Annotated in this window: 52 protein-coding genes and 2 tRNA genes (1 of these 54 running past the window's edge); 21 read left to right on the top strand and 33 right to left on the bottom strand. The window is 68.0% G+C overall.

Translation table 11 applies throughout. The features are described 5' to 3' along the window. The 4 genes in view from AB0N61_RS04705 to pgl are tightly spaced (at most 22 nt apart) and all read left to right on the top strand, a layout consistent with a single transcriptional unit that may run on beyond the window. On the top strand, positions 1 to 1,389 hold the 3' portion of the coding sequence (locus tag AB0N61_RS04705; RefSeq protein ID WP_363362116.1) for a glucose-6-phosphate isomerase. The gene continues 219 nt to the left of window position 1, outside the view; only the last 1,389 of its 1,608 coding nucleotides appear in the window; its start codon lies off the left edge, out of view; it ends in the stop codon at positions 1,387 to 1,389. Between the two features lie 22 nt (positions 1,390 to 1,411). Beyond that, on the top strand, positions 1,412 to 2,962 hold the full coding sequence (gene zwf / locus AB0N61_RS04700; RefSeq protein WP_167942745.1) for a glucose-6-phosphate dehydrogenase: 1,551 nt from the start codon (positions 1,412 to 1,414) through the stop codon (positions 2,960 to 2,962). Then, complete coding sequence (locus AB0N61_RS04695; RefSeq protein WP_363362114.1) at positions 2,959 to 3,894, top strand: glucose-6-phosphate dehydrogenase assembly protein OpcA; 936 nt, start codon at positions 2,959 to 2,961, stop codon at positions 3,892 to 3,894. The genes zwf and AB0N61_RS04695 overlap by 4 nt, the downstream gene beginning before the upstream one ends. Next, positions 3,894 to 4,679, top strand: coding sequence for a 6-phosphogluconolactonase (pgl, locus tag AB0N61_RS04690; protein WP_363362113.1), 786 nt, complete (start codon positions 3,894 to 3,896; stop codon positions 4,677 to 4,679). Before AB0N61_RS04695 ends, pgl begins: the two co-directional genes overlap by 1 nt. Positions 4,680 to 4,689: 10 nt before the next feature. Here the strand turns inward: pgl and AB0N61_RS04685 are convergent, their stop codons facing one another. Continuing rightward, positions 4,690 to 5,673 (bottom strand): DMT family transporter, encoded by a 984-nt coding sequence (locus AB0N61_RS04685; RefSeq protein WP_363363151.1) that lies wholly within the window; start codon positions 5,671 to 5,673, stop codon positions 4,690 to 4,692. Between the two features lie 61 nt (positions 5,674 to 5,734). Between AB0N61_RS04685 and def the strand changes: the two genes are divergently transcribed. Both def and AB0N61_RS04675 read left to right on the top strand, forming a co-directional pair. Continuing rightward, positions 5,735 to 6,301: a peptide deformylase gene (gene def, locus AB0N61_RS04680; RefSeq protein ID WP_363362111.1), complete on the top strand. Its 567-nt coding sequence runs from the start codon at positions 5,735 to 5,737 to the stop codon at positions 6,299 to 6,301. Between the two features lie 126 nt (positions 6,302 to 6,427). Beyond that, positions 6,428 to 6,811, top strand: coding sequence for a hypothetical protein (locus AB0N61_RS04675; protein WP_363362108.1), 384 nt, complete (start codon positions 6,428 to 6,430; stop codon positions 6,809 to 6,811). A 284-nt stretch (positions 6,812 to 7,095) separates the two neighbouring features. Here the strand turns inward: AB0N61_RS04675 and AB0N61_RS04670 are convergent. The 5 genes from AB0N61_RS04670 to dusB form a co-directional block, all read right to left on the bottom strand. Next, a tRNA-Asn gene (locus tag AB0N61_RS04670) sits at positions 7,096 to 7,171 on the bottom strand. Positions 7,172 to 7,267: 96 nt separating this feature from the next. Then, complete coding sequence (locus tag AB0N61_RS04665; RefSeq protein ID WP_363362107.1) at positions 7,268 to 8,041, bottom strand: ATP-binding cassette domain-containing protein; 774 nt, start codon at positions 8,039 to 8,041, stop codon at positions 7,268 to 7,270. Between the two features lie 36 nt (positions 8,042 to 8,077). After that, entirely contained in the window at positions 8,078 to 9,943 is a 1,866-nt protein-coding gene (dnaG, locus tag AB0N61_RS04660; protein ID WP_167942739.1) for a DNA primase, read from the bottom strand. Continuing rightward, positions 9,943 to 11,337: a deoxyguanosinetriphosphate triphosphohydrolase gene (locus AB0N61_RS04655; RefSeq protein WP_363362105.1), complete on the bottom strand. Its 1,395-nt coding sequence runs from the start codon at positions 11,335 to 11,337 to the stop codon at positions 9,943 to 9,945. The genes dnaG and AB0N61_RS04655 overlap by 1 nt, the downstream gene beginning before the upstream one ends. Further along, positions 11,327 to 12,481, bottom strand: a complete 1,155-nt coding sequence (dusB, locus tag AB0N61_RS04650; protein ID WP_363362103.1) for a tRNA dihydrouridine synthase DusB — start codon at positions 12,479 to 12,481, stop codon at positions 11,327 to 11,329. Before dusB ends, AB0N61_RS04655 begins: the two co-directional genes overlap by 11 nt. A gap of 59 nt (positions 12,482 to 12,540) precedes the next feature. Between dusB and AB0N61_RS04645 the strand changes: the two genes are divergently transcribed. After that, positions 12,541 to 13,035 (top strand): glutathione peroxidase, encoded by a 495-nt coding sequence (locus tag AB0N61_RS04645; protein WP_363362101.1) that lies wholly within the window; start codon positions 12,541 to 12,543, stop codon positions 13,033 to 13,035. Here AB0N61_RS04645 and AB0N61_RS04640 read toward each other — a convergent pair. After that, complete coding sequence (locus AB0N61_RS04640; RefSeq protein WP_167942735.1) at positions 13,032 to 13,718, bottom strand: DsbA family oxidoreductase; 687 nt, start codon at positions 13,716 to 13,718, stop codon at positions 13,032 to 13,034. The genes AB0N61_RS04645 and AB0N61_RS04640 overlap by 4 nt on opposite strands. 53 nt (positions 13,719 to 13,771) lie before the next feature. Between AB0N61_RS04640 and AB0N61_RS04635 the strand changes: the two genes are divergently transcribed. After that, entirely contained in the window at positions 13,772 to 14,383 is a 612-nt protein-coding gene (locus AB0N61_RS04635; RefSeq protein ID WP_363362099.1) for an AAA family ATPase, read from the top strand. Here AB0N61_RS04635 and AB0N61_RS04630 read toward each other — a convergent pair. Together AB0N61_RS04630 and recO are read right to left on the bottom strand one after the other, a co-directional pair. Beyond that, a complete protein-coding gene (locus AB0N61_RS04630; RefSeq protein ID WP_167942733.1) occupies positions 14,323 to 15,126 on the bottom strand; it encodes an isoprenyl transferase in 804 nt (267 codons plus the stop codon). The two genes, AB0N61_RS04635 and AB0N61_RS04630, sit on opposite strands and share 61 nt — an antisense overlap. Beyond that, a complete protein-coding gene (gene recO, locus AB0N61_RS04625; RefSeq protein WP_363362097.1) occupies positions 15,123 to 15,869 on the bottom strand; it encodes a DNA repair protein RecO in 747 nt (248 codons plus the stop codon). The genes AB0N61_RS04630 and recO overlap by 4 nt, the downstream gene beginning before the upstream one ends. Positions 15,870 to 15,903: 34 nt before the next feature. Here recO and AB0N61_RS04620 point away from each other — a divergent pair, with 34 nt between their 5' ends. Next, a complete protein-coding gene (locus AB0N61_RS04620) occupies positions 15,904 to 16,599 on the top strand; it encodes a TRIC cation channel family protein (RefSeq protein ID WP_167942731.1) in 696 nt (231 codons plus the stop codon). Positions 16,600 to 16,668: 69 nt separating this feature from the next. Here AB0N61_RS04620 and leuA read toward each other — a convergent pair whose 3' ends face one another. Next, positions 16,669 to 18,423 carry a 2-isopropylmalate synthase gene (gene leuA, locus AB0N61_RS04615; protein ID WP_363362095.1) on the bottom strand — a complete coding sequence of 585 codons (1,755 nt, stop codon included), beginning with the start codon at positions 18,421 to 18,423 and terminating at the stop codon, positions 16,669 to 16,671. Between the two features lie 195 nt (positions 18,424 to 18,618). Between leuA and AB0N61_RS04610 the strand changes: the two genes are divergently transcribed. Beyond that, a complete protein-coding gene (locus AB0N61_RS04610) occupies positions 18,619 to 19,257 on the top strand; it encodes a hypothetical protein (protein ID WP_363362094.1) in 639 nt (212 codons plus the stop codon). Here the strand turns inward: AB0N61_RS04610 and AB0N61_RS04605 are convergent. The 12 genes from AB0N61_RS04605 to lepA form a co-directional block, all read right to left on the bottom strand. Next, positions 19,254 to 20,204 (bottom strand): zinc-binding dehydrogenase, encoded by a 951-nt coding sequence (locus tag AB0N61_RS04605; protein WP_363362092.1) that lies wholly within the window; start codon positions 20,202 to 20,204, stop codon positions 19,254 to 19,256. The two genes, AB0N61_RS04610 and AB0N61_RS04605, sit on opposite strands and share 4 nt — an antisense overlap. A 41-nt stretch (positions 20,205 to 20,245) precedes the next feature. Next, positions 20,246 to 21,142 carry a GTPase Era gene (era, locus tag AB0N61_RS04600; protein ID WP_167942728.1) on the bottom strand — a complete coding sequence of 299 codons (897 nt, stop codon included), beginning with the start codon at positions 21,140 to 21,142 and terminating at the stop codon, positions 20,246 to 20,248. Beyond that, positions 21,135 to 22,430, bottom strand: a complete 1,296-nt coding sequence (locus AB0N61_RS04595) for a hemolysin family protein (RefSeq protein WP_167942727.1) — start codon at positions 22,428 to 22,430, stop codon at positions 21,135 to 21,137. The genes era and AB0N61_RS04595 overlap by 8 nt, the downstream gene beginning before the upstream one ends. Continuing rightward, the gene (gene ybeY, locus AB0N61_RS04590) at positions 22,427 to 22,885 is read right to left on the bottom strand and encodes an rRNA maturation RNase YbeY (RefSeq protein ID WP_363362089.1); all 459 of its coding nucleotides are present in this window, start codon (positions 22,883 to 22,885) and stop codon (positions 22,427 to 22,429) included. Before ybeY ends, AB0N61_RS04595 begins: the two co-directional genes overlap by 4 nt. A gap of 16 nt (positions 22,886 to 22,901) precedes the next feature. Next, complete coding sequence (locus AB0N61_RS04585; RefSeq protein WP_363363149.1) at positions 22,902 to 23,927, bottom strand: PhoH family protein; 1,026 nt, start codon at positions 23,925 to 23,927, stop codon at positions 22,902 to 22,904. Positions 23,928 to 23,988: 61 nt separating this feature from the next. Further along, the gene (locus AB0N61_RS04580; protein ID WP_167942724.1) at positions 23,989 to 24,336 is read right to left on the bottom strand and encodes an HIT domain-containing protein; all 348 of its coding nucleotides are present in this window, start codon (positions 24,334 to 24,336) and stop codon (positions 23,989 to 23,991) included. 44 nt (positions 24,337 to 24,380) lie between these two features. Then, entirely contained in the window at positions 24,381 to 25,109 is a 729-nt protein-coding gene (locus AB0N61_RS04575) for a 16S rRNA (uracil(1498)-N(3))-methyltransferase (RefSeq protein WP_167942723.1), read from the bottom strand. Positions 25,110 to 25,123: 14 nt separating this feature from the next. Continuing rightward, complete coding sequence (dnaJ, locus tag AB0N61_RS04570; protein WP_167942722.1) at positions 25,124 to 26,239, bottom strand: molecular chaperone DnaJ; 1,116 nt, start codon at positions 26,237 to 26,239, stop codon at positions 25,124 to 25,126. A gap of 39 nt (positions 26,240 to 26,278) precedes the next feature. Further along, positions 26,279 to 27,310, bottom strand: a complete 1,032-nt coding sequence (gene hrcA / locus AB0N61_RS04565) for a heat-inducible transcriptional repressor HrcA (RefSeq protein WP_363362086.1) — start codon at positions 27,308 to 27,310, stop codon at positions 26,279 to 26,281. 105 nt (positions 27,311 to 27,415) lie between these two features. After that, positions 27,416 to 28,633, bottom strand: coding sequence for a radical SAM family heme chaperone HemW (gene hemW, locus AB0N61_RS04560; RefSeq protein WP_363362084.1), 1,218 nt, complete (start codon positions 28,631 to 28,633; stop codon positions 27,416 to 27,418). A gap of 16 nt (positions 28,634 to 28,649) precedes the next feature. Next, positions 28,650 to 29,303 (bottom strand): DUF1990 family protein, encoded by a 654-nt coding sequence (locus tag AB0N61_RS04555; protein ID WP_053096528.1) that lies wholly within the window; start codon positions 29,301 to 29,303, stop codon positions 28,650 to 28,652. A gap of 48 nt (positions 29,304 to 29,351) precedes the next feature. Next, complete coding sequence (gene lepA / locus AB0N61_RS04550) at positions 29,352 to 31,205, bottom strand: translation elongation factor 4 (protein ID WP_167942719.1); 1,854 nt, start codon at positions 31,203 to 31,205, stop codon at positions 29,352 to 29,354. A 240-nt stretch (positions 31,206 to 31,445) separates the two neighbouring features. On the opposite strand from lepA, the gene AB0N61_RS04545 reads away from it, so the two are divergent. From AB0N61_RS04545 to AB0N61_RS04525, 5 genes are all read left to right on the top strand, one after another. Further along, the gene (locus AB0N61_RS04545; protein WP_167942718.1) at positions 31,446 to 32,429 is read left to right on the top strand and encodes an ABC transporter permease; all 984 of its coding nucleotides are present in this window, start codon (positions 31,446 to 31,448) and stop codon (positions 32,427 to 32,429) included. Further along, complete coding sequence (locus AB0N61_RS04540) at positions 32,429 to 33,352, top strand: ABC transporter permease subunit (RefSeq protein ID WP_185274835.1); 924 nt, start codon at positions 32,429 to 32,431, stop codon at positions 33,350 to 33,352. Before AB0N61_RS04545 ends, AB0N61_RS04540 begins: the two co-directional genes overlap by 1 nt. Further along, on the top strand, positions 33,349 to 35,280 hold the full coding sequence (locus AB0N61_RS04535; protein WP_363362081.1) for an ABC transporter ATP-binding protein: 1,932 nt from the start codon (positions 33,349 to 33,351) through the stop codon (positions 35,278 to 35,280). Before AB0N61_RS04540 ends, AB0N61_RS04535 begins: the two co-directional genes overlap by 4 nt. 117 nt (positions 35,281 to 35,397) lie before the next feature. Then, complete coding sequence (locus AB0N61_RS04530) at positions 35,398 to 37,110, top strand: ABC transporter family substrate-binding protein (RefSeq protein ID WP_167942716.1); 1,713 nt, start codon at positions 35,398 to 35,400, stop codon at positions 37,108 to 37,110. A gap of 84 nt (positions 37,111 to 37,194) precedes the next feature. Further along, positions 37,195 to 37,962: an alpha/beta fold hydrolase gene (locus AB0N61_RS04525; protein WP_363362080.1), complete on the top strand. Its 768-nt coding sequence runs from the start codon at positions 37,195 to 37,197 to the stop codon at positions 37,960 to 37,962. Here the strand turns inward: AB0N61_RS04525 and AB0N61_RS04520 are convergent. Continuing rightward, positions 37,913 to 39,178: an MFS transporter gene (locus AB0N61_RS04520; protein ID WP_363362078.1), complete on the bottom strand. Its 1,266-nt coding sequence runs from the start codon at positions 39,176 to 39,178 to the stop codon at positions 37,913 to 37,915. The two genes, AB0N61_RS04525 and AB0N61_RS04520, sit on opposite strands and share 50 nt — an antisense overlap. A 235-nt stretch (positions 39,179 to 39,413) precedes the next feature. Between AB0N61_RS04520 and rpsT the strand changes: the two genes are divergently transcribed. Next, positions 39,414 to 39,674, top strand: coding sequence for a 30S ribosomal protein S20 (rpsT, locus tag AB0N61_RS04515; RefSeq protein WP_167942713.1), 261 nt, complete (start codon positions 39,414 to 39,416; stop codon positions 39,672 to 39,674). 139 nt (positions 39,675 to 39,813) lie between these two features. Here the strand turns inward: rpsT and holA are convergent, their stop codons facing one another. The 6 genes from holA to AB0N61_RS04485 all read right to left on the bottom strand — a co-directional run bounded on the left by holA (position 39,814) and on the right by AB0N61_RS04485 (position 48,765). Beyond that, a complete protein-coding gene (gene holA, locus AB0N61_RS04510; RefSeq protein ID WP_363362076.1) occupies positions 39,814 to 40,851 on the bottom strand; it encodes a DNA polymerase III subunit delta in 1,038 nt (345 codons plus the stop codon). Between the two features lie 40 nt (positions 40,852 to 40,891). After that, positions 40,892 to 43,183, bottom strand: coding sequence for a ComEC/Rec2 family competence protein (locus AB0N61_RS04505; RefSeq protein ID WP_363362074.1), 2,292 nt, complete (start codon positions 43,181 to 43,183; stop codon positions 40,892 to 40,894). Positions 43,184 to 43,467: 284 nt separating this feature from the next. Further along, a complete protein-coding gene (locus tag AB0N61_RS04500) occupies positions 43,468 to 43,959 on the bottom strand; it encodes a DUF1269 domain-containing protein (RefSeq protein WP_363362072.1) in 492 nt (163 codons plus the stop codon). Between the two features lie 153 nt (positions 43,960 to 44,112). Next, complete coding sequence (locus tag AB0N61_RS04495) at positions 44,113 to 44,712, bottom strand: helix-hairpin-helix domain-containing protein (RefSeq protein WP_363362070.1); 600 nt, start codon at positions 44,710 to 44,712, stop codon at positions 44,113 to 44,115. 117 nt (positions 44,713 to 44,829) lie between these two features. Further along, complete coding sequence (leuS, locus tag AB0N61_RS04490) at positions 44,830 to 47,406, bottom strand: leucine--tRNA ligase (protein WP_363363147.1); 2,577 nt, start codon at positions 47,404 to 47,406, stop codon at positions 44,830 to 44,832. Positions 47,407 to 47,439: 33 nt separating this feature from the next. Beyond that, the gene (locus AB0N61_RS04485) at positions 47,440 to 48,765 is read right to left on the bottom strand and encodes an anthranilate synthase component I family protein (protein ID WP_363362068.1); all 1,326 of its coding nucleotides are present in this window, start codon (positions 48,763 to 48,765) and stop codon (positions 47,440 to 47,442) included. A gap of 41 nt (positions 48,766 to 48,806) precedes the next feature. Here AB0N61_RS04485 and AB0N61_RS04480 point away from each other — a divergent pair, with 41 nt between their 5' ends. Genes AB0N61_RS04480 through AB0N61_RS04470 form a run of 3 tightly spaced genes read left to right on the top strand, consistent with a single transcriptional unit; the run spans position 48,807 to position 51,385 of the window. Further along, complete coding sequence (locus tag AB0N61_RS04480) at positions 48,807 to 49,478, top strand: DedA family protein (protein ID WP_167942708.1); 672 nt, start codon at positions 48,807 to 48,809, stop codon at positions 49,476 to 49,478. A 4-nt stretch (positions 49,479 to 49,482) separates the two neighbouring features. Beyond that, the gene (locus tag AB0N61_RS04475) at positions 49,483 to 50,508 is read left to right on the top strand and encodes a phosphatase domain-containing protein (protein WP_363362066.1); all 1,026 of its coding nucleotides are present in this window, start codon (positions 49,483 to 49,485) and stop codon (positions 50,506 to 50,508) included. A 7-nt stretch (positions 50,509 to 50,515) separates the two neighbouring features. After that, a complete protein-coding gene (locus AB0N61_RS04470; RefSeq protein ID WP_363363145.1) occupies positions 50,516 to 51,385 on the top strand; it encodes a 3-methyladenine DNA glycosylase in 870 nt (289 codons plus the stop codon). A gap of 4 nt (positions 51,386 to 51,389) precedes the next feature. Here AB0N61_RS04470 and AB0N61_RS04465 read toward each other — a convergent pair whose 3' ends face one another. From AB0N61_RS04465 to AB0N61_RS04450, 4 genes are read right to left on the bottom strand one after another with little or no spacing between them, the layout of a single operon-like run. After that, complete coding sequence (locus AB0N61_RS04465) at positions 51,390 to 52,577, bottom strand: glycoside hydrolase family 3 N-terminal domain-containing protein (protein ID WP_363362065.1); 1,188 nt, start codon at positions 52,575 to 52,577, stop codon at positions 51,390 to 51,392. A 4-nt stretch (positions 52,578 to 52,581) separates the two neighbouring features. Continuing rightward, positions 52,582 to 53,238 (bottom strand): SDR family oxidoreductase, encoded by a 657-nt coding sequence (locus AB0N61_RS04460; RefSeq protein ID WP_363362063.1) that lies wholly within the window; start codon positions 53,236 to 53,238, stop codon positions 52,582 to 52,584. A 57-nt stretch (positions 53,239 to 53,295) separates the two neighbouring features. Then, the gene (locus AB0N61_RS04455; protein WP_363362062.1) at positions 53,296 to 54,360 is read right to left on the bottom strand and encodes an NAD(P)-binding domain-containing protein; all 1,065 of its coding nucleotides are present in this window, start codon (positions 54,358 to 54,360) and stop codon (positions 53,296 to 53,298) included. A gap of 42 nt (positions 54,361 to 54,402) precedes the next feature. After that, a complete protein-coding gene (locus AB0N61_RS04450) occupies positions 54,403 to 54,843 on the bottom strand; it encodes a GNAT family N-acetyltransferase (RefSeq protein WP_363362059.1) in 441 nt (146 codons plus the stop codon). A gap of 107 nt (positions 54,844 to 54,950) precedes the next feature. Here AB0N61_RS04450 and AB0N61_RS04445 point away from each other — a divergent pair. After that, positions 54,951 to 55,023, top strand: a tRNA-Ala gene (locus tag AB0N61_RS04445). A gap of 227 nt (positions 55,024 to 55,250) precedes the next feature. Beyond that, positions 55,251 to 56,366, top strand: a complete 1,116-nt coding sequence (locus tag AB0N61_RS04440; protein WP_363363143.1) for an AI-2E family transporter — start codon at positions 55,251 to 55,253, stop codon at positions 56,364 to 56,366. The last annotated feature ends 393 nt before the right edge of the window (positions 56,367 to 56,759 follow it).

Genomic DNA, 56,759 nt, shown 5'->3' with positions numbered 1-56,759 from the left:
CTGCAGGCGAAGGGCGTGGATCGCGTGGTGCTCGCCGGCATGGGGGGCTCGTCGCTCGCACCGGAGGTGATCGCCCAGACAGCCGGCGTTCCGCTGACGATCCTCGACTCGACCGCACCGAGCCAGGTGCTCGCCGCGCTCGACGACGGCCTCGAGAACACGGTGCTGGTCGTGTCGTCGAAGTCCGGCTCCACGGTCGAGACCGACTCGCAGCGCCGCACTTTCGAGGCCGCGTTCCGCGACGTGGGCATCGACCCGCTCGAGCGGATCATCGTCGTCACCGACCCGGGCTCGCCGCTCGACATCTCGGCCCGCGACGCGGGCTACCGCGTGTTCAACGCCGACCCTCACGTCGGTGGGCGCTACTCGGCCTTGACCGCCTTCGGACTCGTGCCGTCCGGGCTCGCCGGCGCCGACATCGCCGAACTCCTCGACGAGGCCGAGGCCTCGCTCCTCGAGGTGGCGATCGACTCGGCCGACAACCCCGCTCTCCGGCTGGCCGCGGCGATCGCCGCGACCACCCCGCGACGCGACAAGCTCGGTCTCATCACCGACGGCACGCATATCAACGGGCTTCCCGACTGGATCGAGCAGCTCATCGCCGAGTCCACCGGCAAGGACGGCACCGGCATCCTGCCCGTCGTGCTGCTGCCCGTGTCTCCGGAGCTCGATTCGAAGCCCGCCGATCTGCAGATCGTCCGCCTCGTCGACGACGCGAACGAGTTCCACCTGCGTGAGCGCCACGAGGGCGAGATCCTCGTGAGCGGATCTCTCGGCGCGCAGCTCATCGTCTGGGAGTACGCGACGGCGATCGCCGGGTACCTTCTCGGAATCAACCCGTTCGACCAGCCCGACGTCGAGTCGGCGAAGGTCGCGGCCCGTGGACTGCTGGACGCACGCCCCGCGCCCACGACTCCCGCGTTCGTGGAGAACGGCGTCGAGGTGCGGGTGTCCGACCCTTCTCTCGCGGCGTCGGGAACCGTCGAGGGCGTGCTCGACGCCCTCTGGGCCGCACTGCCGGCCGACGGCTATGTCTCGATCCAGGCGTATGTGAACAGGCTCGATGTTCCTCAGCTGCAGGGGCTGCGCGAGCTCGTCGCCGCCGACTCCGGTCGGCCGACGACGTTCGGATGGGGACCCCGGTTCCTGCACTCCACCGGCCAGTACCACAAGGGCGGTCCGGCACAGGGGGTCTTCCTGCAGATTCTGGAGCGCACCGACGTCGACCTCGAGATCCCTGAGCGGCCGTTCACCTTCGGACAGCTCATCGAGGCACAGGCCGCCGGCGATGCCGGCGTTCTCGCCGAGCACGGCCGCCCGGTCGTCTCCCTGACGATCACCGATTCGTCGGCCGACGTCCTCACCCTCTTCGAAGCAGCACAGAAGTAACAGCCAGGAGAATCCCCCACCGATGTCTGTTCCCATCTCGCGCGGGCACAACCCGCTGCGTGACCCCGATGATCGCCGTCTCAACCGGATCGCGGGGCCGAGCGCTCTCGTGATCTTCGGTGTGACCGGAGACCTGTCACGCAAGAAGCTCATGCCCGCCGTCTACGATCTCGCCAACCGCGGGCTCCTGCCCCCCGGATTCGCACTCGTGGGCTTCGCCCGTCGCGACTGGGAGGACCAGGACTTCGCGCAGGTCGTGTACGACGCCGTGAAGCAGCATGCGCGCACGCCCTTCCGGGAGGAGACGTGGGCGCAGTTGCTGCAGGGCATCCGCTTCGTCTCGGGCGAGTTCGACAATCCGGACTCGTTCCGCAAGCTCCGCGAGACGGTCGACCAGCTGGACGTCGAGCGCGGAACCATGGGCAACCACGCGTTCTACCTGTCGATCCCGCCGAAGTCGTTCGCCGTGGTCGCACAGCAGCTCAAGGACTCCGGCCTCGTCGGCGCGAATGACGACGACGACGAGCGCTGGCGTCGTGTCGTCATCGAGAAGCCGTTCGGTCATGACCTCGAGTCGGCTCGCGAGCTGAACGCTGCCCTCGAGGTGGCGTTCTCCCCCGACTCGATCTTCCGCATCGACCACTACCTCGGCAAGGAGACGGTCCAGAACATCCTGGCGCTGCGCTTCGCCAACGAGCTGTACGAGCCGATCTGGAACCGCAACTACGTCGACCACGTGCAGATCACGATGGCCGAGGACATCGGCGTCGGCGGCCGCGCCGGCTACTACGACGGCGTGGGCGCTGCACGCGACGTCATCCAGAACCACCTCCTGCAGCTGCTCGCTCTCACCGCCATGGAAGAGCCGATCAGTCTCTCGGCGGAGCACCTGCGCGCCGAGAAGGAGAAGGTCCTCGCCGCGGTCCACGTGCCGGAAGACCTCTCGCTCGCCACCGCGCGCGGCCAGTACGCCGGCGGATGGCAGGGTGGCGAACAGGTCACCGGCTTCCTCGACGAGGACGGGATGAACCCCGAGTCGGCGACCGAGACGTATGCCGCCATCAAACTCGAGATCGACACCCGCCGTTGGGCCGGCGTGCCGTTCTACCTGCGCACGGGCAAGCGTCTCGGCCGGCGCGTGACCGAAGTCGCCGTCGTCTTCAAGAAGGCGCCGGAGCACCTGTTCGGCCGCTCCAACACCGCCGAGCTCGGACAGAACGCCCTCGTGATCCGCGTCCAGCCGGACGAGGGCGTCACGATCCGCTTCGGCTCGAAGGTCCCCGGCAACGGCACCAATGTGCGCGACGTGACGATGGACTTCGGCTACGGCCACGCTTTCACCGAGGCGAGCCCCGAGGCCTACGAACGTCTGATCCTCGACGTTCTGCTCGGCGACCCGCCGCTGTTCCCGCGGCACGAGGAGGTCGAGCTCTCCTGGAAGATCCTCGACCCCGTGGAGAAGTACTGGGCAGCCGAGGGCGGCCCGGTCGACCAGTACGCACCCGGTTCGTGGGGTCCGGCTTCCGCCGACGACCTCCTTGCCCGTGACGGACGAGTCTGGAGACGCCCATGATCATCGACCTTCCCGACACCACGGTCAGCCAGGTTGCCAAGCAGCTCGTCAAGGTACGCGAAGAAGGCGGCGCGGTCGCGCTCGGCCGAGTCCTCACGCTGATCATCTCGGCCCGCAACGGCGTCGCCGAGGCAGCGATCGATGCGGCCAACGACGCGTCGCGCGAGCACCCGATGCGCGTCATCGTGCTCACGACGGGCGAGGGCGAATCACGGCTCGACGCTCAGATCCGTGTCGGCGGTGACGCCGGCGCATCGGAGGTGGTCGTCCTCCGCGCCTACGGCGACGCCGCCAGCAACGAGGAGAGCCTGGTCACAGGTCTTCTCCTGCCCGATGCCCCCGTCGTCGCCTGGTGGCCCGAAGAGGCACCGACGTCGCCGGCTGCGTCGCCGCTGGGCAAGATCGCGCAGCGCCGAATCACGGATGCCGCGACAGCACCCGACGTGCGCGACCGTCTCGGACTGCTCGGCGAGACCCACGCGCCCGGCGACACCGACCTCGCCTGGACCCGTCTGACGCACTGGCGCGAGCAGCTCGCCGCCGTCCTCGATCAGCCCCCGTTCGAAGAGGTCACCGCCGTCGAGGTGCGCGGAGGATCGGCGTCGCCGTCGACCGCGCTGCTCGCCGCGTGGCTGCAGATGGCCCTCGACGTCCCGGTGACCTGGTCGTATGAAGACCCTGAGCACTGGCAGGAGGGCATCAAGTCCGTGCGCCTCCGCCGGTCGTCCGGCGACATCCTGCTCGAGCGTCCCACGCCCGGCATGGCGGTGCTCACGCAGCCCGACCAGCCCGACCATGACCTGCACCTCCCGCGCCGCACACTGCGGGAATGCCTCGCCGAGGAGCTGCGTCGCCTCGACCCCGACGTCCTGTACGGTCGAGTGATCACCGAGGGCTGGGAGAAGCTGGGTCCGCCCGAGACAGGAGAATGATGTCGACGAAGACAGCGCCCGCTGAGAAGCGGGTCGTGGTCGAAGCCACACCTGCAGCACTCGCCGCCAGCGTGGCCGACAGATTCCTGACGCGTCTTCGTGCGCGCACGCGCAACGGCCGCATCGCCCACGTCGCCCTCACGGGCGGTTCGATGGGCGGCGCGGTCCTGCGCGCGACGCGCGAGCACCCACGATCGGCTCAGATCGACTGGTCGCTGGTGCATTTCTGGTGGGGTGACGAGCGGTTCGTCGCTCGTGACGACGCCGATCGCAACGCGCTGCAGTCGCGGGAAGCCCTGCTCGACCACATTCCGGTTCCCGCTGAGAACATCCATGAGGTCGCCGCGGCGGGCGAGGGCCTCACACTCGACGAGGCTGCGGCGGCGTACGCGTCAGATCTCGCGCGCTACGGCACGGATGAGCACCCCTGGCCGTCGTTCGCGGTGTGCTTCCTCGGGGTGGGCCCGGACGGCCACATCGCGTCGCTCTTCCCCGATCGCGCTGAGGTCACCGTGACGGATGCGGCCGCGCTGCCGGTTCGCGACTCCCCCAAGCCTCCGCCCGAGCGTGTCACGCTGACGCGCCCGGTGCTCAACGCGTCGAAGCGGGTCTGGCTGGTGCTCACAGGCGCCGACAAGGCGTCGGCGCTCGGACTCGCCCTCGCCGGCGCGAGCTACACCAGCGTTCCGGCCGCCGGAGCCAAGGGCCGCAAGCGCACCGTGTTCTTCGTCGACGAGGCCGCCGCCTCAGAGGTCTCCCCCGACCTCATCGATCCGGCGTACTGACGACCTGAGCTCAGACCTCGGGGTCCTTCGCCGCGTCGTCACTGCCGCGGGTGATCCCGAGGTCCTGACTGTCGCTCAGCACCTGCGGGTGATAGCGAGCGAGATTGACCACGCCCCAGATCGCGATGGCACCCGCCACCGCGAAGATCACGAGAACCCACGGCGGCGCCGCTGCGGCCTCGCCGAGCACGACCATGCCGATGAGCACGGCGACCATCGGATCCACGACAGTGAGCCCCGCGATGACGAGGTCCGGAGGCCCCGAGCTGTAGGCCGACTGCACGAAGTACGCGCCGACAGCGCTGGCCGCGATCAGCGCGATGACGCATACGAGGGTGATCCACTCGAAGTGGCCGGCGCCGATCCGGCTGATGACAGCCTTGGCGAGGGTGGCGACGAAACCGTAGAGGATGCCGGCGCCGATCACGTAGAACAGAGCGCGCATGCGGTGGCGGAGCACCAGCCAGCACACCCCCAGCACGATGATGACGACGAGCAGGATGGCGAGGATCGTGAAGAGCTCGGTATCGGTGATCTCCTTCTCCGTGGCGTAGATCGCCGCGAAGAAGACGAAGATGAAGATGCCGCCGACACAGCAGATGATCGCGATGATCGATTTCCTGGTCGGCGCATGACCAGAGATCCGTGCGTTGAGCAGCGTGGTGATCACGAGCGCGATCGCACCCAGCGGCTGCACCACCATCAGCGGCGCCTGCGAGAGCGCGGCCAGCTGGCACACGATCGCCAGGCCGAGCATCAGCGTGCCGACTATCCAGGAGGGCCGTGTGAGCAGACCCTTGATCTGGCTCATGCTGAGTCCGCTGGCTCCATCGGAGCCGCTGAGCCGCTCGACCTTCTCGACGCCACGGTGCTGGTATTGCGCACCGAGAGACATGAAGACCGCACCCGCCAGCGCAAGGGGGATGCCGAGGAGCAGTTTCGGGTTCTGGAAGACACCGACCAGCTGCTCGGTGACGTCTTCCGCCCCAGTCATCCATACGGAGATGCTCACCCTTCGACCCTACCCGGCGATGTGTGCCGAGTAGGGTTATGGCGTGGCTGTTCTTCCTATTCGCATCATGGGCGACCCCGTCCTGCACTCGCCCGCTTCCGTCGTCGAGGAGATCTCCGACGACATCCGCACGCTCGTCGCCGACATGTTCGAGACGATGGACAAGGCGCCGGGTGTCGGTCTCGCCGCTCCCCAGGTCGGTGTTCCGCTGCGCATCTACACCTATGCCTACGTCGACGACGATGACCAGCCGTGGCGCGGCGTGATCATCAATCCCGAACTGTGGATGGTGCCGCTCGAGCCCGGCGAGCCGGATGACGAGCTCGAATCCGAAGGGTGCCTCTCGTTCCCCGGCGAGCGGTTCCCTCTGCGCCGCTCGGAGCGGGTGCGCGTCACGGGTGTGGACCTCGACGGGACACCGGTCGAGATCGCCGTGGACGGCTGGCGCGCCCGCATCATGCAGCACGAGTTCGATCACCTCGACGGGATCCTCTACATCGACCGGCTCTCGGACGGGGACTGGAAGACGGTCCAGAAGATCGCGAAGAAGCGCGGGTGGGGCAAGCCCGGCGCCAGCTGGATTCCCGGTATCGACGACCTGGAAGGCTGACCTCGCTCTCAGCCCCCTCATAGTGTTCTCGGAGTTGCACCTCAGACTCGGAGCCGGATACCGTGCTTGAGGGGTATTTCAATATGCCGCTGAACACGAGGCTCTGGAGGGGACGAAATGATGAAGATGCGCACGCGACGCGCACTGGCGCTGGCAGGTTCTGCCGTGGCACTGTCGGTCGCACTGACCGGCTGTAGCGCGCTGAACGGCATCCTGGGAGGCGGTTCGGGAGACGCCGACCGCGACGAGGACACCGGACAGGTGACCGAGAGCGCGAACATCGACATCTTCTCGCTGAAGCTCGGCGACTGCAAGATGGCGAGTGCGAGCGGTCTCATCGAGGACGCTGACGTCGTGCCGTGCGACGAGCCGCACGATGAAGAGGTCTACTACGAGATCACGATGGACGACGGCGAGTTCTCCGAGGAGAACATCGACACCGCATCGCAGGAGTGCATCGCAGGAGTGCATCGGCGATGCCTACACGAGCTTCGTCGGGGTCGCCTATGAGGACTCCACGCTCGAGGTCTACCCGATCACGCCCACCCAGCAGACCTGGGACGAGCTGAACGACCGCGTGGTGCAGTGCGTCATCTCCGACCCGGCAGGCCAGACCACCGGCTCGCTCAAGGGCTCGGCCCGCTGATCTCGCTCTGATCGACCGAACGAGGCTCCGTCATCCGACGGAGCCTCGTTCGCGTATCCGGACCTGGCCGCCGCTCGACGGCAGAGACGGTGATCGAGAACTCACACCGACCGAAAGGGAAAAGCCCCTCCGAAGAGGGGCTTTTCATTGGCTCCCCGGCTTGGACTCGAACCAAGAACCTGCCGGTTAACAGCCGGCTGCTCTGCCAATTGAGCTACCGAGGAATGTGCTCCGCTGCGCGGGCAACTCGTCAATCCTAGCAAACCTCGGAGCATGCTCGTGACACGGGCCGCAGGTCGGGCGTGTCGTCCACGACCGGGTCAGTGGCCCGAATCCGCCTCGGCGTTCGGGGCCCACAGCAGGTCTTTGCCGACACCGCGAGCGACCACGTGGCCGCCGCGCAGCATCAACGTCTCCGCGTTCAGCTCACGGATGAAGTCGGCGTCGTTCGTCACCAGCAGCGCCCCCATCCCCTGCTCCTTGCGTCGACGGGTGATCGCGTCGAACACCACGGGCCGCACTTCGAGATCGAGGTTGGCGAGGATCTCATCGGCGATGAGCACCCAGGGCTCGAGCACGAACGACCGGGCGATCGCCACACGCTGTCGCATGCCTGCGCTGAGCTCGTAGGGGAACTTCGCGGCGGTGCCCAGAGGAAGGTGCAGCTCGTCGAGCAGCGTCGCGACGCGAATCGAGAGGGCCTTGGTGTTGACCCGCTTCTCGCGGATGAGGATCGGCTCGGAGATGACCTCGCTCACAGTGAGCTGCGGAGGCAGGTCGGCGCCCGCTCCCTGCGGCACGAAGCCCGTGCGATAGGTCAGCAGGCGGTGCTTGCGCCCCGGCCGGCGGATGTCGACGCCGCACACCTGAGCACTGCCGCCCACCACCCGCACGGAAGGATCCGTGGAACCGGCCAGGGCGGCGACCAGCGTGGACTTTCCTGAGCCCGTCGGGCCGGCCACGCAGATGAGTTCGCCCGGCGCGAGCGCGAAGCTCACCCCGTCGATCGCCCGGGTGGGGCCGCTGTACCCGATGCGATCGATGACCAGATCGGAGCTGTCGATCGCGTTGGTCGATTCGGGCCGGGAGAACATTCCTCCATCCTGCCCTGCCGCGCCTGACAGCCCTGGTTACGACTCGGCGAAGCGCTGACGCTCGACGTCGATGTCGCGAAGACGCATGCGCAGCGCACGCCCGCCGTCGGAGTCCGCGGGCACCCGCTGCACGGCTCCGAGGAGCTCCTGCTTCTCGTGCTCGAGGATTCGCATGATGAGCCGCTTGGCGAGATCGGTCGTCGACGCGACGGCTCCCTCCTCATTGCGCGCCGGGAACGGCGTCATCAGGAGCTCGCCGGCGAGCGATCGGTAGGGCTCGCGCACGGAGTTGACGGCATCCGTCACCCAGCCGGCGCGCGTGCGATCGGGGGCGGCGGCGACAGCCTCGCGCACGGCGTCGAGGCCCGGAGTCCGGAACGGCGCGCTGAGCGCCCGTGCGAGCAGCCCCTGGTCGATCTGGTGCCCGTACTGCAGAGCGCCCATCAACGCGTCGCGTTCGACGGCGACATCTGCGGTGCGAGGCAGGCTCGCGAGAGTGACGGGGGCCATGCCCGGCGCCCCGGTGACGGCGTCGCTCGCGGTCTCGGATCGAACGGGCTCGTTTCGCGAGGACTGGGCTCCCCCGCGTGCCGCACGCTCGACCTCGTTGTGCACCTCGGTGGGGTCCATGCCCAGCCTGCGTGCGAGTACCCGCTCATACCCGGGTCGCAGCAGACGATCGCGGATCTCGGCGACGATCGGCGCCGCAGCGCGCAGGGCCCCCACGCGACCCTCGACCGTCGAGAGGTCGAAGCCGCTGAGCTTCCTGTCGATGGCGAATTCGAACATCGGCTGCTTCGTGTCCATCAGGGAGCGCACAGCCGCATCGCCGCGCTGCAGCCGGAGGTCGCACGGGTCGAGGCCGTCGGGAGCCACCGCCACGAACGTCTGCGCGTTGAAGCGGTCGTCCTCGGTGAACGCACGCAGCGCGGCCTTCTGGCCCGCCTCATCGCCGTCGAAGGTGAAGACGACCTCTCCCGAGGCGTTGTCGTCGCCCATGACCCGGCGAAGCACCTTGATGTGCTCGGTTCCGAACGCGGTGCCACAGGTCGCGATCGCGGTCGTGAGACCGGCGAGGTGGCACGCCATGACATCGGTGTAGCCCTCGACCACCACGACCCGGCGAGGATCCCCCCGTGAGATGTCGCGCTTGGCGAGGTCGAGGCCGTAGAGAACCTGCGCCTTCTTGTAGATCGGCGTCTCCGGGGTGTTCAGGTACTTCGGCCCCTGGTCGTCGTCGAACAGTTTGCGTGCACCGAACCCGATCGTCTGACCGGACACGTCGCGGATCGGCCAGACGAGGCGGCCTCGGAAGCGGTCGTAGACCCCGCGCTGACCGGTGGACACCAGCCCTGCGGCGCTCAGCTCCTCTCGCGTGAAGCCCTGCGCCGTCAGCGCCTTCAACATCTTGTCCCACCCGCGCGGTGCGAACCCGACGCCGAAATGCGCGGCGGCTCCCGCATCGAACCCGCGCTCTCCGAGGAAGCGGCGTCCGGCCTCGGCATCCGCGGTCAGGAGCTGACCCCGGAAGAACTCCGCCGCTGCGGTGTTCGCGGCATACAGACGACTGCGCCCGCTGGTCTCGGGAGCCGATCCGCCGTCTTCGTAGTGCAGCGCATACCCGATGCGGCCGGCGAGACGCTCGACGGCCTCGGTGAAGCTGACGTGGTCCATCTCGCGCAGGAACGAGTACACGTCACCTGACTCACCGCATCCGAAGCAGTGGTAGTACCCCACCTGCGGGCGCACATGGAAGCTGGGACTCTTCTCGTCGTGGAACGGGCACAACCCCTTCAGCGAACCGACGCCGGCGGACTTGAGCGCGACGCGCTCCCCGACGATGTCGGCGATGTTCGTGCGGGCCTTGACCTCGTCGACGTCGGCCTGGCGGATGCGGGGCATCAGCCGGCGCCTTCGATGACCGCCTGCCGCGGCGTGTGCTGACGAGCACCGGGTCGCGCATGTCGCGGGGTCCAGATCCCGACCTCTGCCGGGTCGATCTCGCCCACGAGTCTGTTGTGCCAGTCGATCGCGCTCTGATCGGTGAGGCTCGCGATCTGGTCGACGACCACACGGGCGCGTTCGGCGTCGGTCGTGGCCGCGAGGAAGTCCGCAGAGAAGGCGGGCTCGAGCACATCTGCGCCCGCCGACCACAGCGCGTCCGTCGACCAGAGAGCATCGGCCAGGCGCTTCAACACCCTCCGCTGCTCCTTGTAGACGCCCTTGCGAGCGTCGATCGTGACGATCGCCTGCCCCATGATGCCCTTGAGCACGGCGATCTCGGCCTCGATCACCCGAGGCACCACGACGTGGGCGTTGTAGCGCACGAGGGCCGGGCCGGCATAGGCCTCGCGCGTCGCCGAGACCGCTGCTCTCGCGAAGCGGCCGATGAAGTCGCTCGTCAGGTTCTTGAGCCGGGCCAGGTCGTGCCGCGACCGATCGAAGGACTGCAGCCACATCGGCTGGGAGGCGAGACGGTACAGCGCATCTGCGAGATCGTCGCGGGTGAAGTCATAGCCGACCCACTGCTGGATGCGGTCGATCAGCGCCTCATGCTGCCTCGGGTCGGAGAGCTGGGCGACGTCGACGTAACCGTTGACGATCGCGTCCTCGAAGTCGTGCACGGAGTAGGCGATGTCGTCGGAGAGGTCCATGATCTCCGCCTCGATGCAGCGTCGACGCCCGGGGACTCCCTCGCGCAGCCATCGGAAGACCGCTTCGTCTTCGGGATACACACCGAATTTGAGACGGCCGCCCGGGTCGGGAACCGGGCTGTCGGCGGTCCACGGGTACTTGCAGGTCGCGTCGAGGCTGGCTCGGGTCAGGTTGAGTCCGACAGAGCGCCCGTCGTCGTCGATCGCCTTGGCCTCGAGACGGCTCAGGATGCGCAGCGACTGCGCATTGCCCTCGAACCCGCCGATGGCTTCGGCCCACTCGTTGAGCGCCCGTTCGCCGTTGTGCCCGAAGGGAGGGTGCCCCAGGTCATGACTGAGGCACGCGGTGTCGACCACGTCGGCGGAGACTCCGAGCGCCGTGGCCAGTTCACGCCCCACCTGGGCGACCTCGAGCGAGTGGGTGAGGCGGTTCCGGGCGAAATCGGCTGTGCTGGCCGGACTCAGAACCTGCGTCTTCGCAGCCAGACGCCGAAGGGCCGCCGAGTGCAGCACGCGTGCACGGTCGCGGGCGAAGTCGTCTCGTTCGGAGCGATGGGTCTCGGCGAAGAATCGTTCGGCATCGCGCGGGTCGTATCCGTCCGAGCGTCCGCGATCCGGGTATGCCTGGGGATCAGCCGCCACTGTTCTCGATCTCCGCCCCTCGCATCATCTCGGATGCCGATGCCGCGAGCTCGCGCGACTCCAGCCACTTGTCCGGCAGCGCCGGACGCTTCGGACGACCGGAACGGCCGCGCTGCCCTTCGGCGTCGGCGCCGGGGTACGGCGCGGAGTGATCGAGCTGGCCGAGCAGGTCGTCGATCTCGGCCAGACTGGAGGCCGTCGCAAGGCCGGTGCGGATGTCGCCTCCGACGGGGTAGCCCTTGAAGTACCACGCGACGTGCTTGCGTACATCGCGGCATCCGCGATCCTCGTTCTCGAAGAACTCGACGAGCAGCTCGGCGTGACGACGGAACGCATCGGCCACGAAGCCGAGGGTCGCATCGACCGGGTGCGACTCCGCCCCGAACGCCGCAGCGAGTTCGCCGAAGAGCCACGGACGACCGAGGCATCCGCGTCCGACCACCACCCCGTCGCAGTCGGTCTGCTCCATCATGCGCACGGCGTCGTCCGCCGACCAGATGTCGCCGTTTCCGAGCACCGGAACGCTCGTCACAGCCTGCTTGAGCTCGCCGATCGCGTTCCAGTCGGCGTGGCCGGAGTAGAACTCGCTCGCGGTGCGCGCGTGGAGAGCGATCGACGCGACGCCGGCGTCCTCGGCGGCGCGACCGGCGTCGAGGAACGTGAGGTGGTCGGGATCGATGCCCTTGCGCATCTTGACGGTCAGCGGGATGTCACCCGCAGCTTTGACCGCCTGCGTGACGATCTGCGAGAAGAGCGAGCTCTTCCACGGCAGGGCAGCGCCCCCGCCCTTGCGAGTGACCTTGGGAACAGGGCAGCCGAAGTTGAGGTCGATGTGGTCGGCGTGGTCTTCGGCCACGATGATGCGCACGGCTTCGGAGATGGTGTGCGGGTCGACGCCGTACAGCTGGATCGACCGCGGGGTCTCGGACTCGTGATGGCGGATCAACCGCATGGTCGTCTCGTTGCGCTCGACCAGCGCGCGGGAGGTGATCATCTCGCTCACATAGAGCCCCGCGCCGTATTCGCGGCAGAGGCGACGGAAGGCCGTGTTGGTGATGCCCGCCATGGGTGCGAGGACGACCGGCACGTCGAGGGCGATCGGACCGATGTTGAGCGTGCGAGCTGAGGCGGTGGCGAGAGTCATGTCCCCTCCATTCTCCCAGACACGGAGCCGGTCTCGGCGCATCGACCTAAGCTGTGAATATGACCGATCCCGCAGTCCGTTCCATCCCCTTCACAGACGCCGACGGCAACGAGAAGACCCTCGATGATCTCGGCGCCGATGTGGTGCTCGTGGTGAATGTCGCCTCGAAGTGCGGTCTCACCCCGCAGTACGAGCAGCTCGAGGAGCTCCAGCGTCTCTACGGTGACCGCGGGTTCAGCGTCGTCGGGTTCCCCTGCAACCAGTTCTTCGGCCAGGAGCCGGGTTCGGTCGATCAGATCCTCGAGTTCTGCTCGACCACGTACGGCGTGACCTTCCCCATCAACGACAAGGTGAAGGTCAACGGCAAGAACGCCACGGATCTCTACAAGTCGTTGAAGGAGACCCCGGATGCGGGCGGCAAGGCCGGCCGCGTCGAGTGGAACTTCGAGAAGTTCCTCGTGCTGCCCGATGGAGAGGTCGTCCGGTTCCGTCCGAAGCAGAAGCCGAACGACCCCGAGATCGTCAGCGCGATCGAAGCTGCGCTGACTCGCTAGACCGCAGCAGTCTCGGTCTCGGTCTCGCCGCGCTGGGCCCAGAGGTCGCGCAGCACGTTCTCGAACGCTGCGGGCGGCTGGGCGCCGCTGATGCCGTATTGACCGTCGATCACGAAGAACGGCACGCCCTGGATGCCGTAGGCCTGAGCCTGCGCCTGGTCCCGGCGGACGTCGCCCAGGTGACGAGCAGAGACCAGCGCTTCCCTCGTGTCGTCGGCGTTGAGCCCGACCTCGACCGCGAGCTCGACGAGGTCGTCGATGCGGCCCACGTGCTTGCCCTCGGTGAAGTACGCCGACATGAGCCGCTCCTCCATCTCGTGCTGCACGCCCTGAGCCTTCGCGAAGTGCAGCAGCTCGTGGGCCTTCACCGTGTTGGTGTGCTGCAGCAGATCGAAGCGGTAGGCGAGTCCTGCACCCTCGGCGACGCCCGTGACGTGCGAGAGCATCTGCTCGACCTGCTCACGCGGCATCCCCTTGTGTCCGGCGAGGAAGTCGATCTCGTCGCCATCGAAGTCCACGGGGGTGTCGGGCGAGAGCTCGAACGAGTGGAAGGTGATGTTCACCTGCGGGGCGTCGTCGTCGGAGGCGACGGCTTCGAGTCCCTTCTCGAGGTTGCGCTTGCCGATGTAGCACCAGGGGCAGGCGATGTCGGACCAGATGTCGATCGAGATGGGTTCACTCACACTGACATCCAACCGCATGCACCTGTGGGCTATTCCGTCGTTAGGATTCTCAGATGCTCTCCGCCGCCGATCCGCTGCCCCTCCGGCCCGAGAGAGTGCTCATCGCGGGCGTCACGGGATCGGGCAAGACGACGCTCGCGGGGCGCGTCGCCGCTCTCTGGGATCTGCGTCATGTCGAGATCGACGGACTGTTCCACGGCGCGAACTGGACTCCGCGTCCGTCGTTCATCGATGACGTGCGTGCCTTCGCGGCGGAGGACCGCTGGGTCACCGAGTGGCAGTACACGAGCAAGGGCACCGACGAGATCCTCGCGCCGCGCGCGCAGCTCGTTCTCTGGCTGGACTATCCGTATCGCGTGGTGCGCTCGCGCCTGCTGCGCCGGACGATCGGACGCAGCATCCTGCGCACCCGGATGTGGAACGACAACGTCGAGAAGCCGATCTGGCGGATGTTCCGCGGCGCCCCTGAGGAGAACATCGTCGCGTGGCAGACGCTCACGCTGCACAAGTGGGCGGAGCGGATGCCCGACGTCCCGCGCACGCACCCTCACCTGATGATCGTGCAGCTGCGCCATCCCCGAGAGACGGAACGCTGGCTGCGGGCTCAGGCCGAGGCGTCAGGCGTGTCGATCGCTCCACCGAAGCGCCGGTCGCGCGACAGATAGATGCCGATCGCGCGCCACAGCTCCTCGCGCGAGAAGTCGGGCCAGAGCGTGTCGAGGAAGACCATCTCGGCATACGCCGCCTGCCACAGCAGGAAGTTCGAGGTGCGCTGCTCACCCGAGCTCCGCAGGAACAGGTCGACGTCCGGCATGTCCGGAACGTAGAGGTTCCGGCGGATCATCTTCTCGCTGATCGCGTTCGGCTTGACCTTGCCGGCTGCGACGTCGGCGGCGATCGACCGCATGGCGTCGACCAGCTCGACGCGCCCGCCGTAGTTCACACACATGGTGAGTGTGAGCACGTCGTTGTCCTCGGTCAGCTGCTCGGCATACTGCAGCTCCTTGATGACGCTGCCCCACAGCCGAGGCTTGCGTCCCGCCCACCGCACGCGCACGCCCCACTCGTTGAGCTGATCACGCCGACGGTGCAGCACGTCGCGGTTGTACCCCATGAGGAAGCGGACCTCTTCCGGAGACCGCGCCCAGTTCTCGGTGGAGAACGCGTAGACCGAGAGGTGCTTGACCCCTGCCTGGATCGCACCCGCGACGACGTCGAGAAGCACCTCCTCCCCTGCCTTGTGCCCCTCGACGCGGTTCAAGCCACGGCGATTCGCCCAGCGGCCGTTGCCGTCCATGACGATGGCGACGTGCTCGGGCACCGCTCGGAATGCAGGCGGATACACACCCGTCCAGTCGAGCGGCCGATAGGCCACGGCATCCTTGTGCGTGTAGGGCTTGGGGCTCACCGTGCTCCTTCTCGGGGGGTGTCGGCCACGAGGTGGGCCAGCGAGCGGATGCCGCGCTCCAGGTGCCATTGGGCATAGGCCGCCACGAGACCGGATGCGGCGGCAGTGTCCGTCAGCGGCGCGGCATCGATCGCCTCCCACTCTCCGGCCATGAGCGATCGCAACAGCGACAGGGTCTTCTCGGCGACTCTCGGGCTTCCGGCCGGCGCGCAGTTCACACAGACGGCGCCGCCGAGCTGACCGACGAAGTGGGCGTGCGGACCGGGCGCGGCACATCGCGCGCAGTCGCCGAGCGACGGCGCCCATCCGGACAGCGCCATCACGCGAAGGAGGTAGGAATCGAGGATGCTCCGCGCGGAGTGCTCGCCCCGCGAGAGTGCTCGCAGCCCGCCCACGAGCAGGAGGTACTGCTCGGGCGTCGCCTCGGAGTCGCTCAGTCGGTCGGCGGTCTCGACCATCGCGTTCGCGGAGGTGAAGCGGTCGTAGTGCGCCGCGATGTCTGACCCGTAGGAGCCGAGCGATTCCGCCTGCTGCACGATGTCGAGCGAGCGCCCCTGATACAGCTGCACGTCGGCCACCATGAAGGGCTCGAGGCGCGACCCGAACTTCGACGACGTGCGCCGGACTCCCTTGGCCACCGCGCGGATCTTGCCGTGTCGACGCGACAGCATGGTGACGATGCGATCCGCCTCACCCAGCTTGTGGGTGCGCAGGATCACCGCTTCGTCTCGGTAGGTGGGCACCGTTCGATTATCCTCCGTGCAGGAGAATAGAGGCGTGACCGAACCGCTCTTCACCATTCCGCTCTGGGCGGACCTCCTCGGCGTGGGTCTCGGCGGCGTCCAGGGCGCGATGTTCGCCTCGGGGTTCCAGGGTCAGCGGCGTCTCGACTGGCTGGGCGTGGCGATCATCGGGATCATGATCGGCATGGGCGGCGGTCTCATCCGCGACATCCTGCTCGGCCAGACGCCCGCGACACTGCAGAACAACTGGTATCTCATCACCGCCACGGGTGCCGCTCTGCTGGGGATGCTGCTCGCAGGACTCTTCACGCGGCTCAACAGGGTCATCGTCGTGCTCGACGCTGTGGTGATCGGGATGTTCGGCGCCTTCGGCACGAGCAAGGCGATCGCCTTCGGCATCCCTCCCGTCCCGGCCGTCTTCATCGGAGTCTGCGCTGCCGTCGGCGGAAGCGTGCTGCGCGACATGCTCATGGGGCTGCCGACGGCGATCATGCACGTGGGCTCGCTCTACGCCGTCGCCGCGGGCGCCGGCTGCGCGTTCATCGTGATCGCGAGCGCGTTCGGCATGCCGATCCCGCTCGCCGCCGTGCTCGGCATCGCGGTGACAGCCGTGATCCGGATCCTGGCCGTCAGCTTCGACGTCTCACTGCCGGAACAGCGGCGCCTCTACCGGCGCAAGGTCGCCGCCGAGACCGGAGTGATCCCCATCATCAAGCCCAGCGCGGAGTGACCGACGCTCCGTGTGGACACGGAACGCCCCCGCGGTCGATGACCGCGGGGGCGTTCTCATCGGACGGGGTCAGACCGCCGCGAGCTCCAGCTGTCGGGTGCGGATCGAACGGTTGACGCCTGAGACGATCGCCTTGAGCGATGCCGTCGAGATGTCGCCGTCGATGCCGACGCCCCACAGTCGCTGGTCGCCGACCTGCAGCTCGACGTACGCCGCGGCCTGGGCGTCGCCGCCGGCGCTGAGAGCATGCTCGACGTAGTCGTAGAGGGTGATGTCGAAGCCCTGACCGCGGAGCACCTCGATGAACGCGGCGATCGGTCCGTTTCCGTTTCCGGCGACGGCGATCTGCTGGTCATCGTCGCGCAGTGTCACGTCCAGCACCACGTCGCCGGACATGTCGCTGCGCGTCTGCGTCGACAGCAGCTCGAACCGGCCCCACTTCGCCTCAGTGTCGGCGGCCGGCAGGTACTCGTCGGTGAAGATCGACCAGATCTGCTCGCTCGTGACCTCGCCGCCCTCGGCATCCGTCTTGGTCTGCACGACGCCGGAGAACTCGATCTGCAGCTTGCGCGGGAGGTCGATCGCGTGGTCCGCCTTGAGCAGGTAGGCGACTCCTCCCTTGCCGGACTGCGAGTTCACGCGGATCACGGCCTCGTAGGAACGGCCGAGGTCCTTCGGGTCGACGGGCAGGTACGGGACGGCCCACTCGATGTCGTCGACCGTGACGCCCTCGGCCTCGGCGCGGACAGCCATCGCCTCGAAGCCCTTCTTGATCGCATCCTGGTGCGATCCGCTGAACGCGGTGAAGACGAGGTCGCCCGCCCAGGGGGAACGCTCGGGAACCGGCAGCTGGTTGCAGTACTCGACCGTGCGCTTGACCTGGTCGATGTCGCTGAAGTCGATCTGCGGATCGATGCCCTGCGTTAAGAGGTTGATGCCCAGCGCCACGATGTCGACGTTGCCGGTGCGCTCACCGTTGCCGAACAGGCAGCCTTCGATGCGGTCGGCGCCGGCCATGTAGCCGAGTTCCGCTGCCGCGATCGCCGTGCCGCGGTCATTGTGCGGGTGCAGCGACAGGATCACGTTCTCGCGGTGCGCCAGGTTGCGACTCATCCACTCGATCGAGTCGGCGTAGACGTTCGGCGAAGCCATCTCGACGGTGGCCGGCAGGTTGATGATGACCTTGCGGTCAGGGGTGGGCTCGAAGATCTCGATCACCTGGTTGCAGACGTCGACGGCGAACTCGAGCTCGGTGCCCGTGTAGCTCTCGGGCGAGTACTCGTAGTAGACCTTCGTGTCGGGGATGGTCTTCTCGTACTGACGGCACAGGCGAGCACCCTCGAGCGCGATGTCGATGATGCCCTGCTTGTCGGTGCGGAAGACCACCTCGCGCTGCAGCACGCTCGTCGAGTTGTAGAGATGCACGATCGCCTGCTTCGCGCCGGCGATCGACTCGTAGGTGCGGGCGATCAGGTGCTCACGCGCCTGGGTCAGCACCTGGATGGTGACATCGTCCGGGATCAGGTTCTCTTCGATCAGCTGACGGACGAAGTCGAAATCGGTCTGGCTCGCCGAAGGGAATCCGACCTCGATCTCCTTGTAGCCCATGCTGACGAGGAGCTCGAACATGACGCGCTTGCGCTCGGGCGACATCGGATCGATGAGCGCCTGATTGCCGTCGCGGAGATCGACGGCGCACCACCGGGGTGCCTCGGTGATACGGGCGTCCGGCCAGGTGCGGTCCGGGAGGTTGACCGTGATCTGCTCGTGGTACGGCCGATACTTGTGGATCGGCATCGCAGACGGGCGCTGAGTGTTCTGCATGATGGGGCTTCTTCTCTTCGTCAGAAATGTGAACGGGCCAACACAAGCGCCGCGACGAGGAAGGCCCTAGCTTTAGGACTCGTCGCGGCAGCTAAGAAGAAGCAGACCGCCGAAAGGCATGCGGCCATGGTAGCAGGGATGGCGATCCGCGCCGACCGCCGTGAGACGATCGCGCGTCACGAGACACTGTCAGGCATGAGCACATCGCAGAGTCGCATGCTTCTCGCCGCAGTAGCCCTCGTCGGGATGTGCGGCCTCGCCGCCTGCTCGGCCGCGCCGGGCGCTGCACCCGCACCGACGAGCACGGCTGCTCCGACCGTGGATGGCGGTGATGTGTCCCCACCGGACGGACGGGTGATCGGCACCGGCACGGTGCTCGACGTCGCGGGCGAGCCTCAGCTCTGCCTCGGCGGCGTCGCCGAGTCGTATCCGCCGCAGTGCTCCGGCGTCCCCCTCGATCGCTGGACGTGGGACGGGGTCGACGGGAGCGAATCCAGCGGCGATACCACCTGGGGAACCTACGCCGTCTACGGCACGTTCGACGGTGAACGATTGACCGTCACCGACCCTCCGATCATGCTCGCTCTGTACGATCCCATCCGATCGGAGGATCCCACCGGCGGCGTCGAGGGCAAGAGCTCCCAAGAGGAGCTCGCGCGCGTGCAGGACGAGCTGTCCGCGTCAGCGGGACCCGAGGCGCTCCTCCTCTGGACCGAGCGCGGATATGTCTGGATGCAGGTCGTCTGGGACGACGGATCGCTGCAGAACGCGATGGACGCGAGATACGGCGACGGCGTCGTGGTCGTGACGTCCGCGCTGCGCGAGGTCGACTAGGCCGACGGGATCAGCGCGAGCTTCCCGCCAGGGTGCCCTTCCGCGAGAAGCGCGAGCGCTGCGGGAGCATCCCTCAACGCGAAGGTCCGCGCCACGGGAACGACGAGATCGCCGTTCTGGGCGAGAGCGATCAGTTCGCCGCGCACCTCGTCACGGAATCGGGCGCTGTCAGGCATCGAACCCGCGATCACCCGGATGCCGTCGGAGGCCGCCCTCCCCATCGCGGCGATCGTCACGATGCGCTGGCGGTCTGCGACCAGTTCGAGGGACACGTCCACGGCCTCGTCCGTGCCCACCGCGTCGAGGGCTGCCGCGACGCCCGCCTCCCCCGCGGCATCCCTGACCCGATCAGCCAACCCGGCTCCGTAGCGCACAGGAACTCCGCCGAATCGACGCACGACGTCGAATCGCTCGCTGCTCGAGGTGCCGATCACTCGGATTCCGCGCAGAGCGGCCTGCTGCAGCACGCTGACGCCGACCGCTCCGGAGGCACCGTGCAGCAGGATCGTCTCCCCCGGTGCGGCGCCGGTCACCCAGAGCATCTCCGCGGCCGTGGTGCCGGCCAGCAGCAGATTCGCGGCTTCCGGGTGCGTGAGGGCGGTCGGCTTCGCGAAGGCCTTCTCAGCGGGCACGGTCACCTCGGTCGCATATCCCCCGCGCACTCGGAAGGCGATGACCTCGTCGCCCACTCTCGCCTCCCCCGAGCCGATCCGCGTATCGGGTCCGATCGCGCTGATCGTTCCCGAGACCTCGTAGCCGATCGGCACCGGCAGCTGCGCGCCCGGACGAGGAGACGCGACGTGCTTGGCATCCGCGGGATTCACTCCGGCCGCCTCGACACGGATGGTCACCTCCCCGCGGCCGGGAGAAGACAGCTCGTGCTCGACGAACTCCCACGTCTCGGGGGCTCCCCACGTCGTCGCGATCCAGTGCCATGCGAGTGTCATATCGCGACCCTACCCCTGCAGGAGCGTGCTGCGGCCGCCGGTCAGAAGCCCAGGCGGCCGAGCTGCTTCGGGTCTCGCTGCCATTCCTTCGCGACCTTGACGTGCAGGCCGAGGAAGACCCGCGTGCCGAGAAGCTCTTCGATGCCGGTGCGTGCACGGCGTCCGACATCAGCGAGGCGCTTGCCTTTGTGTCCGATGATGATCGCCTTCTGGCTGTCGCGTTCCACGACGATGGACGCATGCACGTCGGTCAGGTCGGTACCCTCGCGCGGGGCGATGTCGTCGATCACGACCGCGATCGAGTGGGGAAGCTCGTCTCGGACCCCGTCGAGCGCCGCCTCGCGGATCATCTCGGCGATCCGATCCTCCTCCGACTCATCGGTCGTGACGCCCTCGCCGTACAGAGCCGGACCCTCGGGCATCAGCGCGAGCACCTCGTCGGCGAGCACCTCCAACTGGTCGTTCGTCAGGGCGGAGATCGGGATCACCGCGTCCCAGTCCTCCCGCAGCGCGTCGACCTCCATCAGCCGCTCGGTGATCTGGTCGCGGCTGGCCGCATCCGTCTTCGTGACGATGGCGATCTTCTTCGCGCGACGGTATCCGTCGAGCGACGTCGCGATGCGGCGGTCGCCGGGCCCGACCTTCTCGGTCGCGGGCACGCAGAATCCGATCACGTCGACGTCGCCGAGCACCTGTTCGACGAGGTCGTTCAGGCGTTCTCCCAGGAGCGTGCGCGGCTTGTGGATTCCGGGGGTGTCGACGATGACGAGCTGTCCCGCCGGGCGGTTCACGATCCCGCGGATCGCCCGCCGAGTCGTCTGCGGCTTCTCGCTCGTGATCGCGATCTTCTCGCCCACCAGCGCATTCGTGAGTGTGGACTTTCCGACGTTCGGCCGTCCCACGAACGTCACGAACCCGCTCCGTGTCTGCTCAGTCATCGTTTCCGTCCCTCTCGTCTGCGGCGTGTCCCGCCTCGTCCGCCGCCCGCTCCACGAAGACGGTCGCGATGCCGCGGCCTCGTCCTCGAGACGCGCCGCCGGTGAGGGTCAGCCCCTCGACCGTCGCCGTGGATCCCGGTTGCGGTACCTGACCGAGCGCCTTCCCCAGCAGACCGCCGATGGAATCGACGTCCTCATCCTCGAGTTCGAGGCCGAACAGATCGCCGACGTCCTCCAGCGAGAGTCGGGAGCTCACGCGATAGCGTCCGTCACCGAGCTCGACGACCTCTGCCGACACCTGATCGTACTCGTCGGAGATCTCGCCCACGAGTTCCTCGATGAGGTCCTCCAAGGTCACGAGGCCCGAAATGCCGCCGTGCTCGTCGATCACGAGGCACACATGCACGGCATCCCTCTTCATCTGCTGCAGCAGCGTCTCGGCGCGCATGGACTCCGGCACGAAGGTCGCGGGCCGGGAGATCGGACGGATGGATGCCGTGCGCCAGGCGTTCTCGTCGCGGAACGCGAACAGCACGAGGTCCTTCAGATACAGCACCCCCACGACGTCGTCCGCATCGTCGTCCACGACCGGCATGCGGGACACACCGCGCTGCAGGAACAGCGTCATGGCCTCGCTCGTCGTCGCCGTCGCGTCGACCGTCACCATCTCGGTGCGCGGCACCATCACGGCACGCACGAACTGGTCGGTGAAGTCGAACACGGAGTGGATGAGGTCGCGGTCGTCGGCCTCGATCAGATCGTTCGAGGCGGCTTCATCGACCATGCTCAGCAGCTGCTCCTCGGAGGTGAACGAACTGCGTCCACGCCCCGGCGTCACCCGATTGCCGAGCACCACGAGCCCCTGGGCCAGCGGCCCGAGGATGATGCGCAGTCCGCGGACGATGCGCGCGTTCACACGAAGCATGCCTTCGGCGTGGTGGCGGCCGAAGGAACGAGGGCTCGCTCCCACCAGCACGAAGCTGATCCCCGTCATCAGCACTGCGGCGGCGAGCATCGCCCACCAGATGTTGTCGAACAGGATGCTGAACGCGACGGTGACGAGCACCGCGGCCGCGGTCTCGGCGAGCACGCGGATGAAGGCGACGGCGTTGACGTGCGCGTCCGTGTCAGCGGCGATGCGCACCAGCTGAGGGCCGTTGCGTCCCTCAGCACCCATCTCCTCGATGTCCGAGCGGGACGTGACCGCGAAGGCGGCATCTATGGCAGCCATGAGGCCGCCGAACGCGACGAGCAGGACAGCGCCTGCGAGCAGGAGCGCCGCGGTCATCGTCGGCGTTCAGCCGCGGCGAAGCCGTGGATGAGCTCCTTCTGCAGCCCGAACATCTCGCGCTCCTCATCGGGCTCGGCGTGATCGAAGCCCAGGAGGTGCAGCAACCCGTGGGTGGTGAGCAGAATGAGTTCGTCCATCAGCGTGTGGCCGGCGGCCTGGGCCTGCGCCTCCGCTACCTGAGGGCACAGCACGATGTCTCCGAGCAGCCCGGGGGCGGTGGGTCGATCTTCCGTGCCGGGCCGCAGCTCGTCCATCGGAAAGCTGAGCACGTCCGTCGGACCGGGCTCGTCCATCCACTGCACGTGGAGTGCCTCCATGGCGCCTTCGTCCACGAGCACGATCGCGACCTCGGCATCCGGGCTGACATGCATCTGCGCGAGGTTGAAGTCGGTCAGGCGCTGCAGCACGGTCTCGTCGACGTCGATGGCCGACTCGTTGTTGATCTCGATCATGGCTGTGCTCGTTTCATCAGGAGAGGCCTCGTTTCGGCATCCGGTCTCGCGGTCCTGGTCTCTGTGCGCCGCGGCGTTCGGCGCGGTTGGCGAACTCCGCCGCCTGCTCGCGCTCGTAGCGCTGAGCCGTGCGCCGCTCGTCGTACTCGCTGTACGCGTCGACGATGCGCCCGACCAGGGAGTGGCGCACGACGTCGTCGCTCGTGAGCCGGGCGAAGTGGATGTCGTCGATGCCGTCGAGCACACGGGTGACGAGCCGGAGTCCGGAGGATCCCTGCGGGAGGTCGACCTGCGTGATGTCGCCGGTGACGACCATCTTCGACCCGAAGCCGAGGCGCGTCAGGAACATCTTCATCTGCTCGGGGGTGGTGTTCTGCGCCTCATCGAGGACCACGAAGGAGTCGTTCAGCGTGCGTCCGCGCATGTAGGCGAGCGGGGCGACCTCGATGGTCCCCGTCGCCATCAGACGAGGCACGATCTCGGGGTCCATCATCTCGTTCAGCGCGTCGTAGAGGGGGCGCAGGTACGGGTCGATCTTGTCGGTCAGCGTGCCGGGCAGGAAGCCGAGCCGCTCGCCGGCCTCGACCGCGGGGCGCGTGAGGATGATCCGGGTGACCTCTTTGCGCTGCAGGGCCTGGACGGCCTTGGCCATCGCGAGGTAGGTCTTTCCTGTTCCGGCAGGACCGATGCCGAAGACGATCGTGTTCTCCTCGATCGCGTCGACGTATTCCTTCTGCCCGAGGGTCTTCGGCCTGATGACCTTGCCCCTGGTCGACAGGATGGCTTCGCCGAGCACCTCGCTCGGGCGAGGTCCGCCGTCTCTGCGCAGCAGGCGCGCCGAACTCGTGACGTCGCTCGGCGCGAGGTCATGTCCGGCCTTCGTCATGGTCATCAGCTCGTCGACGAGTGTCTTCGCCTTCGCGACGGCGTCCGCCGATCCGGTGAGCGTGATCTCGTTGCCGCGCACGAGCACCTGGACATCGCGGTGCTCCTTCTCGAGCATCCGCAGCAGTCGATCCTGCGGACCGAGCAGCTGCACCATGGCGACACCGTCGGCGTAGATCTTCTCGACGGCGGTGTCGGATGCGTTCAGGTCGTTTTCGTCAGAAGCCAACGAGCTTGCTCTCCTCGATGTTGCCGAGCACATGGGCGTGCACGTGGAAGACGGACTGGGCGGCGCTCGCGCCGTTGTTGAAGATGAGGCGGTACTCGCCGTTCGCATGCTCGGAGGCGAGCTGCTTCGCCGCCGCGACGATCTCTGCGAGCAGTGCGGGATCGCCCTCGGCGAGCTCGGTGACGTCGCGGTAGTCCTCGGTCTTGGGGATCACGAGCGCGTGCAGCGGTGCCTGCGGGTTGATGTCACGGATAGCGAACACCCGTCCGGTGTCCAGCAGGATCTCCCCAGGGACGTCACCGTTCAGGATGCGCGTGAAGATCGAGGGTTCGGACATGCTCTCAGTCTACTGACCGCAGCGCTGCCGGGCCCGTAGTCCGATCACCAGCGACGGAGCGCGACCGACAGCACCGCGATCGCGGCGGGACCGGCCGTCGACGTACGCAGCACGGTGTCTCCGAGCAGCACGCGCTCGGCGCCGGCGTCGGACAGCTTCGTGAGCTCCTCGTCGGAGATGCCGCCCTCCGGTCCGACCACGAGCACGATGTCCCGTCCGTCCGGCTCGAGCTGCGACAACCGGGTGGGCGCCGTCGGGTCGAGGAGCAGCACCCGCTGCGACGCGGCGCGGGCTGCGAGGTCCGCGGTCGACGCGGGAGGCGCGACCACGGGCACCCACGCCCGGTGGGCCTGCTTGGCGGCCTCGCGGACGATGGTCGCCCACCGTTCACGCCCCTTGACCGCTTTGGGACCGTCCCACCGGGACACGCTGCGACCGGCCTGCCAGGGCACGATCTCGTCGACGCCGAGTTCGCATGCCGCCTGCACGGCGAGCTCGTCGCGATCGCCCTTGGCCAGAGCCTGCGCGAGCACGATGCGAGGGGTGGGCGCGGCTTCCACCGATCGCTCTGACACGCGGACATCGACGCGGGACGGCGACACGTCTTCCGCCACGCCGGACAGCCACACCCCCGAGCCGTCGCCGACGGTCACCGCCTCGCCCACGCGGAGCCGACGGACGACGGCGGCGTGCTTCGCTTCGGCGCCGGTGAGCGACACGAGGTCGCCGACGGCGGCATCCGAGGAGCTCTCGACGAGGAAGTGGAGTGCCATGAGCGTTCTCCGGATCAGTGGGAGCGGAAGCGGTCGCGGAGCTTCGAGAACAGCCCCTGTTGGAACTGCGCCAACTGCGGGCCCGGCGCCTTGGTCTTCTTCGCGAAGTCCTCGATGAGCGCGCGCTGTGCGGAGTCGAGCCTGGTCGGTGTGACCACCTGGACGCCGACGCGGAGGTCACCGCGCTGGTTGCCTCGGAGCGGCGTGATTCCGCGACCCTTGATCGTCAGGACGTCGCCCGACTGCACGCCCGAGCGGATCTCGAGATCGACCTCGCCGTCGAGACCCTGGATCGTGGTCTCGGTGCCGAGGATCGCATCCGGCATCGACACCTCGAGCGTCGCGAGCAGGTCGTCGCCGTCGCGACTGAACGAGGGGTGCGGGTTCACGGTGACCTCGACGTACAGGTCGCCGTTCGGGCCGCCCGCCCTGCCGACCTCGCCGGACCCGGGAAGCTGGAGGCGCAGACCGGTCTCGACGCCCGCGGGGATGTCGAGCGAGACGGTGCGACGCGAGCGCACTCGCCCCTGCCCGCCGCACGTGCCGCACGGGTACGGGATGGTCGTGCCGTAGCCCTCGCAGGTGCCGCAGGGCTGCGACGTCACGACGTTGCCGAGCAGGCTCCGCACCTGCCGCTGCACGTGACCGGTGCCGCCGCAGATGTCACAGGTCACGGGCGAGGTGCCCTCCTGGCAGCACGAGCCGTTGCAGGTCTCGCACAGCACGGCGGTGTCGACCTCGATGTCCCGGTGCGCACCGAAGACCACGTCTCCGAGGTCGAGGGTGACTCGCACCAGCGCATCCTGTCCGCGCTCGCGCCGTGACCGCGGACGCGCGCTCCTGCCGCCGCCCTGGCCTGCGCCGAAGAAGGTCTCGAAGATGTCGCCGAAGCCTCCGAAGCCCTGGAAGTTGCCGGCTGCTCCGTCTCCGCCGCCCATGTCGTAGCGACGGCGGGAGTCGTCGTCGCTCAGCACGTCGTACGCGTGCGTGACGAGCTTGAACTGCTCGGCGGCATCGTCACCCGGATTGACGTCGGGGTGGAGCTGACGAGCGAGGCGACGGTACGCCTTCTTGATCTCGTCGGTGGAGGCGTCGCGAGAGACGCCGAGTACCTCGTAGTGGTCTGCCACAATGGCCCTTCTGCGTGTGCTGTTCTCTGGACGGCCGCGTCAGCGGGCCGCCTCGTCTTCGTCGAGCATCCGAGACAGGTAGCGGGCCACGGCCCGCGCTGCCGCGAGATTGCTCGGGTAGTCCATGCGCGTCGGCCCCATCACGCCGACCCGCGCCGTGCCGCTGGGCGCGGCGTAGTTGCTGGCGACGATCGATGCCTCGCCGAGGCCGAAGGACGCGTTCTCGGTGCCGATGCTGGCGGCGAGACCATGGGAGTCCGCCTCCATCTCGCTCATCAACCGCAGAAGCGTCACCTGCTCCTCGATCGCCTCGAGAAGAGGATGGATGCTGCCCCGGAAGTCCTGCTCGCGTCGAGCCAGAGTCGCGGCTCCGGCCATCACCAGGCGCTCCTGACGGAAGGTGCCGAGCTCGTCGATCACGACCGTCGCCAGAGCGCGCAGAACGACGTCGTGGCTGTGCGCATCGTCTGCCAGCAGCGCCTGCAGCCGCTCAGCCGCATCGCTCACCGCCCGCCCCGTGATCAGCGCGGAGAGGCGCGCCCGCAGCAGCGCCATGTCGGCCTCATCGACCTCGACCGGCAGAGGAGCGATGCGCTGCGAGACGCCGCCCGCGTCGGTGACCAGCACGATGAGCAGACGGTTGGGCGCCAGCGCCACGAGCTCGAGGTGCGTCAGGTTGGCGCGTGCGAAGGACGGATACTGAGCGAGTGCCACCTGTCCCGTGAGCTGGGTCAGCACCCGGACGGTGCGCACCATCAGGTCGTCGAGGTCGGAGGGAGCGGTGAGGAAGGACTCGATGGCCGTGCGCTGGGCGACCGACAGTGGCCGAAGCTGGGCGAGATGGTCGACGAACACGCGATAGCCCTTGTCGGTGGGGACGCGACCGGATGAGGTGTGCGGAGCGGCGATCAGCTCTTCGTCTTCGAGCAGCGCCATGTCGTTGCGGATCGTCGCCGCGGACACGCCGAAGGAATAGCGGTCGACGATCGATCGGCTGCCGACGGGTTCGTGAGTCTCGACGTAGTCCTGCACGATCGCGCGGAGAACCTGGAGGCCTCTTTCGCTGACCATCGCAACTCCCTCCCTCTTGGCACTCACTGGCTACGAGTGCCAATTCTACCCGCCGACGCGGACGACGCGCTGATGCCGCACGGCGAGGAGCCCGGTGGTGGCCGATCAGTCCGTCAGCTCGCGCACGACGGCGTCGGCGAGGAGGCGTCCGCGCAGTGTGAGCTGCACACGTCCGCGCACCGCGGCGGTCGGGTCGACCAGGCCGTCAGCGATCAGACCCGCCACGCGCTGTCTCTTGTCGGCGGCGAGGTCGTCGACGGCGATGCCCTCGCGGATGCGGCTGAGCAGCAGGATGCGCTCGAGCATGGTCGACTGGGCGTCGGGCCTCTCCGTGCCGGCGGCAGGCGACTCGGACGCGACGAGGCGCTGCGCGTAGGCGGCCGGGTGCTTGACGTTCCACCACCGCAGACCCGAGACATGGCTGTGCGCACCGGGGCCGAAACCCCACCAGTCATTCCCCCGCCAGTAGGCGAGGTTGTGTCGCGAGCGCTGCTCCGGGCCGCGCGACCAGTTGCTGATCTCGTACCAGTCGAATCCCGCTGCAGCGAGACGCGCGTCCGCCAGCTCGTACATGTCGGCCTGCAGGTCGTCGTCCGGCGCCGGGACCTCGCCTCGGCGGATCTGCCGCGCGAGCTTCGTGCCGTCCTCGATGATCAGGGCGTAGGCCGAGACGTGGTCGGATTCGAGAGCGAGCGCCGCATCGAGCGACGCCTCCCAATCAGCCAGCGATTCGCCCGGTGCTCCGTAGATGAGGTCCACGCTGACCGCGAGGCCGGCGTCCTTCGCGGCAGCGACGGCCGTCGTCACGTTCTCGGGTCGGTGAGTGCGGTCGAGCGCCGCGAGCACATGCGGGACTGCAGACTGCATGCCTATCGACAGCCGCGTGACACCGGCATCCGCAAGGGTCCGGGCGACCTCGGGCGTGACCGTGTCGGGGTTGGCCTCGACCGTGATCTCGGCACCGTCGACGAGACCGAACGCATCGATCGCGGCATCCAGCATCCGGGCCAGGTCGCCGGCCGGCAGCAGCGTCGGCGTGCCGCCGCCGAAGAACACGGTGTCCATCGGTCGCAGCGCACCCGCGTCTGCGAGCACCCGCCTGGCGAGGTCGATCTCTGTGAGGAGCGTCGAGGCGTAGTCCTCCTGCTTCGCGCCGCGGAGCTCTCCGGAGGTGTAGGTGTTGAAGTCGCAGTAGCCGCAGCGCACACGACAGAAGGGGACGTGCAGATATGCCGAGAAGGGCACGGCGGGGTCGATCGACAGATCCGAAGGCAGACGACCGTCTGCCGGTGCCGGATCGCCGAGGGGAAGGGGACCTGCCATCAGAGAGACGCGGACATCAGACCGGCGTCGCGTACAGCGGCGAGATCGCACGAAGGTACCGCGCGAACAGCTCCCGGCGACGGCGCTTCACGAGCGGCGGGACGACCCGGTAGAGCAGGGAGTTCGGCGCGTCGAACGCACGCACCGAGAACCACACCTCGTCGTTGTCCTCACGCCAGTCGATGTCGAAGGACTCCTCGCCACGCACCACCGAGCCTCCGACGGTGCCCAGCACGAATCCGATCCGGCGCTTCTCCTCGGTCACGGAGATCACGCGCAGCTCGGCATCCGCCCGCATCCCGGCGACACGCCCGTGCAGACGCAGCGTCATGCCCGGGCCGGCGAAGGGCGTTCCCTCTGCGTCGAAGCGCTGCTCGACGTCGTTCTTGCTCGGGGCGATCGGGGTGCCCTCGGCGTCGAAGCTGACACCGGCGTAGGCGGGACCGGGCGCAGGACGCACGTCCTCGATGCTGAGTCCTGCCGCGCGCTGCGCGGTCCAGGTGAGCAGCGCTTCGCCTGCGGACTGGAAGCGGTCGTGACCGCTGCCGATCCGCCACGAGTTCTCCGCCGGGATGCTGCGCTCCGGCGGGTACTGCATCAGATCGGGCGCGTGGGTAGCCCCCACGGCCGCATAGTCCACCGTGTCGTCTCGGAAAGTCCCGCGCCGCATGATTTCCAGCCTACTTCCCGTTTCCTGGACGGCCACCCTGACGGATGGCTACTTCTTGTCCTTGCCCTCGACGTCGCCCGAGAGTGCCGCGATGAACGCCTCCTGCGGCACCTCCACGCGGCCCACCATCTTCATGCGCTTCTTGCCCTCTTTCTGCTTCTCGAGGAGCTTGCGCTTGCGGCTGATGTCACCGCCGTAGCACTTGGCGAGAACGTCCTTGCGCAGCGCCCTGATCGTCTCGCGGGCGATGATCCTGGCGCCGATGGCGGCCTGGATCGGCACCTCGAAGTTCTGCCGAGGGATGAGCTTGCGCAGTCGCTCGGTCATGAGCGTTCCGTAGGCGTAGGCCTTGTCTCGGTGCACGATCGAGCTGAACGCGTCGACCTTGTCTCCCTGCAGCAGGATGTCGACCTTCACGAGGTCCGCTTCCTGCTGGCCGGCCGGCTCGTAGTCGAGTGACGCGTAGCCCTGCGTCTTCGACTTGAGCTGATCGAAGAAGTCGAACACGATCTCGCCGAGCGGCATCATGTAGCGCAGCTCGACGCGCTCCTCCGAGAAGTACTCCATGCCGAGCAGCGTTCCGCGACGCGACTGGCAGAGCTCCATCACGGTGCCCACGTAGTCCTTCGGCAGCAGGATGGCCGTCTTCACCATGGGCTCCGAGACCGAGCCGATGCGGCCGTCCGGGTACTCGCTGGGGTTGGTGACCGTGACGGTCTCACCGGTGTCGCTGGTGAGGACCTCGTAGATCACGCTCGGTGCGGTGGTGATGAGGTCGAGACCGAACTCGCGCTCGAGGCGCTCGGTGATGATCTCGAGGTGCAGGAGCCCGAGGAAGCCGCAGCGGAATCCGAAGCCGAGCGCGACGGAGGTCTCGGGCTCGTACTGCAGCGACGCGTCCGACAGCTTGAGCTTGTCGAGAGCCTCACGGAGCTCGGCGTAATCGCTGCCGTCGATCGGATAGATGCCGGAGAAGACCATCGGCTTCGGGTCGGTGTAGCCCGCCAGCGCCTCGGCCGCGGGCTTGCGAGCCGCCGTGATCGTGTCACCGACCTTCGACAGGCGCACATCCTTCACGCCGGTGATGAGGTAGCCGACCTCACCGACACCGAGTCCGTTCGTCGGGATGGGCTCCGGGCTCGACACGCCGATCTCGAGCGCATCGTGGGTGGCGCCGGTCGACATCATCTGGATGCGCTCGCGCGGCGAGAGGCTGCCGTCGACCATTCGGACGTAGGTGACGACCCCGCGGTAGGCGTCGTAGACGGAGTCGAAGATCATCGCGCGGGCCGGGGCGTCGGCGTCGCCGACCGGCGCGGGGATCTCCTTGACCAGGCGGTCGAGCAGCTCTTCGACGCCGACGCCGGTCTTGCCCGAGACGCGCAGCACGTCCTCCGGCTTGCCGCCGATGAGGGATGCGAGTTCCTTGGCGTACTTCTCCGGATCAGCGGCCGGCAGGTCGATCTTGTTCAGCACCGGGATGATGTGCAGGTCGTTCTCGAGCGCCAGGTACAGGTTCGCCAGTGTCTGGGCCTCGATGCCCTGGGCTGCGTCGACGAGCAGGATCGCCCCCTCGCAGGCGGCGAGAGAGCGCGACACCTCATAGGTGAAGTCGACGTGACCGGGCGTGTCGATCATGTTGAGAGCGAAGGTCTCCCCCTCGATCTCCCACGGCATCCGCACGGCCTGGCTCTTGATGGTGATGCCGCGCTCGCGCTCGATGTCCATGCGGTCGAGATACTGCGCGCGCATGTCACGGTCCGAGACCACGCCGGTGATCTGGAGCATGCGGTCGGCGAGGGTCGACTTGCCGTGGTCGATGTGCGCGATGATGCAGAAGTTGCGGATCTGCGCCGAAGGCGTCGCGGCAGGCTGGAGCGGAGTGAGGGCGCGTGGTGACATGTCCCGTCGATTCTACGGTGAGGCGAGACTTATGCTCACTTCGCCCGATCCGGTGATATTCTGCCGAGGTTGCCCGGGAGCCATCCGTGACACCGGATCCCGTGAGCGATAAGACTCCGTCACAGACCAAGTGCAGGCGTCGTGTCGCGCAGATCGGCTGATGGTGATTGACTGTCTTCCCGGCTCAGCGTTGCGTCGGCGGATCCCGCGCGCGTCTGTAAAAGAGAAAGACTCAACACCTTGATCAAGTATCTGTTGCGCCGCCTGCTGGGATGGGTGCTGATGATCGTCATCGCGACGAACATCACGTACTTCCTCGCGTGGCTGTATCTCGATCCCGAGAACAACTACGTCGGGCGCCGGCCTCCGCTCTCGCCCGAGCAGATCGACAATCTCCTCCGCCCCCGCAACCTGAGCGAGTCCGTACCGCTCATCGAGCGCTGGTGGACCTGGTTCTCCAACATCCTCTTCCACTGGAACTGGGGTCTCAGCCCGACGGGCGAATCCGTCAACGAGCAGGTCGCGTACCGGATGTGGGTCAGTGCGGAGCTGGTCCTGGGCGCGACCATCATCACGACGATCCTCGGCATCGCGCTCGGTGTGTACACCGCATCGCGACAGTACAAGCTCGCCGACCGCATCGGACAGGGCACCAGCATCATCACGATGAACATCCCGACGGTCGTCGCGGGCTTCGCCCTCGTCCTTCTCGCCATCAACTTCAACAACGCCGTCGGCACGACTGTCTTCTACGTGACGGGATCGTCCAGTCAGGGGGTCGAGGGCTTCTTCCCCGTCCTCATAGATGTGCTGCAACACCTGACGCTCCCCACATTGGCCCTCGTGCTCACGGGCTACGCGTCGATCCACTTCCTGCAGCGCTCTCTGCTGCTCGACAACATCAAGGCCGACTATGTGCGCACCGCACGGGCGAAGGGTCTGACCAAGCAGCAGGCGATCCGCAAGCACGCGCTTCGCACCTCGCTCATCCCCGTCACGACGCAGGTCGCGTTCACGATCCCCGCTGTCTTCACCGGCGCCGTGCTGACCGAGACGATCTTCAACTGGAACGGAATGGGTCGCTACTTCATCCAGACCCTCAACAACAACGACATTCACGGCGTCGTCGCGGTCGCGGCGTTCGGCGCCCTGATGACGGCGATCGGGGCGATCCTCGCGGACGTCGCGGTCGTGGTCCTCGATCCGAGAGTGCGGGTGAGCTGATGTCCCTGGAAGCCATCGGGGTCTCCCCCGAGATCGCCGAGCCCGAGCAGCCCAAGAGCCGCAAGCGGACCTCGATGCTGACGCTCTACACGCGTCGTTTCATGCGCAACCGCGGGGCGCTGCTCGGCATCGTCGTCCTGGTGCTGCTGGTGCTCTTCGCGATCGTCGGTCCGCTGATCTCGCCGTATTCGCACACCGACCTGGACTTCCTGGCCCTCCGTCAGCCGCCGTCGGCCGAGCACTGGTTCGGCACCAACGGTTCGGGCAACGACAACTTCGCGCAGGTCGCCGTCGGACTGCAGCGCTCGATGATGATCGCCGCGCTCGTGGCGGTCGGCACCACCGTCGTGTCGGCGCTCGTCGGCGCCACCTCCGCCTACTTCCGCGGCCGGTACGAGCGGGTCATGCTCGCCATCATCCACTTCATGATGGTGGTCCCGAACTTCCTGATCCTCGCGATGATCTCGAACGACGCCGGCGGAAACTGGCTCGTCATCTCCCTGGTCATGATCTTCGTCGTCGGCTGGTTCTTCCCCGCGCGCATCATCTGGACGCTGTCGCTCTCGATCCGCGAGCGCGAGTACGTCCACGCGGCCCGCTACGCGGGCCTCTCCGGCATGCGCATCGTCGTCAGGCACATGCTGCCGAACATCGGCTCGCTGCTCGTGATCAACTTCACGCTCGGCGTCGTGTCTGCGGTGCTCACCGAGACCGCGCTCTCGTTCCTCGGATTCGGCGTGAAGCTGCCCGACGTGTCGCTCGGCGCCCTGATCGGCTACGGCTCGAGCACGCTCGTCAGCGCTCCGTGGCTGTTCTACTTCCCCGCGGCGGCGCTGACGCTGCTGACCGTCTCGATGGCGCTCATCGCCGACGGTCTGCGCGACGCCCTCGATCCGACCTCGGCGGCTGGAGGTCGCGCATGAGTACTGTCCTGTCCGTCCGCGACCTCAAGGTGAGCTTCCCGTCCGAGGCGGGTCGGGTGGATGCCGTCCGCGGCGTCTCGTTCGACCTCGAAGAGGGCAAGACCCTCGGCATCGTCGGCGAGTCCGGCTCGGGCAAGTCGGTCACGTCGCTCGCGATCATGGGCCTGCTCGATGAGAACGCCAAGGTCACCGGCTCCATCGTCTATGACGGTCAGGAGCTGCTCGGCAAGTCCGACAAGCAGCTCTCGGTGATCCGCGGCAACGGCATGGCGATGGTCTTCCAAGACCCGCTCACCTCGCTCACGCCCGTGTTCACGATCGGCGACCAGCTCATCGAGGCGCTCACCGTGCACCGCAAGCTGTCGAGGAAGGATGCCTGGGATCGCTCCGTCGAGCTGCTGAACCTCGTCGGCATCCCCGAGGCGGAGCGTCGCATGAAGGCGTTCCCGCACGAGTTCTCGGGCGGCATGCGTCAGCGCGTCGTGATCGCGATCGCCATGGCGAACAACCCGAAGCTGATCATCGCCGACGAGCCGACGACCGCGCTCGACGTCACCATCCAGGCGCAGATCCTCGAGCTCATGGAGAAGGCTCAGCAGGAGACCGGCGCCGCGATGATCATCATCACCCACGACATGGGCGTGGTCGCGAAGACCGCCGACGACGTGCTCGTGATGTATGCGGGCAAGCCCGTCGAGCACGCCCCCGTGCGCGAGCTCTTCTACCGCACGCGGATGCCGTACTCGATCGGTCTGCTCGGCGCGATCCCCCGCGTCGACAAGACCGAGAAGGTGCCGCTGATCCCGATCAAGGGCAACCCGCCCCTGCTCATCGATCTGCCGGATGCGTGCCCGTTCGCGGCCCGGTGTCCCATCGCCATCGACGCGTGTCGTGAGCGGGAGCCCGATCTGCTGCCGATCTCGACCGGCGGCCATTCCGACCACTCCGTCGCCTGCATCCGGGCGGACGACATCGATGACGACGGCAGGATCGGCGGCCTGCCGGTGTTCCCGATCCCGGTGATCCCCGAGAGCACCCTCGCGAAGGTTCCGCGTGAGGACCGCCCGATCACGCTCGAAGCGATCAACCTCAACAAGACGTTCCCTCTCATGAAGGGAGCCTTCTTCAAGCGCAAGGTCGGCGAGGTGCGAGCGGTCAAGGGGATCAGCTTCGACATCCGCCAGGGCGAGACGCTGGCGATCGTCGGCGAGTCGGGCAGCGGCAAGACCACGACCCTGCTGCAGATCATGGACCTGGTGGAGCAGGAGGACGGCGACATCAGGATCGGCGGCACGAGCGTCTCCGACATCAAGAATCGGGCGGAGGAGCGCCGGCTCCGGCGCGACCTCCAGATCGTGTTCCAGGATCCGATGGGGGCGCTCGACCCTCGCATGACGGTCTGGGACATCATCGCCGAGCCGATGTTCGCGATCGGCATGAGCAAGGACGACGTCTTCGACCGCGTCGAGGAGCTCATGGGGCTCGTCGGACTCGACCCTGCGCACAGCGATCGCTTCCCGCAGGCGTTCTCGGGCGGCCAGCGTCAGCGCATCGGCATCGCCCGGGCGCTGTCGACGAACCCGAAGATCGTCGTGCTCGACGAGCCGGTGTCCGCTCTCGACGTGTCGATCCAGGCCGGCGTGATCAACCTGCTCGACGAGCTGAAGGCCAAGCTCGGCCTGTCGTACCTGTTCGTCGCACACGACCTCGCCGTGGTGCGCCACATCGCCGACCGGGTGGCCGTCATGTACAAGGGCTCGTTCGTCGAGCACGGCGACGTCGATCAGGTGTTCGACGATCCGCAGCATCCGTACACCAAGGCACTGCTGTCGGCCATCCCGATTCCCGACCCCGACATCGAGCGCACGCGCGAGCGGATCATCCTGCCCGTCGAGGGATTCGACGCCGAGGCGGTCGCCGTCAGCTGAGGCGAATTCCGATGTGCACAGTCCGATAACGGTTCTGTGTCGCAGGGGTTTCGCCTCCGATATGCGGGGTTAGTCTGCCCCTATCCCAAGTAAGGCCGACAGGCACTAAGGAGTACCATGAAACGGCATCAGAAGCTGATGGGCATCGCTGCTCTCGGCGCCGCCTTCGCACTCGTCATGAGCGGGTGTGCACCGGCAGGCAACGGCGGCGGCGACAGCGGTGAAGGCGAAGCGCAGACGGTCGAGGGCGCGGACTACAACCCGCAGCCCCGCGAGAACCTCGCAGAGGGTGGCGAACTCCGCATCCCGATCTCGAACATCGCCGAGCAGCTGAACTACTTCCACAGCGACGGCGACGCTCGCGTCACCCAGGTCGGCACGTGGTTCCGCCCGCAGATCCTGCTCATGGATCCCGACGGCACGGTCAAGAAGAACGACGCCTACCTCGACGACTACTCCTTCGGTGTCGAAGACGGCAAGACCGTCCTGCACTTCAAGGTCAACGAGAAGGCGGTCTGGAACGACGGCACGCCGATCGACGTCACCGCGTTCAAGGCCACCTGGGAAGCCAACAACGGCGAGAACGAGGAATACCAGCCCAACGCCACCGACGGCTGGAAGGAGATCGAGTCCGTCGAGGCCGGCGAGAACGACCGCGATGTCATCGTCACCTTCAAGGGCGAGTTCGCCTGGCCCGAGATGGTCTACTCGCAGCTTCTGCACCCCGCGGTCAACACGCCTGAGCTCTTCAACACCGCGTTCCTGGGCGACTGGCACCCGGAGTGGGGCGCAGGCCCGTACACGATCGACAACTTCGACAAGACCGGCGGCGTCGTGACGCTCGTCCCCAACGAGAAGTGGTGGGGCAACGCTCCGCTGCTCGACAAGGTCTCCTTCATCCAGATGGAGCCGACCGCTGCGGTCAACGCTCTGCGCAACGGCGAGGTCGACATGGCCGAGACCGGCAGCGCCGAGCTGCTCGCACAGGTCGAGGGCCTCGAGGGCGTCAAGACCTACAAGGGTCAGGCGACCGCGAACGCGATCTTCACGCTGAACTCGAGCAACCCCGTGCTGGCAGACCTCGACGTCCGCAAGGCCGTCTTCGAGGCGATCAGCATCGAGCAGGTCAAGGACATCGTGTTCAACGGCCTCAACTACACGGAGCCGCCCGCAGGCTCGCTCACGCTGTTCTCGTTCCAGCCGGACTACGTCAACGCGCTGGAAGAGGCGGGACGCAAGGACGGCGACACCGAGGGCGCCAACAAGCTCCTCGATGAGGCCGGCTGGGTCCCCGGTGCCGACGGCATCCGCGAGAAGGACGGCGAGCGTCTGTCGCTCGTCTTCCCGGTCCACTCCGACACCGAGACCGCCCGCGCGCGTTCGCTCGCCGTGCAGGCTCAGCTGAAGGAGGTCGGCGTCGAGGTGACGATCGACACCCGTCCGTCCGCTGACTTCGCCGAGGACTACACCACGCAGAACGGTGACATCTTCTTCCTCAACTTCACGTCGTCCGACCCGTTCGGTGCCGCCTGGTTCTGCCAGCTGTACTGCTCGGACAGCGGCCTGAACCTGTCGGGCACCGGCACCGAGGAGATCGACAAGATGATCCACGAGGACCTCGAGACGATCTCCGACCCGGTCGAGCAGACCAAGAAGGCCATGGAGATGGAGTCCGAGATCTTCGCGAAGACCTGGGGCATCATCCCGGTCCTCAACGGCCCGGAGATCTGGACCGTCAAGGAAGGCCTCGCCAACCTCACGCCTGAGCCCTACGTGGGTCTCGACCTCTTCGGCATCACGCCCGTCGAGAACGTGGGATACGAGAAGTAAACCCTTCGGAGCCTGACTCGTCAGAGCTTCGCGGCGGGGTCGGTGGTTCATCCACCGGCCCCGCCTTTTCTCTATGCTGAACGCGTGAGCGTCCAGATCGTCTTCGTGCACGGCATCCGCACGTCCGCGACGATGTGGCGGTCGCAGCTCCTCTTCCTCGAAGAACAGGGCATCGGCGCGGTGGCTGTCGATCTTCCCGGGCACGGCGCTCGGATGGACGAGGACTTCACGTTGCACGAGGCTCTCCATACGATCGATGCCGCCGTGCGCGACGCCGCGACGCGAGGGCCCGTGCTGCTCGTCGGGCACTCGATGGGCGGCCTGCTGTCACTCGCCTACGTGGGAGGAGCGGAAGCCCCGAGGGTCGCCGGGCTCGTCGCCGCCTCGTGCACCTCACTCCCCCGAGGTGCCGGCCTCGCGGCCTACCGCGCCATCGCGCGCGCCGTCGATCGGCTGCCCGATCGAGGGATGTGGATCACGAAGCGCATCCTCGAGGCGACGATCCCCGAAGAGACGCGCTCGGACTTCGCCGCCGGCGGCTACGCGCTGGACACCCAGGACACAGCGCTGCGGACGCTCGCGACGCTCGACCTCGCGACAGCAGTCGCCCGCATCCGCGTGCCGCTGTGGTTCGTGAACGGCCAGTGGGATCAGCTGCGGGTGAACGAAGCACTCTTCCGACGGCTCGCACCGCACGCCGAGCTCATCGTCGTTCCGCGCACCACACACCTCGTCACGGCGATGCGTCCGCAGATCTTCAACGCCGTTCTGCGTCTGGCCGTCGCGACCGTCGAATCCGGGGCTACGACTGCGGCAGTGGATCCGGCGCCGGCTGCTTCGCCAGGGCCGTGAGCGCCCCGCCGACGAGCGACAGCACGGCGGCGGCCGCGAACACCAACCAGAATCCCCCGACGAGCGCGACGAGCCCCGCCCCGAGCACCGGACCGATCAGCTGGCCGAGGGCAGCCGTGACGTAGACGATGCCGAGGTCGCGAGCATGGTCGGACTCACCGGGAAGGAGATCGGCGGCGAAGGCGAGTCCGACCGTGGAGAACGCACCGTAGCCGAGCCCCATCAGCGCGGCAGCGACCATCGTCGCCTCGAAGGTCGGCACGACGGCGATCACGACGCCGGAGGCAGCCTGCACGAGGGTGGCGAGGATCGTGAGGGAGCGCCTGTTGCCGGTGCGGTCGGAGAGCACCCCGGTGAACACCGAGGCGAGCACCACGAACAGCGTGTAGACCACGATCAGCAGCAGCAGGTTGTCCTGCGCGACCGTCGTCTCCTGGTGCAGACCATGGAGCAGGAAGAAGAGGAACAGCGCGGTGCCGAGCGCATTGCCGATGTTGGTCACGAGCCGGCCCGACAGCATCCACGCGAAGTCCCGATCGCGCAGCGATGCCAGCAGATGACCGTCGCGCTGGGTCGGAGCCGCCTCGACGGCCGCGAGAGGGTCGGGCAGCAGGAGCGCCGCGCTGATGCCGACGATCGCGATGATGGCGGCGAGCAGCAGGTAGCCCTCGCGGATGCCGAGCCCGAGGAGCACCACGAGTCCGACGCCGAGCACGATGCCGACCGCCTGACTGGAGCCGACTGCGGCGGACGCCGCCCCGCGCTGGGTCACCGGGAGCTGGTCGGCGATCAGTGCGGTGAACGCCGCGGACGACACCGCGACGCCGATCGACACGCCGACCCACGCCCCGCCGACAGCCCACGGTCCCTCGCTGAATCCCGTGACGACCAGGAAGAGTGCTGTGACGAGCACGCCACCGATCGCCCACGGTCGGCGACGCCGACGCCCGATGCCCGCGCGATCGGACAGCGTCCCGGCCAGCGGGCCCGCGACGATCCCTGCGAGTCCGCCGATCCCGAGCACGAGCCCGGACGAGATGACGCCGGGGATCCAGTCCTCGTCCGACGTGTTCAGCTGCAACGGGAGGAGCAACTGCACCGGAGTGAGCTGCACGGTCCAGATCGCCAGCCAGGCGAGCGTAAACACGGTCATCCACCGCGGTCCGACCCTGCCGAGAGCGAACGCCGGTGAGCCGGATGGGAGGGAGGGGCTCATGGCGCTCCTTAACGTCGAGGTCGCGACGCGACTGTCGGGATACTGATGATTGTGCACCCGGGGGCACGGATGCCGCATCACCCACGAGGACACCGCCCTCGTTTAGGGTGAACCGCCCGGATGCTGGTAGAGTTGGTTCTTGGCTTGCGTGTGGGTTCTTCCCTCACGACCGCCGTGTGGAAGCCCTCTTCTTCTGCCGGCATTCCTAACAACTCCGTACAGAAAGCGTCCACACGTGGCAAACATCAAGTCGCAGATCAAGCGCAACAAGACCAACGAGAAGGCTCACGAGCGCAACAAGGCCGTGAAGAGCGAGCTCAAGACGCACATCCGCGCGACCCGCGCTGCTGTCGTCTCCGGTGACAAGGCTGCAGCCGAGGCTGCTCTGAAGGCCGCCTCCCGCAAGCTCGACAAGGCCGTCAGCAAGGGTGTCATCCACCAGAACCAGGCTGCGAACCGCAAGTCCTCCATCGCCAAGCAGGTCTCCGCTCTCTGAGCCGATTCCACGCCTGACGGTGTGACAAGAGCCCGTCCCGTTCGCGGGGCGGGCTCTTTCGCGTCTCCGCCACAGGCGCGCGACATCCTCGTGGGGGCGCGGTCAGCTGACCCGGGCGAGTGAGCGCCTCAGACGGCGCTCACTCGCCGAACGGCTGACGGGTGGCGATGACGGTGAGCATCCGCTCGAGCGCGAAGATCGGGTCGCGGGCGGCGCCCTTGACCTCGGCATCGGCGCGCGCTGTCGCCTGGATGGCCATGCCCAGCGAACGCTCGTTCCACCCGGCGAGGTCGCGCCGGGCCCGGTCGACCTGCCAGTCCTTCATGCCCAACCGCTGCGCGAGCTGACGGCTGGGTTCGCGATTTCCGGCGACGCGCGCCATCGTGCGCAGTTTCATGGCGAATGCCGCGACCATCGGCACGGGATCGGCGCCGGAGGCGAGCGCGTGGCGCAGGGCGACGAGGGCCTCTCCATAGCGTCCGGCGATCGCCGTGTCTGCCACGACGAACGCGGACACCTCGACCCGCCCACCGTAGTACCTGGTGACGACCTCTTCCGTCACGTCGCCCTCGACGTCGCCGATCAGCTGCTGACATGCCGCCGCGAGCTCGGTGAGGTCGTCGGCGAAGGCCGAGACCAGGGCACGCAGCGCAGGCGAGGCGATCCGCTTCTTCGCCGCAGAGAACTCCCCCGCGGCGAAGTCGACACGGTCACCGTCGCGCTTGATGGCCGGACACGGGATCTCGATGCCGTCACCCGTGCCGGCGCGCAGCGCATCGAGCAGCTTCTTGCCTCGGACACTGGCCCCGGTATGGCGGAGGATGACGGTTGCGCCCTCTTGAGGGTGGTCCAGGTAGGCCACGGCCTCCTGCAGGAAGGCGTCCGAACACTTCTCCACTCCGGAGACGCGCACCAGACGGGGTTCGCCGAACAACGAGGGCGACGTCAGCGACAGGAGTGTGCCGGGCGCGTAGTCGTCAGCGCGGACATCCGTGACCTCGAGCGCGGGGTCTTCCGTCCGCAGGTAGTCGCGGACGCCCGCGATCGCGCGCTCTGCGCAGACCTCCTCCGGACCGAATACGAGCACGACCGGCGCGGGGCGCGGATCGCGCCACGACACCTGCGGGACCTTGGCTGCCTTGGCTCCGCCGCGGGAGGGAGTACGAGAAGCGGCCATGCCTCCAGACTACCGGGGGCCGCCGACGTCGACCCCGACGTCAGGGCGGCTGTCTCTCGGTCCACAGCTCAAGCTCGTTCCCATCGAGGCCGACGAGCAGGCGACCCTGCAGGTCGGTGCGCAGCACTCGCGCACCCGCGGCATCGAGCGACGCCAGAGTCTCCGCCCGTGGATGGCCGTAGTCGTTGTCGGCGCCCACGCTGAACAGGGCGACGCTCGGGTGCAGATCCTGATACAGCGAGAACTCCTGATCGGCGCTCCCGTGGTGCGCGACCTTGACCACGGAGTAGCTGCCCCTGAGGTGCGCGGTGCGCTCCAGCATCCGCTGCGCCTCTGCAGACAGGTCGCCGAGGAACAGCGAGCGAGGGACTCCACCGCCGTGCACCTCCAGAACCACGCTCTGATCGTTGCCCGGTGGGAACGCCTGAGAGCCGCGCTGCGGCCACAGCACCTGCCACGACGCGGCCCCCAGTTCGCCCTTCATGCCTGCCGACGCGAGCCCGACCGTCGCGCCGCCGTCGGCGAGGTGCTGCAGCATCCGCTCGTCGCCGCTCTCCCCCGGCGGCCCGTGCAGCACCGTGCCGACTCTCCCCTGGACGGCCTCGACGCCGCCGACATGATCCAGATCGAAATGCGTGAGCACGAGCAGATCCACGCGCGCGACGCCGAGGCCGCGCAGACACGAGGCGAGGGGCTCCGGTTCGGGCCCGGTGTCGATCAGAGCGGTCGCGCCCATCGACCGCACGACCAGCGCGTCTCCCTGTCCGACATCGCACGCGGCGACGGACCATCCGTCGGGGGCGGTCGCACTCGCCAGCGGACCGCTGAGCACCAGATGCGCCCCGCCCACGGCGAGCACCACGGCCAGAACGACTACGGCGACGCCCCTGATGATCGGCACGGCGCGGCACCCACCCGCCAGAACCACTCCGATCGCCGCGCTCACGAGGCCGACCAGTGCGGCGCTCCCGAGGCCGGGGACCATGTCGATCTGAGCGAACGGCAACGCGGCGGTGACATCCGCGGTCTGCGCGATCCACGCGGCAGGCAACCACGCCGATGCCGTCAGAAGATCGGCGAGCACGGTGACCGGAGCGGCGAGGCAGGCGAGGAGGCCGATGACAGTGGCGATGGGCGCTGCGGGCGCTGCCAAGAGGTTCGCCACGAGTCCCACGAGCGACTGCTGATCCGCGAACAGAGCGATGACGGGTCCGCACACGAGCTGCGCCGCGGTCGGCACGGCGATCGCGAGGGCGAGAGACTGCGGCATCCATCGCGCGAGTCCGCGCGTGAGCGTCGGTGAGAGCAGGATCAGTGCTCCCGATGCGGCGACGGACAGCGCGAACCCGGCAGTGGAGGCGAGCCACGGGTCGACGATGAGGATGCCGCTCGCGCTGAGCGCCAGCATGCCCGCCCCGGCGCTGGGCCGCCCGAGGAGCAACGACAGCATCGCGACGCCGGCCATGACGGCCGCCCTGATCACGCTGGGTTCCGGCGTGACGAGCACGACGAATCCCGCGAGTGCGACGGCTGCCGCGGCAACCCGGATACCACGGCCGGCCCCGCACAGTGCCGTCAGCCAGAACACGGCCCCGACCACGATGGCGCAGTTCGCTCCGCTCACGGCGGTCAGATGGCTGAGGCCGCTCGTGCGCATGTCGTCGCTCAACTCGGTCGACACCGCGCGGGTGTCGCCGACCGCGAGTCCGGGAAGCAGGCCGGCGCCGGGCTCGGGAAGCAGCTGCGACCGCACGATGAAGGCGCTGCGCAGTCCGGCCGCGACCGCGAAGACCCCCGATGCCGGAGCCTCGACCGTCGAGGAGCTCGCGAACACGACGAGTGCCGACCGCTCCCCCGGTTCGGTCGCCGCGGCCTCGCCCGTGACACGCACGGTCGCTCCGAGATCGAACCCGTCAGCCGGGTCGATGCCGATCCGTACCGGTGCCGCTGCCGCCCGCACCTGGCCGGGCGACCCGATGCCCGTGAGCTGCACCTCCATCCACAGCCGCCCGTCGCGGCCGACCGACGCCGAGGAGGTGACCTCCCCAGTCGCCTCGACCACACGTCCGTCCCATGACGCCGCATTCTCGCGCGTCGGTGCCGCCGCGAGTGCCGTGATCGAGACCGCGGCGGTGGCGGCGAGCATCACCAGCACCACTCCGGCAACGGACGCCGAACGGGAGGAGCGCCGCAGCATCACCGCCAGCACCGCGACCGACCCCAACACGCCTGCGAGCGCGCACCACCCCGCCGCCGGAGGGACGAACACGCACACGAGAGCGATCAGCCACACACCGCCGACGATCGGCAGCAGACGCAGATCGCGCCTCATGCCCACGCGCCATCGGGCACACGATCCCTCGGGTCGCTGGTCGTCGTCAGCCGGTGCATCAGGACAACCTACGGACGCGCGCCCTCCCCCCTAGGACACCCGGCGCGCGGTGGGTGGACAACAGGCGCATGCCGATGTGTCGTGCAGGAACACCGCATGCCGCGCGGACGGTGAGATCCGTCGTCTTCTCGACAGCACTGCCCGATGCCGTTCCCTGTGCCGACGGATCAGGCGTGCAGCATCACCGATGCTCGCCCGGCGGACGTCAGGCGGGCTCAGGGGTCTCAGTGGGTGCCGAGGTCGTGGATGAGCTCCCTCTCGTCCTCTTCCGACAGGGACGTCTGCACGACGTGCCCGTTGTAGGGGGCGAGTGCGGCGGCGAACTTGTCCTCCGTGATCTTCAGGGCGTACAGGACGATCGCCGACTTGCCCGCAGTGACCGTCGACTTCACCCGGTCGCGGAATTCCGCATCCAGTCCGGTCTTGTCCAGGCCCGCGAACAGCGCACCGAAGAGACCGCCGAAGATCAGGCCGGCGAACGGCACGAAGAAGAGGATCCCGATCAGTGCGCCGAACAGCGCACCGCCTGCCACCCCCGCGCCGATCTTTCCGGTGGTGCCCGGGTATTCGACCTTGGTCTTGCCGTCACCGTCGACCTTGACGAGAGCCAGGCCCGCCAGCTCCACGACGAGGTCGCCCTGGAGTTCCTGCACGCGGTTGTACGCCGCTTCGGCGTCTGCCTCGGAGTCGTATGCGATGACGATCAGATCAGCCATGGGATTCCTGCTTTCTGTCTGGAGCCCGCGGGAGGGTCCCGAGGCCGGAGGAACTCGCCGCGCAATCCCTGCGCACCGGTCGTCATCAGACGTTGCCAGACAGCGACGCGTCTCAGCACTCGTGATCACCCCGAACGGGTGACCGCGGCCCCCTCACACCCGCACGGCGTCGCGGATGCCCGCGAGCAGCTTCTCTCCGATGCCGGGGACCGACAGCAGATCGTCGACGGAGTGGAACCGCCCGTTCTCCTCGCGCCACGAGATGATGCGTTCCGCGAGAGCAGGGCCGATTCTCGGAAGCGCCTCGAGCGCGGCCTGGTCGGCGTTGTTCAGGTCGACGAGATCATCCTGCGCGGTGCCCGCCCCGGGCTCTTCCTCGGGTGCGCCGAGCGAGGGCACGATGATCTGCTCGCCGTCGGCGAGAATCCGGGCCAGGTTGATCGCTGCGAGGTCGGCGGTCTCCGTCGTCCCGCCGGCCGCGGCGACCGCGTCGACCAGGCGCGAGTCCAGGTCGAGGACATAGAGACCGGGATGTGCGACGGCTCCGAGCACGTGCACGTACAGCTCGCCGGACACCCCCACTTCCGTCTGATCGCCGGTCGGCAGCGTCACGGACTCCGCGGGTGCGGGCTGCCCGCGCATGAGCCCGAGACCGACGGCGGCCGAGAGCACGACGAGAGCCAGCACGATGGCCGCACCCACGCCCAGTCTCAGCCGTCGAGGCGGCGTCGACGCAGATGAGGAATCGGACATGCCGCAACGCTAGGCCGCGGTGGCGTGCGGCAGATGCGGCCGGCCGCCCGCCGGGGAGAACCCCCGTGGGCGGCCGGATGTGCAGGGCGGATGAGTCGTCGATGACGACGCAGGTCGTCAGCCCTTGACGACGATGCTGACGATCTTCGGGGCGCGCACGACGACCTTGACGATCTCCCGGTCGCCGATCGAGCGGATGACACGCTCATCGGCACGGGCGAGCGCCTCGAGTTCGGCCTCGCCGATGCGAGCGGGAACCTCGAGCTGCGCGCGGACCTTGCCCCCCACCTGCACGACAGCGGTGACCGAATCCTCGACAAGCAGAGCCGGGTCGGCGGACCGCCACGTGACGAGTGCGACGGAGGGCTCGTGTCCGAGGATCTCCCACATCTCCTCGGCGGTATGCGGGGCGATCAGATCGAGCATCACGGCGACCGTCTCAGCGGCCTCGCGAACAGCCGGGTCCGCTGCTCCCGCGCTTCCGTCGACGGTCTTGCGGGTGATGTTCACCAGCTCCATCAGACGAGCGACGAGCACGTTGAACTTCGTCTGCTCGACGAGCGCGGGAGCGTCGGCCAGCAGCTTGTGGGTCGCACGACGCAGGGCGGCGTCGCCTCCCGCGAACACGACGTCGACGGGCGACGACACCTCACGCGCGATCCGCAGCGCACGCGCCAGGAACTTCTGCGCACCCGTCGTCGAGACGTCGGCCCAGTCCTTGTCGTCTTCGACGGGTCCGGCGAACGCGAGTCCCACGCGCAGCGCGTCGGCTCCGTATGCGTCGAGTTCCTCCTCGAAGAGCACCAGATTGCCCTTGCTCTTCGACATCTTGGCGCCGTCGAGCAGGACCATGCCCTGGTTGATGAGGTTCGAGAACGGCTCGGTGAAGTCGATCAGCCCCATGTCGAACAGCACCTTGGTGATGAACCGCGCATACAGCAGGTGCAAGATCGCGTGCTCGACACCGCCGATGTACGAATCGACCGGCGACCAGCGTGCGGCCTGAGCCGGGTCGAACGCGACCGTGTCGCTGTTCGGCGACAGGAAGCGCAGGAAGTACCACGAGCTGTCGACGAACGTGTCCATCGTGTCCGGATCGCGCAGCACGGGATCACCGCTGGCGGCATCCACCGTGCGCACCCAGCTCTCGGCCGCGCCGAGAGGCGACGAGCCCTTCGGCTTCAGGTCGAGTCCCTCGACGCTGGGCAGCTTCACCGGCAGCTGCTCCTCCGGCACGGGGATGATCCGGCCGTCCTCGGCGTGCAGCATCGGGATCGGGGTGCCCCAGAAGCGCTGACGCGAGATCAGCCAGTCGCGCAGTCGGTAGTTCTTCGCGGCGCGTCCGGTGCCCGAGGCCTCGAGCTGCTCGATGGCACGGGCGATCGCGTTGCGCTTCGACAGTCCGTTGAGCGGTCCGGAGTTGATCATCCGGCCCTCTCCCGTCAGAGCGATGCCCGTGGACGCGGGGTTCTGCTCGTCGAGCGCCGCACCGGTGTCGATCGGCACGCCGTCCTCGTCGACCTCGATGACGGGCATCGCACCCGTGACCGGCGCGGTCGTGTCGACCACGACCTTCACCGGCAGGTCGAACGCACGCGCGAAGTCGAGGTCGCGCTGGTCGTGCGCCGGCACGGCCATGACAGCGCCGTGGCCGTAGTCGGCCAGCACGTAGTCCGCCGCCCAGACCGGCAGCTTCTCGCCGCTGACCGGGTTGATCGCGTAGCGCTCGAGGAAGACGCCGGTCTTCGGGCGATCGGTGGCCTGACGGTCGACGTCGGTGGTCTTCTGCACATCGGCCAGATACTTCTGGAACCGCTCACGTACGTCGGCCGGAGCATCCGCTGCGAGCTCGGACGCGAGGTCGGAGTCAGGGGCGACGACGAAGAACGTCGCTCCGTGCAGCGTGTCCGGACGCGTCGAGAACACGGTGACGGGCTCGTCGCGCCCCTCGATGCGGAAGTCGACATCCGCGCCGATCGAGCGCCCGATCCAGTTGCGCTGCATCTGCAGCACCTTGTGCGGCCAGAAGCCCTCGAGCTGGTTCAGATCATCGAGCAGCCGGTCGGCGTAGTCGGTGATCTTGAAGTACCACTGGGTCAGCTTCTTCTTCACGACCTCGGCGCCGCAGCGATCGCAGCGGCCGTCGACGACCTGCTCGTTCGCGAGCACGGTCTGGTCGTTCGGGCACCAGTTGACGGCGCTCTTCTTGCGGTACGCCAGACCGCGCTCGTGCAGCTTCAGGAACAGCCACTGGTTCCAGCGGTAGTACTCGGGGTCGGACGTGTGCAGCACGCGCGACCAGTCGAAGGAGACCCCGTAGTTCTGGAACGCCTGCTTCTGCTGCGCGATGTTCTGATAGGTCCACTCGCGCGGATCCGCACCCTGACGGATGGCCGCGTTCTCGGCAGGGAGACCGAACGAGTCCCATCCGATCGGATTGAGCACGTTGTGCCCGCGGTGGCGCCAGAACCGGGCCACGATGTCGGAGTACAGGTAGTTCTCCGCGTGCCCCATGTGCAGGTCGCCGGAGGGGTAGGGGAACATCGCCAGCACGTAGCGGCGGGGCCGCTTGTCGTCGTCACCGCCGGTGAGGAACGTCTCGTTCTCCGCCCAGTACTTCTGCCACTTGGCCTGGATTGCGTGCGCCGAGGAGGTCTCCTCGGCGACGGGAGAGGTGGACAGGTTCTCAGACAACGAACGCACGACCAATCTGGAGGGAAAAGGGGGTCAGTTCAGGATATCGGAAGCCCAGGCCGCGGGCATTTCCACTCCCAGCGCAGCGAGAGGCGCATGAGCCTTCGTCGCGACCTCGGCGACCTCGGAGGCGGCGACCGACCGCCAGGTGATCCCCCCGCCCGCGCCGACCACGGCGCCCGCACCGTCGATGACGATGCTGCGGATGACCATCGCGAGGTCGAGCGTCCCCTCATCTCCGATGTATCCGAAGCATCCGGCGTAGATCCCGCGAGGCCCGCCCTCGAGCTCGTGCAGTCGCGTCATCGCCGAGAGCTTCGGCGCACCCGTCATGCTGCCGGCCGGGAAGGTCGCCTCGAGCAGCGCACCTGCGGTGGTGCCGGGGTCGGCTGTCCCGCTGACCGCGCTGACGAGCTGATGCACCGCGGGGTATGTCTCCACCGCCCACAGCGCATCGACCCGGATCGAGCCCGGACGGCACACGCGTGACAGGTCGTTGCGCATCAGATCGACGATCATGACGTTCTCCGCGCGTTCCTTCGGGTCGGCGGCGAGCTCCGCGGCGAGCGCGGCATCGTGCGCGGCGTCGCGGCCGCGAGGTCGCGTTCCCTTGATCGGGCGCGTGCGGATCACGCCCTTCTCCGCGTGCAGGAACTGCTCGGGGCTCGCACTGAGCAGGGAGCGGCCGCCGATGCGGATGAAGCCGCCGTGATGTGCCGGGGTGGCCGCACGAAGGCGGCGGTACACGGTGACGTCGTCGTGCGCCCCCGGAACCGTGAAGCGTGTCGTGAGGCAGAGCTGATAGGCGATCCCCGCCCTGATGAGTTCACGACAGCGCTCGATGAGGCCTGCGTACTCCGTCGGAGTGTGCCTCGCCTCGGCGGGTGCGGACCCGGAGGTGCCGACCGCGGGCGCCTCGAGCGATGTCTCAGAGGACGCGACGCCGAGCACGAAGGCGACCCAGTCATCGAGGTCGGCCGCTGCTGCGGCCACCCGGACGGTGCCCGTCGCGTGGTCGAACGCCGCCAGCTGTGAGACGCGCAGCCAGGCCCCGCCCAGCGCATCGGCGCCATCAGAGACGGGAGCTCCCGCTGCCCGGGCGCCGGTCTCGTAGTCGTACCACCCGACCCACCCGCCGCGCAGCAGAGGAATCGAGCCGGCGTTGGGCGTCGACCCGTCGATCCGCGCCTCGGCGGGAAACGGCCCCGGAGTGCCTGTTCCGATGAAGCTCCATCCTTCAGACGCATCCGCCCCGGCGTCGAGCCAGAAGAGGTCGGAGCACGAGTGCTCGAGCGCGAGGAAGAGCGCTTCGGGCGCCACCCTGTCGGGCAGGACGAGGGCGCTCAGAGGTTCGGGCACGTTCTCAGCCTAGGCGGCGTTCGCTCCCGTATTCTCAAGGGGTGGACGACTTGGTGCCGTGGCTGATCGACTTCATGCGGTCCATCGATCCGCTCACCCGCACGCTCGTCGCAGGGCTCGCCGTGATGCTGGAGACGAGTGTGCTGATCGGCCTCGTCTTTCCCGGCGACACGGTCGTGCTCGTGGCGTCGATCGGCGTCACCAGCCTCCCTCAGGCTCTGGCGATGGTCGTCTCCGTCGTCATCGGTGCACTGATCGGCGAGAGCATCGGCTTCTGGCTCGGGCGGTGGATAGGCCCCCACATCCGCGCATCCTGGGTCGGTCGTCGAGTCGGCGAGGAGAACTGGGTGCGTGCCGAGCGATACCTCGCCAGACGGGGCGGCATCGCCATCTTCCTCTCACGGTTCCTGCCCGTGCTGCACTCCCTCGTCCCGTTGACCGTGGGCATGAGCCACTACTCGTATCGTCGGTTCCTGGCGTGGACTGCGCCGGCGTGCCTGCTCTGGGCGACGGCCTATGTGAGCATCACGTCTCTCGCGGCCGGCAGTTTCGATGAGCTCTCCGACCGGGTGCACTACGCGGGATACATCTTCGTCGGCATCATCGCGCTCTTCCTCGTCGCCGTGTTCGTGGGCAAAAAGGTGATTTCGCGCCTCGAATCGCGTCACCTGGACATCTCCGACGCGAAGGACTCGACCGACGTGAAAGACTAAAGCAATGGCTTCGTCACCTCCGGCGCCCCGCATCCACTGGTTCGCACGCCTCGAACATCGCCTCCACGTGTGGCGCGAGGGACGAGCACGCCGCCGGGGGCGCACCGCGACCATCCTCCCGTTCCCCGGATACGGTGGCCCCGGCTGGGTACGGGTGGTCGGACGCGTGCTCATCGTCCCACCGCAGCGGAGCACGAAAGACGGCGAGCCCGCCAGCGTCCGCGGCTGGCGCAGCTTCGTCGGCATTCCCGTGGGTTTCGCGAAGGTCGCCGTGCAGATCGGCGAATCCGTGCACTACGTCGTCGCCGACCGAGGAGGAGTGATCGACTCGGTCGTGCACGCCGATCTCGAGCCCGGCTGGCAGACGTTCACGTTCTCGGTCGAGGGACAGGACCCCGTCGAGACGACCGCGTTCATCGTGGCGGAGTCGACGCACTTCGGTGTCGTCTCCGACGTCGACGACACCGTGATGGTGACCGCTCTTCCGCGCCCCTTCATCGCCGCCTGGAATTCGTTCGTGGTCGACGAGCACGCGCGAATCCCTGTGCCGGGCATGGCCGTGCTGCTGGATCAGGTGCTCCGCGAACACCCCGGAGCGCCCATGATCTACCTCTCGACCGGAGCCTGGAACGTCGCTCCGACGCTGCGTCGTTTCCTCGGACGACACCTCTTCCCGGCGGGTTCCATGCTCCTCACCGACTGGGGCCCCACTCACGAACGCTGGTTCCGCAGCGGCCGCGAGCACAAGCTCACCAACCTGAGGCGCCTGGCCACGGAGTTCCCTCACGTGAAGTGGCTCTTGATCGGCGACGACGGCCAGCACGATGAGGCCATCTACTCCGAGTTCATGGAGGAGCACCCGAACTCCGTCGCCGGCGTCGCCATCCGTCGGCTGCTCCCGGCCGAGGCAGTGCTGGCCGGTGGGCGAGCCGGCCATGAGCCGCATTCCGACGATGTCGCGCCCTGGGTCAGCGCTGAGGATGGCGCAGGACTGCGCGACCTGCTCGGTGAAGCCGGCATCCTGCGCTGACGTGACCATGACCCTGACGCCGACCGCCTGGCTCGACCGCGAACGAGCGCACCAGGCGAGGGCAGACGACCTCACGGCCGAGCACCGAGAGCGGGCCGCTCGAGGCGAGAAGCACCCGGTGTGGGACTTCCTGTTCACCTACTACAGCTACAAGCCCGCACAGCTGCGTCGGTGGCATCCCGGTGCGGGGGTCGAGCTGGAGCACGCCGCCGACAGACGCACCTGGCGGTGGTACTCCCCCGGTGAGACCCACGCCGGTGCGATTCCCGATGCCGCTGCCTTCGCGCGCGAGAAAGCGGACCTCGCCGGTCTCATCGAGCGGATGCTGCGCCGCACCGCCTCACGGCCCGGCCAGTTCGGATGCTTCGGACTGCACGAGTGGGCGATGGTCTATCGAGCCGAGGAGCACAGGCACCCGGTGCCGCTGCGTCTCGGGCAGGCCGCGACCGATCGGGTGGTGGAGAGTCATCACCTTCGGTGCACCCATTTCGATGCCTTCCGGTTCTTCACACCCGCAGCCGTGCCGCGCAACCGCACGGAGCTGACCCGCGACGACCAGCCGCTCTTCGAACAGCCCGGTTGCCTGCACGCAGGCATGGACCTCTACAAATGGGCGATCAAGCTCGGCCCCCTGGTGCCCGGTGAGCTGCTGCTCGACGCGTTCGAGCTCGCGCGGGACATCCGACTCCTCGACATGCAGGCCGCTCCGTACGACCTGGCACGCTGGGGTGTCGTCCCGGTACCGATCGAGACGACGGAAGGCAAAGCCGAGTACGTGCGTCAGCAGCGTGTGTTCGCAGACCGCGGCAGCCGCCTGCGCAGCGCGCTGCTGGAGGCCTGGCTCGGCTCGGCCACCCCCGTCTCACTCGCTGGCTGATCGGTCAGTCCACCGGCTCGCACTCCGAGCACGGTGCCCAGTTCGTGGTCGCGGACGTCGACTGCAGCCGCAGCGACATCACGCGAGTGGCCGCGTCGACGAGCCGACCGCGGGGCAACGCCCCCGAGTCGACCGCAGTCGCGAGCCCCTCCACGATCTGACCGGCGGTCTCGGGGGTCGAGCCCGCGATCATGAGCACGAGGTCGCTGCCGGCGGCGACCGCCGACACGGCGTTGCGCACGGGGTCGGCGTATTCGGGAATCCCTGAGGACTGCAGCATCCCGAGGTCGTCGGTCACGATGACGCCGTCGAAACCGAGTTCATCACGAGCGATCTCGTGCCAGCGTGCTGAGAGCGAGGCCGGGGCGGAATCGACGGATGTGTAGGCCAGGTGACCGAACATCAGCAGAGAGGCGCCGGCGTCGATTCCGGCGGCGAAGGGAAGGGCATCGGTCGCTCGCCACTCGTCGATCGTCTCGGCGGTTTCGGGGATCGCATGATGGGAATCGCCCGGAGCTGCACCATGACCGGGAAAGTGCTTCAGTGTGGACGCGATGACCTGCTCCTGCGCCGTGGTGGCGGCGATGACTCGCTCCGAGGCCGTCTGCGGGTCGGTCCCGAGCGCCCTGCCGAAGATGAACGACGACGAATCGGAGGTGACATCGGCGACCGTGCCGAAGTTCACGCTGATACCCGCCTTCGCCACCAGCGCCGCACGGGCGGCGAATGCTGCTGACGTGTCTGCGACGGGCAGTGATTTCACCGTGGTCGAGGCGGGGAACCCATCGGTGGACAGCCGCGACACGAGCCCGCCCTCCTGATCGATCGCGACGAGCGGGGGAATCGCAGGATCGACCGTGAGAGCGGACGTGAGGGATCGCAGCTCGCCGTCGGTCGCCGGAATGTTCGCTCCCATCAGGATGAACCCGCCGAGGCCCTGCTCCATGTAGGTGTGGAGCGCGGCAGCATCCGTCGTCGGGATGTGCCCCATCACGATGCTGGCGGCCTGCTCGGCCGTCGCCATCTCGGAGACGAGGGCCTCGGCGCGCCCGTCCGTCGCCGATGAGGAGATCCCTGCACGTGCGACACCGCCATGCGCCGAAACGTCCGCCGCGGCAGCGGCCGGTGCGGTCGCCAGCGCCAGGGCGACGAACGCCGCCGCCCCGACCGCTCCGAAGCGACGTCGCCGCATGGTGTCAGGTGGTGAGAGCGTCAGCGATGGGCACCGCGGTGTCGGCCGTGCCGTTGCCGAACCGGATGGTGCGGCCGAAGGTCGAGGGATTCCCGAGCGACTCGGCGATCACAGCCGCCACATCGGCGCGTGCGACCTCGCCCTTGCCCTCGGGGTCGAGCAGGATGCGGCCCGTCGGCTCATCGAAAGTGAGCGTGCCCGGTCCGAGGATCGTGCCGTCGAGGTCGGTGGATCGCAGGTGCTCGTCCGCTGCCCACTTCGCGTCCGCATAGGCGAAGAACCCGTCGTCCTCGGCCACTCCGTGGTCGGCCTTCGAGCCGATCCACGAGACCATGACGTAGCGCGTGACACCTGCCTTCTCTGCCGCGTCCATGGTGCGGATCGCCGCGTCGCGGTCGACGGCGTAGGTGCGCTCCGCAGACCCTCCACCGGCACCTGCCGACCAGACGACGGCATCGTGTCCGCGGATGATGTCCGCGAGAGCGGGCGTGTCGAGCGTCTCGACATCGGCGACGAGCGCTCGCGCCCCGGTCGCCTCGACCTCTGAGACGTGGTCGGGATTGCGGATGACCGAGGTGACCTCATCACCCCGGGCGACGAGGAGAGGAGCAAGAAGCAGTGCGATGCGGCCGTGGCCGCCGAAGACGATGATTCGCGACATGTCTTCACCCTACGCGCCTGCACCGACGTCGGCTCGAGAACGCGGGGAGGCGACGGATCAGGGAGTGCGGACGGATGCGACGGCCAGCGCGCGCTGGACTCCCTTCGCCGCCGAGCGCCCGGCCCGGTTCGCACCGATCGTGCTCGCCGACGGGCCGTAGCCGACGAGCTGGATCCGCGGGTCCTGCACCGCCGTCGTCCCCCGCCCTCTGCGGTCGAGCTGGATGCCCCCGGCAGCGCTGCGCAGATGCAGCGGTGCGAGGTGCGCGATGGCCGGACGGAATCCGGTCGCCCAGAGGATCACGTCGACGCGCTCGAAGGTGCCGTCGGCCCAGCGGACGCCGTCCGGCTCGATGCGCGAGAACATCGGGCGACGCGCTGCGTAGGCGCCGAGCCTCTCGGCCTCGCGTTCCTGCGGCCGCAGCATGAGCCCTGTGACGCTCACCACGCTCTCGGGCGGCAGCCCCTGCGCGACCCGCTGCTCGACGAGCGCGACCGCGGCAGCACCCGCCTCGGGGGTGAAGTCGTCACTGCGCCACACCGGCTCGCGACGCGTGACCCAGAGTGTGTCGCTGATCGGTGCCAGCGCTCCGAGGAACTGGACAGCCGACGCACCGCCGCCCACGACGAGGACGCGCTTGCCCGCGAAGTGCTCCGGTCCCGGATAGTCGACCGTGTGCAGCTGCTCGCCGAGGAACGTCTCCATCCCCGGGTAATGGGGCAGGAACGGATGCGTCCACGTCCCGGTCGCGTTGACGAGCGTCCGACTGCGCCACTCGTGCTCCCCCGCGTGCACCACCAGAATGCCGTCCTCGTCGATCACCCGGTCGACCCGCACCGGACGTATGACCGGCAGATGGTGAGCACGCTCGTACGCGGCGAAGTATGCCGGCACGGTCGTGTTCGCACGCCGGCCATCTCGCGGTGGCGCTGAGTCACCCGGCAGCTCGGCCACTCCGTGCACGTCGCGCATCGTCAGCGCATCCCACCGGTGCCGCCACGCCCCGCCGGGCTCGGAGTCGGCGTCGAGCACGACGTGGCTCACGCCCAGACGGGTCAGATGATAGGAGGCCGACAGACCGGCCTGACCGGCGCCGATCACGACGCTGTCCAGGATGCTCACGGTGGTGACAACGCCCTCGGCCGCGTGGTTGTTCCGGTGCGGTCAGAGCGAGATCTGGTAGTGCGTGTATCCGGTGTGAGTGGCCACATCGTCGTAGAGCGCGCGGGCTGTCATGTTGGTCTCCTGCGTCAGCCAGTAGACCTTCTCGCACCCGTTCCCCGCAGCCCAGTCGCGCACGTGGGCGATCAGCTGTCGCCCCACGCCGGAACCTCGGGACTCACCGTCGACATACAGGTCTTCGAGGTAGCAGTACGCCGATCTGCTCCACGTCGCCGGGTGGGCGAGCCAGTGCACGATGCCGATCGCTCGTCCGTTCTCGTCGCGCGCGACCGCGCCGTGCAGATCCCGCCCCTCAACGATCCGCCGGAACGTCTCGTGCGTGATGTCGTCCGAGAGCTCGGTGCCGTAGAACGTCAGATAACCGCGCCACAGACCGGACCACTCGTCGAAGTCGACATCTGCGATGGCGGTGATCGTCGTCATGCCGTCAGCCTAGTGCGACGCGCCCGGGAGCCCGGCGCCGATTGGTGTTGCGCGCGATCCGTGTAGTACTCTGTTCAAGTTGCTTCGAGCAGTGAGGAAGCAGTTCTGGGCCTGTGGCGCAGCTGGTAGCGCACCTGCATGGCATGCAGGGGGTCAGGGGTTCGAGTCCCCTCAGGTCCACATTCGGAGAAGGCCCCGCGAGAGATCGCGGGGCCTTCGTGCTTTCTGCAGCAGGCATCGACGCGGGCTGATGCATCGGCCGCGGATATCGCGTCGCCACGCCCCGCGCCAGGGACTTGCCATCGCCCGCTGCGGCGGATAGAAAGGCCAGGCCGTCTTCGTCACCGGGGCGGTCTTCGATGAGGTGGAGGACGCACGTGCTGGGACTGTTCCGACGACCGGATGCTCTGTCATCGCCCCTCGCAGACACGTCGACTCCGCACCCGGAGACGCGCCTGTGGTCCCGGGGATTCGGCCTCGTCGCGACGCGCAGCCTGCAGATCCTCGCCGTGCTCGCCGTGGTCGCGATCGGCGTGCTGGTGATCACACAGCTCTCGCTCGTGTTCATCCCCGTCACGATCGCGCTGATCCTCGCCTCGGCCATCCACCCGCTCGTCGCGTTCATGCGCCGTCGCGGCGTGCCGTCGATCCTCGCCACCTGGATCGCCCTGATCGGCATCCTCGCGATCCTCGGCGCCATCGTATGGGTGATCGTGCTGACCGTCCGATCGCAATGGGACGACCTGGTCGAATCCGCCACTGACGGCGTCACGCAGGTGACAGCCTGGCTCGACACCCTCCCTTTCAACATCGCATCCATCAACCTCGACGAGGTGTGGGCAGGACTCGGCGACTTCCTGACGAGCGCCTCGTTCGGACGCGGAGCGCTCGCCGGCGTGTCTGCGACGGCGAGCTTCTTCACCGGCCTGGCGCTGATGATCGTGGTGCTGTTCTTCTTCCTCAAAGACGGACCGCGCATCTGGGAGTTCCTGCTCCGCCCCTTCACCGGAACGAGCTACGAGCGTGCCCGCCGGATCGGCGACAAGACCGTCGACGTCTTCGGAGGGTACGTGCGCGGAACATCGATCGTCGCCGCCGCCGATGCTCTCGGAATCGGGATCGGCCTGGCGATCCTGCAGATCCCGCTCGCGCTCCCGCTGGCGGTGATCGTCTTCCTGACCGCATTCATCCCGCTGGTCGGCGCCACCGCGGCCGGCATCCTCGCGGCCCTCGTGGCGCTCGTCACTCATGGGCCGGTGGCTGCCCTGATCGTCGTCGGCATCGTCGTCCTCGTGAACCAGCTCGAGGGCAACTTCCTGCAGCCCGTGGTGATGGCGCGTTCCCTCAAGCTGCACGCTCTTGTGATCCTGCTCGCTCTGACGACAGGAACGATTCTCGGTGGCATCGTCGGCGCGGTACTTTCGGTGCCGATCGCCGCCGTCGCCTGGGGAATCATCACGGTGTGGGACGGCCCGCACACCCCCGCGAAGCCGTTCCGCAAGAAGCGCCCCGAGACGGTCTGAGTCCACTCGGCGCCGTCGCTCGGGGGGATACCCCTCTGGGTGCCGGCCGTCAACCCACTCCAGCTCGGTGCGCGTGCGACATATCGTGGCGGGCACATGTCACGAGAGGAGTCGACGATGACGAACAACCGGATACCCCCGCTGGTCCCCCGCCCGGACGACGACGGAGAGATCGACGGCGTGCCACACCGCGACGTCGATGGCGAGCCGGTGCTCGACACCGATGCGGATGCCGACGAGGTCGACGGCGCCGCTGCCGACCGTCTGGCGGCGGAGCAGCCGCGGGGGGGGGGGGCCGGGGTGCGCCCCCCCCCACCCCCCGCCCCCGCGGGCCCCCCCCCCCGCCGGGCCCGCCCCCGCGGTGTGGGGGGGGGGGGGGTGGGTGGGTTGGGG

Source organism: Microbacterium sp. NPDC089320, from assembly GCF_040684875.1.
GTDB lineage: Bacteria > Actinomycetota > Actinomycetes > Actinomycetales > Microbacteriaceae > Microbacterium.
This window is presented reverse-complemented; position numbering and strand designations above follow the sequence as displayed.

Coding starts and splice junctions, on each gene's coding strand:
- AB0N61_RS04460 (WP_363362063.1), bottom strand. CDS start 53,238: ATGTCGCGAATCATCGTCTTCGGCGGCCACGGCCGCATCGCACTGCTT.
- hemW (WP_363362084.1), bottom strand. CDS start 28,633: ATGGCAGGTCCCCTTCCCCTCGGCGATCCGGCACCGGCAGACGGTCGT.
- hrcA (WP_363362086.1), bottom strand. CDS start 27,310: ATGGTCAGCGAAAGAGGCCTCCAGGTTCTCCGCGCGATCGTGCAGGAC.
- AB0N61_RS04500 (WP_363362072.1), bottom strand. CDS start 43,959: ATGGCTGATCTGATCGTCATCGCATACGACTCCGAGGCAGACGCCGAA.
- AB0N61_RS04595 (WP_167942727.1), bottom strand. CDS start 22,430: ATGACCGCGGCGCTCCTGCTCGCAGGCGCTGTCCTGCTCGTCGCGTTC.
- dnaG (WP_167942739.1), bottom strand. CDS start 9,943: ATGCCCCGCATCCGCCAGGCCGACGTCGACGAGGTCAAGGCCCGCACG.
- holA (WP_363362076.1), bottom strand. CDS start 40,851: ATGGCCGCTTCTCGTACTCCCTCCCGCGGCGGAGCCAAGGCAGCCAAG.
- AB0N61_RS04540 (WP_185274835.1), top strand. CDS start 32,429: ATGTCCCTGGAAGCCATCGGGGTCTCCCCCGAGATCGCCGAGCCCGAG.
- AB0N61_RS04535 (WP_363362081.1), top strand. CDS start 33,349: ATGAGTACTGTCCTGTCCGTCCGCGACCTCAAGGTGAGCTTCCCGTCC.
- AB0N61_RS04475 (WP_363362066.1), top strand. CDS start 49,483: ATGGCTTCGTCACCTCCGGCGCCCCGCATCCACTGGTTCGCACGCCTC.
- AB0N61_RS04530 (WP_167942716.1), top strand. CDS start 35,398: ATGAAACGGCATCAGAAGCTGATGGGCATCGCTGCTCTCGGCGCCGCC.
- AB0N61_RS04575 (WP_167942723.1), bottom strand. CDS start 25,109: ATGGCACTCCACTTCCTCGTCGAGAGCTCCTCGGATGCCGCCGTCGGC.
- ybeY (WP_363362089.1), bottom strand. CDS start 22,885: ATGATCGAGATCAACAACGAGTCGGCCATCGACGTCGACGAGACCGTG.
- AB0N61_RS04450 (WP_363362059.1), bottom strand. CDS start 54,843: ATGACGACGATCACCGCCATCGCAGATGTCGACTTCGACGAGTGGTCC.
- AB0N61_RS04470 (WP_363363145.1), top strand. CDS start 50,516: ATGACCCTGACGCCGACCGCCTGGCTCGACCGCGAACGAGCGCACCAG.
- AB0N61_RS04465 (WP_363362065.1), bottom strand. CDS start 52,577: ATGCGGCGACGTCGCTTCGGAGCGGTCGGGGCGGCGGCGTTCGTCGCC.
- AB0N61_RS04605 (WP_363362092.1), bottom strand. CDS start 20,204: ATGACACTCGCATGGCACTGGATCGCGACGACGTGGGGAGCCCCCGAG.
- AB0N61_RS04675 (WP_363362108.1), top strand. CDS start 6,428: ATGCGCACGCGACGCGCACTGGCGCTGGCAGGTTCTGCCGTGGCACTG.
- AB0N61_RS04520 (WP_363362078.1), bottom strand. CDS start 39,178: ATGAGCCCCTCCCTCCCATCCGGCTCACCGGCGTTCGCTCTCGGCAGG.
- AB0N61_RS04635 (WP_363362099.1), top strand. CDS start 13,772: ATGCTCTCCGCCGCCGATCCGCTGCCCCTCCGGCCCGAGAGAGTGCTC.
- lepA (WP_167942719.1), bottom strand. CDS start 31,205: ATGTCACCACGCGCCCTCACTCCGCTCCAGCCTGCCGCGACGCCTTCG.
- AB0N61_RS04585 (WP_363363149.1), bottom strand. CDS start 23,927: ATGGTGCAGCTGCTCGGTCCGCAGGATCGACTGCTGCGGATGCTCGAG.
- AB0N61_RS04610 (WP_363362094.1), top strand. CDS start 18,619: ATGAGCACATCGCAGAGTCGCATGCTTCTCGCCGCAGTAGCCCTCGTC.
- zwf (WP_167942745.1), top strand. CDS start 1,412: ATGTCTGTTCCCATCTCGCGCGGGCACAACCCGCTGCGTGACCCCGAT.
- AB0N61_RS04580 (WP_167942724.1), bottom strand. CDS start 24,336: ATGTCCGAACCCTCGATCTTCACGCGCATCCTGAACGGTGACGTCCCT.
- AB0N61_RS04685 (WP_363363151.1), bottom strand. CDS start 5,673: ATGACTGGGGCGGAAGACGTCACCGAGCAGCTGGTCGGTGTCTTCCAG.
- AB0N61_RS04695 (WP_363362114.1), top strand. CDS start 2,959: ATGATCATCGACCTTCCCGACACCACGGTCAGCCAGGTTGCCAAGCAG.
- AB0N61_RS04495 (WP_363362070.1), bottom strand. CDS start 44,712: ATGTCCGATTCCTCATCTGCGTCGACGCCGCCTCGACGGCTGAGACTG.
- leuA (WP_363362095.1), bottom strand. CDS start 18,423: ATGCAGAACACTCAGCGCCCGTCTGCGATGCCGATCCACAAGTATCGG.
- AB0N61_RS04645 (WP_363362101.1), top strand. CDS start 12,541: ATGACCGATCCCGCAGTCCGTTCCATCCCCTTCACAGACGCCGACGGC.
- dusB (WP_363362103.1), bottom strand. CDS start 12,481: ATGACTCTCGCCACCGCCTCAGCTCGCACGCTCAACATCGGTCCGATC.
- era (WP_167942728.1), bottom strand. CDS start 21,142: ATGACTGAGCAGACACGGAGCGGGTTCGTGACGTTCGTGGGACGGCCG.
- AB0N61_RS04665 (WP_363362107.1), bottom strand. CDS start 8,041: ATGTTCTCCCGGCCCGAATCGACCAACGCGATCGACAGCTCCGATCTG.
- AB0N61_RS04505 (WP_363362074.1), bottom strand. CDS start 43,183: ATGAGGCGCGATCTGCGTCTGCTGCCGATCGTCGGCGGTGTGTGGCTG.
- pgl (WP_363362113.1), top strand. CDS start 3,894: ATGTCGACGAAGACAGCGCCCGCTGAGAAGCGGGTCGTGGTCGAAGCC.
- AB0N61_RS04555 (WP_053096528.1), bottom strand. CDS start 29,303: ATGCGGCGCGGGACTTTCCGAGACGACACGGTGGACTATGCGGCCGTG.